Raw genomic sequence first — 56,617 nt, forward strand, 5'->3', positions numbered from 1 at the left:
CCGCGCCCGCCAAGGATCACCCAGCTTTTCCAATCCCCTTCGGGCGGGATCTGGTGATCCATCGCCCAGAAATCGAAAAGGTAGGGCAAGGCCCCCAATGTCTTGGGGGCCTGTTCCATCAGCTCATCCAGAAACTTCGTCCTGACCGATATGCGCTGCGAGCAGAGCCAGGCGGAGTTGTACGTCTTCGCGCGCATGGTCGAGGTCGAGCTGTACGCCATTTTGGTCACCTTTGTCTTTGTTCCGTTCGGCTTCGACCCTTGCAATCTTGTCGAGCACCGAAGTCAGGTTTTTGTCGAAATCCAGAATCTGGCGCGTGATCAGCGGGCAGTCACCGGGATCGGACCGGTGCGCCTGGTCAATTTGCTGATCGAGATACGTCGCAGCGCGCCAAAAGGATTTATGGGCAACGGCCAGGATCGACGAGCGATCGGCCGCCTCGGGGGGGGTGGGTATTTGTGCCATGTATGAAGTGCCTCATGCTTTTTTTGCTCCGCATGAGTGACAAGAAAAAAAAGCGGCCCCGGCGCCCCATTGTTTGGGGTCATCCAACAACCGCTCGTCATGTCTTCTAGCTGGGAAAAGGGTGCCGGAATTCCCCCTGCCAGTCAAGAAATCTAACGTAAATCGGGCGTTAACCCCTGCGCGCCGCGCGGCAGATCCGGCGCGCGTTAACTTTTTGCCGCGCGAAAACAATGGCATTCGCGAAAAGGTTAATGACCCTTGTCGCCATGTTTTTTTGGATGCCCCCCACCGTACGATGGCCCCGCGCCCCGCATTGTGGGTCGCGGGGGGGGGGCGTCAGGGGTTACTGGCAAGGGGGCCCGCCACAGCCGGGCCAGCCGGCCACTACAGGGTGGGCACCACAAGGGCGGGCCGGGCGACGGGGGGAACGCCTATTGCTGGGCGCGTTCGGATTCGATCTGGCGCCAGCGGGCGACGTTCTTGTTGTGCTCGGCCAGCGTTTCGGCAAAGGCGTGTCCGCCGGATCCGTCTGCCACGAAGAAAATATAGGGCGTGTCGGCCGGGTTCATCGTCGCCTCGATCGCGGCCAGTGACGGGTTGGCGATGGGCGTCGGCGGCAGGCCGGGGATGATATAGGTGTTATATGGCGTCTCGCGCGACAGCTCGCTCTGGCGCAGGCCGCGCCCCAGAATGCCCCGCCCGTTGGTGACCCCGTAGATCACCGTCGGATCGGTTTGCAGGCGCATACCCTGACGCAAACGGTTCACGAAAACGCTGGCCACCTGGCGCCGTTCGTCAGGCAGGCCGGTTTCCTTTTCCACAATGGACGCCATGATCAGCGCCTCTTGCGGGCTGTCATAGGGCAGCCCGTCGACCCGGTTCGCCCATGCCTCGGCCAGGCGCTGCGATTGCAGCTCGCTCATGCGGGCGATCAGGTCCGCGCCTGTGTCGCCGCGCCGGATTTCGTAGTCGCGCGGGGCCAGCGATCCTTCGGGTGGCACCGTGTCGGGCACCCCGTCGACAAAGCCCGAGCTGCGCAGCCCGTCAATCACCTGCCAGCTGGTGACGCCCGGCACCACGTCCAGGATCAGACGCGTGTCGGCCTGCGCCCGGCGGGTTTCGTATTCGGCCGGGATCGCATCGCCCTCGTCGCCGTCCGGGCCGGGGACGAATTCGGCAATTATTACCAGATCATTCGTGGCCGGATCCAGTTCACGCACCTGCACAAGGTTGCGCCGCACGCCCACCCGCCAGATGATTTCCGTGCCGCAAGTCGACGCGCCGCCGCGGGTCACGATGTCGACGATTTCTTCCATGCTGGCACCTTCAGGCACCAGAAAAGCCCCGGCCTTGAGCTGGCGGGTCTTGTCGGAATATTCCGCCCCCATGCGGAAAATCGCGCCGCTTGAAATCGCGCCCTGCGCTTCAAGGTCCTCGGACACGCGGGGCATCGTGCTGCCAGGGGGAACGCGCAGGCAGATCGCCTGATCCAGCGGACCGGCGGACTTATATTGACTCTGCCCCCACAGGATGACCCCGCCAAGCACGAACAGCGCTACCACCAACAGCGATAGCGCGTTAGACGCGATGTTGCGCCACATCAGCTTACTTTCTTGAGCACAAGCGACGCATTGGTGCCACCAAACCCGAAGGAATTGGACAGGGCCACGTTGATTTCACGCTCGCGCTTGGCATTCGGGGCCAGGTCCAGTTTGGGCTCAAGCGCCGGGTTGTCCAGGTTGATCGTCGGCGGGGCAACCTGATCGCGGATCGCCAGCGCGCAGAAGATCGCTTCGACCGCGCCGGCCGCGCCCAGCAAGTGACCGATCGACGACTTGGTCGAAGACATGGTGGCCCCTGCCGCCGCATCGCCCATCAGACGCTCGACCGCGCCAAGTTCGATCACGTCCGCCATCGTCGATGTGCCATGGGCGTTGATATAATCGACATCCGCCGGGGTCATGCCCGCCCGGTTCAGCGCCGCCTGCATCGAACGATAGCCGCCATCGCCATCTTCGGACGGAGCGGTGATGTGATAGGCGTCGCCCGACAGGCCATAGCCCGCCACTTCGGCATAGATCTTGGCGCCGCGCGCCTTGGCGTGTTCGTATTCTTCCAGCACCACGATGCCCGCGCCCTCGCCCATGACAAAGCCGTCGCGGTCTTCGTCGTAGGGGCGGCTGGCACCTTGGGGGTCATCTTCGCGCTTGGTCGACAGGGCCTTGCAGGCGTTGAAACCGGCAATGCCGATTTCGCAGATTGCAGCCTCGGCGCCGCCGGCAACCATGACATCCGCATCGCCCAGCTGGATCAGCCGCGAGGCATCGCCGATGGCATGCGCGCCCGTGGAACAGGCCGTCACAACGGCATGGTTGGGGCCCTTGAAACCGTATTTGATGCTGACCTGTCCCGAAATCAGGTTGATCAGCGATCCGGGGATAAAGAACGGCGACACGCGGCGCGGCCCCTTTTCCTTGATCAACACAGCGGTCTCGGCGATTGACTGCAGCCCGCCGATCCCTGATCCGATCATGACCCCCGTGCGCAGGCGATCTTCTTCGTCTTCGGGTTTCCAGTCGGCATCAACCAGCGCCTGCTCGGCGGCCGCAATCCCGAACAGGATGAATTCGTCGATCTTGCGCTGCTCTTTCGGCGCCATCCAGTCGTCGGGGTTGAAAGTGGCGTCGGACCCGTCGCCGTAGGGCACTTCGCAGGCATATTTCGTCGTCACGCCGGACGCATCGAATTTGGTGATCGGCCCCGCCCCGCTTTGCCCGGCCAATAGCCGCGACCACGTCTCTTCGACCCCGCAGGCCAAAGGCGAAACCATTCCCAATCCAGTGACGACCACTCGGCGCATGCTGCTGCCCCCCTTGTTCTTACCTCGCTACTGATTACACGGCATTTGGAACGGGGAAAAGGGGGCAGCGCGCGCGGATGGCGGGTTTGCGCGCCCAGCGTGCGGTTGTGCGCCTTGAGCCGCCGCGACCTGAGAGGATGAGCGCGCCCCAGTGCATTCGGCGCCGGGTGCGGCGCGTCTTTGCCGGGCGCCTGTGGAACGGCGCTTGCGGGGGGCTGGGCCGGGCGGGCTGGCCAACGCACCGACCCATCGCACTGACAACCGATGCGTGCACCGATCGCCATGACCGGGGGACTTGACCCGCGCGCCTGCATAGCGCTCCGGTTGGGCCCTGCACGCTCTGCCGTTCATGGCGTGGGGTCAGGTGCCGGATTGTGGCTGCACCGGCGCAAACACTGCGCCACGGCCCAAAAAAGAAACGGCCCAAAAAGAAACGGCCGCCCTCGATCTCTCGGGGCGGCCATCAATGGTCTGACAAAGGATCAGCGTCGGATCAGGAAGCTTCCTTGATAAACTTCACCGCGTCGCCGAAGGTCTGGATGGTTTCGGCGGCGTCATCGGGAATCTCGATGCCGAATTCTTCTTCGAACGCCATCACCAGTTCGACCGTGTCCAGCGAATCGGCGCCCAGATCGTCGATGAACGACGCACTTTCGGTGACCTTATCCTCTTCAACGCCCAGATGCTCGACGACGATTTTCTTTACGCGATCTGCGATGTCGCTCATGGTTCTTCCTCACGTTACCTCGGGGCCTGACGCCCGATTAGACTTGTGGCCCAGCGGCCGGTGGTTCTGGCCGGGACAAGCGCCCCACGCCTGGACGGCATATTGCGCCCCTTTGATCTGCGCCGCCTATAGCACACTCGCGCGCCGTGGCAAATGGTTTGTCCGGCATGCACGCAGACCGTGCAGCAGGTGGTATTGCCTGTGCCTGAAACCAAGCGCGGACCCCCAGATCGTCGCATATTTGCGCGTTTTTGCGCAAGATGCAGATCAGATCATCGCCATGCCGCCGTTCACATGCAACGTGCTGCCGGTCACGTAGCCCGCTTCGGGACTGGACAGGTACAACACCGCCGCGGCGATTTCTTCGGGGCTGCCCATGCGGGCGGCCGGGATCTGCTTGTTGATGGCGTCTTTCTGCTCGTCGTTCAGCTTGTCGGTCATTGCAGTGGCAATAAAGCCCGGCGCCACGCAGTTCACGGTGATCCCGCGGCTGGCGACCTCATAGGCGATCGACTTGGACATGCCGACCATGCCAGCCTTGGACGCGGCATAGTTCGCCTGCCCCGGATTGCCCGTGGTCCCGACGATGGAGGAGATATTGACGATCCGCCCCCACCGCGCCTTCATCATCCCGCGCATGACCCCGCGGCACAGCCGCATGGTAGAGGTCAGGTTGACCTCAAGCACCTGGGCCCAATCCTCGTCTGACATGCGCATGAAGATCTGGTCCCGCGTGATGCCAGCGTTGTTCACCAGCACATCGACCGATCCCATCGCTTCGGCCGCCTGTTTGGGCAGGGCATCGACCGCGTCGGCGTCACTCAGGTTGCACGGCAACACATGCGCGCGTGCACCCAGCTTGGCCGCCAGATCGTCCAGCGGGCCTTGCCGCGTGCCCGACAGGGCCACCGTGGCCCCAGCCGTATGCAGCGCGACGGCAATCGCCCCGCCGATCCCGCCCGACGCGCCCGTCACAAGTGCATTCTTTCCGGTCAAATCAAACATGTTTCGCAGTCCTGCTTTTCTTGTGTTCCAAAATAGCCCCGGGTGAAGGGGCCTGACGGGCCCGCAGCGGCAGCATCCCGGCCCCTGCCCCGCTTGTCCCTGTCGCGGTCAGCCGGTCACCTTGGCCACGTCTTCGGGTGTGCCCACCGGGCTGCAGGCGATATCGCGCGCAATACGCCGGATCATGCCCGACAGTGCCTTGCCCGCGCCAATCTCCCAGATCTCGTCCACGCCCTGGGCGGCCATCCACGCCACGCTTTCGCGCCAACGGACCGACGCGGTGACCTGCTCGACCAGCAGCGCGCGGATCTCATCGGGATCGCTGACAGCGCTGGCACGCACGTTTGCCACCAGGGGCACGGCGGGCGCCTGGATCTTCACGCCTGCCAAAGCCTCGGCCATCACGTCGGCCGCGGGGGCCATCAATGCACAATGGAACGGGGCGCTGACCGGCAGCAGCATGGCGCGCTTGGCCCCGGCCGCCTTGGCCAGATCGACCGCGCGCTCAACCGCCGCCTTGTCGCCGGACACCACGACCTGGCTGGGGTCATTGTCATTGGCCGCCTGGCAGACCTGGCCCTGCGCGGCCTCTTCGGCCACCTTGGTAGCGGTCGCGAAATCCAGACCCAGAAGCGCCGCCATGGCGCCCTGCCCGACTGGCACGGCCTCTTGCATCGCTTTGCCGCGGGTGCGCAACAGCTGCGCAGTGTCTGCCACGCTCAGCGCGCCGGCCGCACAAAGGGCCGAATATTCGCCCAGCGAATGGCCTGCGACAAACGCGGCATCTGTGATCTTGACCCCTTCGGCCCCAAGCGCGCGCATCGCGGCCAGTGAGGTTGCCATAAGCGCGGGCTGCGCGTTCTGCGTCAGGGTCAGCTTTTCCTGGTCGCCCTCCCAGATCAGGGCCGACAGGCGTTCACCCAAGGCCTCGTCCACCTCGTCGAACACGGCCTTTGCCGCCGGGTAGGCATCGGCCAGGGCCTTACCCATACCGATCGTCTGCGCACCTTGTCCGGGAAATACGAATGCTCGGCTCATGCCGCCCCTCCTGCTTTTGCTTTGCAGAACGGTCTAGCCTGTGGCGCGTTTGGGGTAAAGTATGTGCGTGCGTGCGCGCCAATTCGGCCGGGGTTCGGGCAGGGTTCGGGCAGCCTTCAGGCGGCGTCGGCCCGGCGCACGGCACTTGGCGGCGCCACGAGATCGGCTGCAAGCCGGTCCAGCAGGTCTTCCAGTTCGGCTTCGGGGCCACAGGCCACTTCGATCAGCACTTCGGTATCGCAATAACGCAGGAACAGGCGGCTGGGAACGAACGGGGCGTGGCTGCGATGAATAAACGCGCTGCCCACTTCGTCGAAATCCATGGCAGTTTGCACCCGGGCCTTGCCGCGCCGGTTGCGTGCCACAAGACGCACCTGACCTTCGACCAGATCGATCTGCACTTCGGTCGCCAGCCCACGCTGTGCGTACCACATCAACACACCGCCAAGCAGCACAAAAACCAGGGTCGCCCCGGCCTTGATCCCCAGAACCTCTGGCCCTGTGGTCGCACCGGGCAGGATCCATTGGCCCAGGCCGGCAATGATCAGCATGACCGAAAAGAACAGGCATAGGACCTCAACCACCGACGCGCGGCGGTTCGCAGCCGAATTGGGAACCAGGATATAGCCCCAATATGTCGACCGCAGCGTGACCGATTTCAACTTTCTTGGTTCGGACTGATATCCGCCCGCCGGTTTCGCTGTCGTCTGCGCGATGGTCATGTCCCCTGCTCCTACCTCGTGCCCCCCACGAACACTGGAGTCGAATCCAGGCGAGAATTGGGCCGCCTCGGTGCATTTTCGTGCCGGCCGTTTCTGGGCGCCAGCGCGCCGCGATCATGGGTTGATCGCCGCCCCGATCCCTGTATAACGCGCGGGTCCATCCGCACTGCATTTGAAACAGCGCGACCTCTCGTGGTTCGGCCCCGGATGGCATTGGCCGAACCTTTGAAGTGCGCTTGAAAGAACTGGAGCGATCATGCCGCTGTATGAGCATGTCTTTATCGCGCGTCAGGACCTGTCCAACGCGCAGGCCGAAGGGCTTATCGAACACTTCGGCGCCGTCTTGTCCGACAATGGCGGAAAACTCGTGGATCACGAGTATTGGGGCGTCAAGACGATGGCCTACAAGATCAACAAGAACCGCAAGGGCCACTATTCCTTCCTGCGCACCGACGCCCCGTCGGAAGCCGTTCAGGAAATGGAACGCCTGATGCGCCTGCATGACGACGTGATGCGCGTGCTGACCATCAAGGTCGACGAACACGCCGAAGGCCCGTCGATCCAAATGCAGAAACGTGACGAACGCGACGACCGTCGCGGCCGCCGGAACTGATCTGAAGGAAAGGACCTAAGTCATGGCCGCTAAACCATTTTTTCGCCGTCGCAAAGTGTGCCCCTTCTCGGGCGATAACGCACCCAAGATCGACTACAAGGACACCCGTCTTTTGCAGCGCTACATTTCCGAGCGTGGCAAGATCGTGCCGTCCCGTATCACCGCCGTTTCGGCCAAGAAGCAACGCGAACTGGCCCGTGCCATCAAGCGCGCCCGCTTCCTCGCCCTGCTGCCCTACGCCGTGAAGTAAGGAGAGACCCCATGGATGTCATTCTTCTCGAACGTGTGGCCAAGCTGGGCCAGATGGGCGATGTGGTGAAAGTCAAAGAAGGCTACGCCCGCAATTTCCTGTTGCCCCAGAAAAAGGCCCTGCGCGCCAGCCAGGCCAACATCGACGCCTTTGAAAGTCAAAAGGCCGAACTGGAAGCCCGCAACCTGGATTCCAAGAAAGAAGCCGCAGCGCTGGCCACCCGTCTGGATGGTGAAACGCTGGTGGTGATTCGCCAGGCGTCGGACTCTGGGTCGCTCTATGGCTCGGTCACCCCGCGTGACGTGGAAGCCGTGGCCAAGGAAAACGGCCTGTCGATCGACCGCAAGCAGGTCGTCATCGGTGCGCCGATCAAGGAACTGGGCCTGCGCGACGTGACCATCGTGCTGCACCCGGAAGTGGAAGCCACGATCGCCCTGAACATTGCCCGCTCCAGCGAAGAAGCTGAATTGCAGGCGCAGGGCAAGTCGATCCAGGAACTGGCCGCCGAAGAGGAAGCCGCTGCCGATTTCGAGGTGGCCGAACTTTTCGACGACCTCGGCGCTGCTGCGTCCGAAGACGACGATCTGCTGGACACCGCCGACGAAAGCGGCACCAGCGAAGAGCAGCCCGAAGAAGATTAATCTTCTACGCGCAAGACATGTCAAAGGCCGCCCCCCGCTGGGCGGCCTTTTTCTTTGCCGCCACAGGATAGGCCGGTCAATCAGTCTGACGCGCCACCTTGGCCATCCCCGCGCCAACGCTGACGCCGACCCGGTGGCGGTGCTTTAGAATACGCGCTCAAGTAATCGAAAAACTGATGCCGCCTGGCGCGCGTGCCAAAGGCGTAGCGCGCATCATTATCGGTTTGCAGGGTCGGTCCAGAGGTTCCGGGTTTTCACCAGAATGGCGCACAGACCCGCGCCGATGTCGCCAACGCGGTGGGGGCGCGGTAGCAACCGGCATTCACACCAACCGCGGTTTCCAGCCGTGCGGGGCTTATCCGAAGGTGTCGCCGCCACCCAAAGGCTCTGTCCGCACCAAACGCGAGGTCAAGACCCCCGCTTGCCTGTGTATCATCGCGCGGCGGTATTCCGGATCATAGATCATATCGATAAACGCCTGAACCGACGGGTATTCGGCGATAAAACACAGATCCCAGTGTTCGTCTTTCGGGCCGATCAGCATGATCTCCATCGCGCCGCGCCAGACAATCCGCCCCCCGACACGTTCAAGTATCGACCCGGTTTCGCGGCTATAGGCGGCATAGGCTTCGGCCCCGGTGGCACTGCGCCCATCGTCATATGTTGCCTGATCCTTGAGCTTGATGAGGTTGAGCATATGGATCGGACCCGTTCGGTCGACGCCTTTGAACGCCTCGAATGTAGCTTTGTCAAAGCCAACATAGTGCTCGGTCATGGCATACCCCCCTGCTTTCGCCGTTTGTGGATAATTCAGGCTATTTCACGTAATGTAAAGGCGTGTTGCTTGACCGCCCGGTCACGCCACACGATCAGCAAAGCCATATTGGGTTATCAACGGATTGGAACGTGGCACGCGATGACACAGCGTTGGCCCGAATCCTGCCGAGACGAATGAAAAGCGACCTGCAGGACGCGGCCGGACGGGCCACCGAATAGACGGGTCTCTGGCTGCCCCTGCATCGAACAAAAAACCCCGCAGCGCGATCACGCTGCGGGATTCTTCATTGTACAAAAAGCCTGTAAGGGGCGGCTGCCGTTGTGGCGGCGACCCTCACTGGCTCGGCATTGTACGCGTTATTCGTCGTCCAACGCGTCCACGGCCTTTTGCAGATCCTCTTTGGATACTTCTTTTTCCGAGGTCTCGGCCTGCTCGAACACCCAGTCCACGACCTTGTCTTCAAAGATCGGGGCCTGCAGCTGCTGACGCATCTGCGCGTTCTGCTGAACGAATTCGAAGAACTGGCGTTCCTGGCCGGGGTATTGGCGGGCCTGGTTCATCACGGCCTGGGTCATTTCGGCATCGGTGACTTCGATGTCATTTTTGCGGCCCAGTTCGGCCAGCAAAAGGCCCAGCTTGACGCGGCGTGCGGCCAGCGTCTTATGCTCGTCGGTGGGTTCGACCTTGTCGTGATCGTGGCCTTCGACGTCAGGATTTTCCTCGTGCCAGAGCTGGTGAGCGATCTGGCCGGCTTCGGCGTCCAGCAGCCCCTCGGGCAGCGGGAAGTCAACCTTCTTGTCCAGCTCATCCAGCAGGGCGCGTTTCATGACAGCGCGCGCGGCGCCAGCATATTCGGCCTCTAGACGCTCGGACACCTGGGTCTTCAGGGCGGCCAAATCTTCGGCGCCGAACTTCTTGGCCAGTTCGTCGTCGATTTCAGCAGCCTTGGGTTGCTTGACCGCGTGGATCTTGCATTCGAACACGGCCTGTTTTCCGGCCAGGTTTTCCGCGCCGTAGTCTTCGGGGAAGGTCACGGTCACGTCCAGTTCGTCGCCCGCCTTGACGCCGACCAGCTGCTCTTCAAAGCCCGGAATAAAGCTGCCTGAACCCAGCACCAGCGGGTATTCTTCGGCCTTGCCACCTTCGAACGGTTCATCGTCGACCTTGCCCAGGAAGTCGAACACCACCTGGTCGCCATCCTTGGCCTTGCTGCCCTTCTTGCGGTCTTCGAAATCCTGCGCCGTTTCGGCCAGGTTCTTGAGCGCGTCTTCCACTTCGTCATCGCCAGCTTTGACGACCATCTTTTCCAGCTTGATGTCGGACAGGTCGGTGTCGGGGACGTCAGGCAGCGCTTCGTAGGACAGGTTGACAACGACATCGTCGCCCTCTTTCCAGTCTTCGCCAGCTTCCATCTGCACGTCGGGCTGGGCTGCGGGGCGATCGCCCGTTGCTTCGAAATGCTCGTTCATCGCACCATCGACAGCTTCCTGCATCGCTTCGCCCAGCAGGCGCTGGCCAAACTGCTTTTTCAGCAGCGGCATCGGGACCTTACCCTTGCGAAAGCCCTTCATCTCGACCTCGGGCTGGGCTTCGATCAGCTTTTCAGTGACCTTGGCCTCCAGTTCGTCGGCGGTGACAGTGATCTGATAGCCGCGCTTCAGACCTTCGTTGAGGGTCTCGGTGACCTGCATGTTGGCGTCCTTTTACGTCTTCATCCGGCCACGCGCACGCAGCCCCATCTAAATCAGCGCCCTTCTAGAGACGCCCGCGCCCCCATGCAAGACGAAAGCGCGTCAGCGCAGCCGGAACCGCGTACGCAGCCCAAGCCCAAGGAAAAAGAGAAAGACAAAGCCCAGCACGGTTTGCGCCCCCGACAGCAGTTTCATCCAGCCGGGTGCGGCGCGCAGGAAATCGATGAAATAGAGCCGGTGAAACCCGAAAAAACCGAACGTGTTGGCAAAGGACAGCCCCAGCGGATTGGGCAGATCCGGCGCGCACCAGTCCACCGCGCGAAAACAGCCCCATTCGAACGCTGTCATCAGGATCAAAGCCGGGATCACGAACACCCCCAGCAAGAACATCGCGGGCCGCCAGATCGAATAGCCAAATTCGGACACCACTTCGAACACGCGGTAGGGCAACCACTGCCATAGGGTCCCGATCCGCGCGTTGAACCACATTTCCTTGCGAAAAAAGAAATGCTCTTCGTCCGGCAGGGCCTGCTTGGTCATTGCGTGGCGCAAAATCGCGGCCATGCCGCGCGCCTGGCGCCATTCGCTTGGGTCGATCGCATCGAGCGCGGGCCAGAACCTTCGCCGCTCGGTGACATCACTGGCAACATCACCGGGAACATCCACATCGCCTTCGTCTTCGCCATAAACCTGGATGGTTTCGGGCAACAAAGCCGCGTTCAGCATCGGAAACTCGGTACAGAACGACGTTTTTGTGCACCAAAGATAGCGTTCGATGGTCGCATTTGAAAAGTTGGCCTTGGCCAGAAACTGCGCCCGTTGCAGATTGATGCCCCCCTTGAAGACCGTGCCAAAGCACAGGGCATCAGGTTCAAAAGTGGCTTGCGAAAAATTGACGGTCCCCGAAAAATTCGCTTCCGAGAAGACGGCTGCGCTTTCCCCTTCGAACCGGGTGGACACGAACGACACCTTCGCATCGGCCTGGCAGCCATGAAACGACGCCGAGGTTTCGAAAACCGCCGAACTGACGGTCAGGGTGCCATCAAAATGCGCCCCGCCAAAGAACGCAGGCCCGCCGAACCGCGCGCGCGAAAAATCGGCCACATCGCGGAAGCGGCAGTTCGAAAAATCTGCCGTCCCGATAAACTGCGCGTTCCGGAAATTGACACTGCCCATGAAAACGGCCGATCGCGCATTGAACCGCTCTTTGACGATCAGATTGCTCCACTGGACGCGCCCCATGAACACCGTGCCCACGGCCGAAAACCGCGCCGCGATGTGGAACCGGGGAACCCGCCCGAATCGCACGACCATTTTGTCCAGGCACAGCGTTTTGGCAAAGCTGATGGGGCCCAGGCGAATGTCCTCTGTTGGCGCGGGCAAGACCGCCTTTGGCCCCAGTCGCTTGGCGAAGGCGTCGGCCAACGCTTTTTCCTCTTTGGTCGTCAGGGGGACAAAGTCCCCGGGTGGCAAGCCGGTGATGTCGATCAATTCCTGCTTGTCGGCATCGGGCAAATGCCCGCAATGCCAACGGTTCCAGGTCGTTCGGTTCTTTTGGTGCAGATTGTCGCGGGGAAAGCGCTTTTCCTGCTCGCCCCAGATCGTCATCAGAACATACCACGGGTTTTTATCGGCACGTTTCAACGTGGTGCCGTCATTCAGTCGCACCGTGTCGTCGCGTGTGTCGATAATGTCGTGGGCCGGTATGGTGGGGTCGTGCAAGCGGGCTGGGTCGGCGGGCATGAAATGGCTTTCGGGCAAACGGTCACTGGATCAATGCCCCAGCCTAGCCCGCGCGCCCTGCCCTGCAAAGCGCGGGCTTTGCAAATCGTCCAGCGCCAGGAAAAACGCCCGCACCGGCGGGTACGGGCGTTTCGGTAATGCGGTTTGGCGCGCGGTTGGTGCGGTCAGTCCTGCGCGACAAGATAAACGTTGATCGACGCGCTGTCGCCGACGCTGAGCATATAGGCGCCCAGTTCATCCGCGCCGGGGCCGTAGAACATGCCCGCCGCCTCGTCCGCGGACACGGTGCCCAGAACGCTGGCTGTGATGTCTGCGCCGCTGCTGTCGTGCAGCGTGACGGTGCCGCCGGAAAACGTGTTGCCGTCAATGGTCAGCCCGGTGGCGCGCGCTTCTTCGAAGGCGCTGATTTTGGTCCCTGTCATGGCCGACAGGTCGACCGTGCCACTGGCGAAATCGGCGCTGGCGCTGGCGGCGCCCGCGTCGAATGCGCTGATTCCACCCGTTGTCAGGATCAAGAGCGCGTCACCCGTCGTATAATCGGCCGAACCAGTCGTTGGCACATCATCGGGCATGCTCGACACACCGAAGACCAGGTCAAATTCGGAATTGTCGCCCAACCGCGCCGAGCCGATGCGCACGTAATCATAGCCGCTCTGGTCGATGGCGGTGCGCGTGCCGGTGCCCAGGTACTGGCCGGCCAGACTTGACCCGTAGTACGACGCCCCCCCGACCGTCGTCAGCCCATCGTTGTCGACAAGAACGACTTTGGTGTCTGTGATCGCGATGTTCCCATTGGACAGATCGCGCAGGCCATAAACGTATTCGCCATATTCGGGTGCACCCGACGGCGCGTTGGCAGTGGTATAGGCCCCGACCCCTTCGATGATCACCTGACCGGTGCCGGTGTCCTGGAACAACGTCGCATAGGTTTGCGAACTGGGCAGGTTGACCCGCTCGATGCCAAGCGTCTGGTCCTTTGCAATCGCATTCACCTCTGGCCCGGTCGGCGCGCCCGGCAGGCTGCCCGCCCCGCCGCCGCATGCGGCCAGAAACGCGCAGCCGATCAAAGCTGGATACCTGTTAAACATATCATAACTCCCCGAAATCATCGCCGGCAACGTCCCGCGCTTTGACAAACCTTAGGGCCATTCCACCACAAGATCACGCGCCTTTGTCGTATTGTTCTGCCTGTCACCGGGGAAACACAGCGTTTCCTTGTTCGGCCACGATTGACGCGGATCGGCAGCCGGGGTGAGCGCAGACTTTCCACAAGGGATCGCGGGGGCGCGGCGGCCATGAAAAAGCGGGCGCACCCATGTCAGGCGGTCGGGGATTGGTGCGGGTGGAGGGACTTGAACCCCCACGCCTTGCGGCGCCAGAACCTAAATCTGGTGCGTCTACCAATTTCGCCACACCCGCATTGGCGCGCGTCTTAGCAAAGCCAGCACCGCTTGGCGAGAGGCAAAACACACCTGAGTCCCATTCGTCACGCACCCGGAAAATGACACATTCCGCCACAAAGAAATCAGATTTGGCGACCAATTCTTGCCATAGTCTGGGCAAAAAATCAGGGCAGAAATAAGGTGAGGCCAGAAATGACCATTCAACTTCCGCTCCGCAAAGCCGGTTTCGACAGCGCGCTTGCCGTCACGTCTGACCATCCCGCTTTTCACGAAGGGCTGAGCGCCGGGACCGAGGTTTTGACCGCCGACGGCGCCCTGCCGATTGAATTCCTGTCGCCGGGGGATCGCGTTATCACCCGCTCGGGCATGAAGGTTCTGCGCGGCGTCGACACCCCGGCGCCCAAGCGCTTTGTCCTGGGCTTTGACGGGGACGAGGTGATTTACGCCGACGGCCTGCAGGTGTCGGCCCGGACCGGCCAACCCTACCTGCACTAAGACAAAATCAAAATCCACTCACGCAAAAAATCCACTCACGGACGGCCCCCATGCGGGGCCGTTGCACGTTTACGCCCCGATATCGCGCAGCACCTGCGGCAAAAGTTCGGGCAAGTCTTCGGCGATCAGACCAGGACCGAACGCGCGCGCGCACGCCGTATGCAGCCAGACGGCGGTTTGGGCCGCCTGCATTGGCGCAAACCCGCGCGCCAGCAGCCCGGTGACGAACCCGGCCAACACGTCGCCCGCCCCGGCGGTGGCCAGCCAGGGTGCCGCATGCTGGGTATTGGCCGGGTTGATCGCACAGTGGCCATCGGGGGCCGCAATCACCGTCGCAGGGCCCTTGAACAGCACCACGCAACGGGCGCGCTTGGCCGCGTCGCGCGTCGCGTCGACCTTGGAATAGGCCGGGCCTTTGCTGACCGCACCCTGCAGCCGTTCGGCGATATCCGGGAACAGGCGCGCGAATTCACCCGCATGGGGGGTCAGGACGGTATGTTCATGCAAGCCTGCCATCAACGCGGGCCTCTGACTGAGCGCGCTCAGCGCATCAGCATCGAGCACCGTCGCCCGGCCCGACGAAAGGATCGGCGGCACATACGCACACGCACGTTCGATCCCAAAGCCTGGCCCAAGGCAGAGCGCGTTGATCCGTTCGTCCTTGAGGACCGCGTCCAAAGCCCCCGTGTCACCAATCTGGGCCAACATGATGGCGGTCATATGGGCGGCGCTTTCGGCCAACGCCTCATTTGGGCAGCCCAGCGTCACCAGCCCCGCGCCGATCCGCAACGCGCCCCGGGCCGCCAGCCGCGCCGCGCCGGTCTTGGCAGAGGGGCCGGAAAGGATCAGGGCGTGGCCGTGGCTGTACTTATGGCCTGTCGGGGCCTTGGCCAACGCAGATGTCAGCGGCGCACATATGCGCGCCGCGCCTTTGACTGGTCGCGGATCCAGACCGATGTCATGCACGACAACCCTGCCGCACCACGGCGCCCCGCCCTGCGGCGGACCTTGGGGTGCCAGGACGTGCCCGACTTTCGCGCAGTGGAACGATACCGTCAGATCGGCGGGCCACGCGCCGCCTAGGTTCCGGCCCGAATCGCTGCACAGCCCACTGGGAATATCCACGGCAACGTATTTCGGCCGCTCGGACGGGTGCACATTCAGCACACGCGGCAAAATCGCATGCAAGGTCTGGGTTGTGTCATCGGGCATTGCGCGCGTCAGACCCGTACCGAACAACGCGTCCACGACCAGGTCATGATCGGATGCGTCAAGGCGTTCCTTGATCGCCTTGTCATTCCACGCCTGCGTGGTGCCAAGGTTTTGCCAGTTCGCATAATTCTGCCGGGCGTCCGCAGGCAACCGGTCCGGATCGCCAAACAGAAACACGTCAACCTGCCAGCCTCGCTGTTTCAGCAGCCGCGCCACCACGAACCCGTCGCCGCCATTGTTGCCGGGCCCACATAGAACAACGGCCCGGAAAGACGTTTTCGCAAGGTCGGGCCATTCATCGAAAATCGCGTCGACCACGCCGCGCCCGGCGCGCTCCATCAACGCCAGCCCCGTCACTTGGCCACTGTCGATCGCCGCCTTTTCCACGGCGCGCATTTGGCTGGCGGTCAGGACCTGGGTCATCCCCACCCCAAAGTTTTTACGTTGCACATTTTTTCACCATTTTGCATAAAAACTGCGCGCAAGGGGAATTTCCCTGTGCAGAGTCCTGTCCCGTCTGCCGCCACGAATTGTTGCGGTGATTGAGACATGATTTTCACCCATTGAGCAATTCTTAGGGAGTCGATAGCCGATGAAAAAGATCGAGGCGATCATCAAGCCGTTCAAGCTTGATGAAGTAAAAGAGGCACTTCAAGAGATCGGTGTTCAAGGTCTGTCGGTGGTCGAAGTCAAAGGCTTCGGGCGCCAAAAGGGTCACACAGAACTCTATCGCGGCGCCGAATACGTGGTCGATTTCCTGCCCAAGGTGAAAATCGAAGTTGTCATCCCGGCCGATCAGGTCGATGGCGCGATCGAAGCCATCGTCGCGGCCGCCAAGACCGACAAGATCGGCGACGGCAAGATTTTCGTTTCCTCTGTGGAGCAGGCCATCCGCATCCGGACCGGCGAATCCGGTCAGGACGCGCTCTGATCCACCCCACTCACCGCGCCCAGGGCGCTGATGACCAATTTAAAATCTGAAGGGACAAGGTCAAAATGAGCATCAAAGACGTTCTCAAGACCATCAAGGACGACGAAGTGGCCTATGTGGATATCCGCTTTACCGATCCGCGTGGCAAACTGCAGCACGTGACGGTCATGTCCAGTGAAGTCGACGAGGACTTCCTGGAAGAAGGCTTCATGTTCGACGGCTCGTCGATCGCAGGCTGGAAGGGCATTGAAGAGTCGGACATGAAACTGATGCCCGACACCGAAAGCGCCTACCTGGACCCGTTTTATGCCGAAAAAACGCTGTGCATTCACTGTTCGGTCGTCGAACCGGACACCGGCGAACCCTACAATCGCGACCCACGCGGCACCGCACAGCTGGCCGAAGCCTATCTGAAATCGTCGGGCATCGGCGACACCGCCTACATGGGCCCCGAGGCTGAATTCTTCCTGTTCGACGATGTCCGTTTTTCGGTGTCGATGAACAAGGTCGGTTACGAGGTCGACGCGCTGGACGCATCCTGGAACAGCGACACCGAATACGAAATGGGCAACACCGGCCACCGTCCGGGCGTCAAGGGCGGCTATTTCCCGGTCAACCCGATCGACGACGGTCAGGACATCCGCTCGGAAATGCTGACCACCATGAAGAACATGGGCATGAAAACCGACAAGCACCACCACGAAGTGGCGTCCTGTCAGCACGAGCTTGGCCTGATCTTCGACAGCCTGACCAAGCAGGCCGACGAGCTGCAAAAGTTCAAGTATGTCATCCACAACGTGGCCCAGGCCTATGGCAAGTCGGCGACCTTCATGCCCAAGCCGATTTCGGGCGACAACGGCACCGGCATGCATGTGAACATGTCGATCTGGAAAGACGGCAAGCCGCTTTTTGCTGGCGATAAGTACGCTGATCTGTCGGACGAAGCCCTGTGGTTCATCGGCGGCATTCTGAAGCACGCCAAGGCGCTCAACGCGTTCACCAACCCGTCGACCAACAGCTACAAACGGCTGATCCCGGGCTTCGAAGCGCCTGTGCTGCGCGCCTATTCGGCCCGCAACCGGTCGGGTTGCGTGCGTATCCCTTGGGCCGAATCGCCGAAAGCCAAGCGTGTGGAAGCGCGCTTCCCCGATCCGTCGGCGAACCCCTACCTGTGCTTTGCGGCCCTGTTGATGGCCGGTATCGACGGGATCAAGAACAAGCTCGATCCGGGCGCGCCGTCGGACAAGGATCTGTACGATCTGCCCCCCGAAGAGCTGGCCGAAATCCCCACGGTTTGCGCATCGCTGCGTGAAGCCCTGGAAGAGCTGGAAAAGGATCACGAATTCCTGTTGGCCGGCGATGTGTTCACCAAGGACCAGATCGATGGTTACTGCGAGCTGAAGTGGGAAGAGGTTTACGCCTACGAGCACACGCCTCACCCGATGGAATTCAAGCTGTACTACAGCTGCTGATACTGTCGCATATCTTGAAAAGGGCGCCCATCGCGGCGCCCTTTTTGTTGCGTGGATCGTCGTGCATTGCAGGACAATCACGCCACGGTTAACCTACCATTTCGGCTTTGGAACAAATGCCCTGAAAAACATCCGCTCTTGCCAACAGCATGCGCCAAAGCGGGCACAATTCCGCCGTGCTTGCGGCCCACAATGTTCGCATCCACAGACAGGATCGATCATGACCCAGTGCACATCAGACGTGACCGCGACGCTGCTCTATGGGGGCGGCTTGCCTGTAATCGATGACTGCCTTGGAAATCACCTGACAAGCCAGGGGTTCGAACAAGTCGAAACCGGCTGGACCGATGGGGCGTTTGTGGTGACCTGGGCCGCTGTGCCGTCGCCCTGCCCGGCCGCGGATTTCACCGGAGCGCTGAACTCGGCCTATATGCAGGACAATCATGGTGGGCTGGGCAATGCCGTCGAACGGCACCGAAATCACATTCGCCTGTGCGTGCATGGCAGCGGGTCATTGCTGGACAGGCTGACCCTGCTTCACGCGCTGGCCTGTTGCGCCGCCCGCGCGGCGATGCCGATGGCACTGCATTGGCCAGCTTCGGGCCAATTGCTGACCGGGCCGCAATACATGGACATCGCGGGGGTGACGCACCCTTGGGCGCTGTTCGTGCGCCCCGTCATCAGCCCTGCCGGCATGGACGCCGAAGGGCGCACCCTGCACCGTCTTGCGCTGATCGGGGCCGAAGATTTCATTGGCGTGGGGCTGACGCTGGCACCGTCCCCGCTGGACCGGGCCGAGATGCTACGCATCGCGCTCGGATCACTGCAGCGCCTGGTTGAAACCGGTGCGGCGCCGCAGACTGGCACAATGCTGGCGTCGTCGCGCACCGCCCGCATCGAAGGGCACTGCGTTGACGGGCATATGACGCTGACCGCGCATTGCCGGGCCCGTGCCCTGCCAGCGGCGCGTGCACCTGTCGATACGACCAACCCACGTGCATCCAAGCTGCGCAGGGCGATTGCCGCGACAGGCATCGCGGCGGCGGTGGCATTGTGTATCGGGTTGGCAAGTCAGGTCATGCAGCCGCCCGCAGTGGCCTATTCCATCGCCAAGATCGACGTTTCGGTGCTGCCAGCCGCGAACTGATCCAGATCCCCGTAGGGGGTGCTTGCTGCCGCGTAACGGCAACGAAAAGGGCGCAGCCGGGGTGGCTGCGCCCTTGGGGTTTCCTGCAATTTGATCTGCGGGTTGGAACCCGCCAGGATCAGCGGCGGGCTTTGTCGACCAGCGCCCAAAGGCTGGGCACCAGCAGCGCGGCCAACACCAGTTTCAGCACGTCACCAACCAGGAACGGCGTCAGGCCCCATTCCAGGATCGGCTTGTCCCAGCCATAGAGCTGACCCAGCCAAGCCACGCCAGGAACGTAGATCAGAACGTTGGCGATCAGCAGAGCGGCGGCCATTTTGACAAAGCTGCGATCCCAGCCCATGCGTGCCAGATAACCCAGAGCGACCGTGGCCAGCACATAGCCGACCAGATAGCCGCCGGTGCCGCCCATCATATAGACCAGCCCGTTGCTTTCTGCCGACGATCCGGCGAACACGTCAAACCCGAGCGCACCGATCAAGATATAGCCAAGGATCGTTACCAGACCCAGACGTGCGCCATAAGCTGCGCCCAGCGTCAGCACCGCGAACGTGCCCATGGTAATCGGAACCGGCCACATCGGCACACGGATCTTGGCCGCTACGGCCAACACGATGATCCCGATCGCCACCAGCGCCACCTGCTTGATCCGCAGCTTCGCGCCTTCGCTGGGGCCGAAAGCTTCGGCCAGTACTTTATCTGTCATTGCATATGCCATATTCGCGGACTCCACCTGTTCATTTTCTCTGTTTTGCCGCAGGTTCGGCCTAATCGCAAGCCCTCAAGCCGGATGCGCTCATCTGAACTCGCAAATATGCAAAATCAGTGCAAACCGTCCCGGCAAATTTGCAAAGTCGTTTGACACCGCTGCTAAGGGCGGGAAAACCGGCTGACACTGCGGTAATCCTTGCGCGGTCCGCGCACCCGCCAGATCATTTGCCACACTGGCCAATCAGCAAATTGGTAGGTTACTTCATACCGGTCGGGGGCGCAGTCATGTAGCGCGGACGGGTCGGATTGGCGCGGATCAAAGCTGTGAAACGGGCGCCCATCGGCAAAAAACACATCGATGCGGTTTTCACCGGATCGCCAGACATAGCTGCGTTCGGCGTGCACGCGCCCGCCCTGCAAGGTAGTCAGCCAGCCGCTTTCCGACAACTGCATTCCTTGGGGGCCGGTCGCGTCGAACCGGGCTGTCCCGTCAAACGGCAACGCCTTGCCGGATCGGAAATCTTCGATCTCGCGCACAAGGTGCCATGTCCCTTGAAATCGGCTCAGCAGTCCATCCGTCATGGTGCCGCTATCTCACAGCCGAAAACCAGACACCATGCAAAACAACCCCGCCCGCGTTCATTCCGGATCGAACAACCCGTCAAGTTCTTTCGCGGCAGCAACGACCGTTGCCAGATCTTCGTCAGTCCAAGTGCGGCGCGAACGTTCCAACACACACAACGCGCCCAGCGGTTTGCCGCGTTCGCATCTGTATGGCGCGCCAAGGTAGGACATGATCCCCAAGGTTCGGATCATGGGCTGATTGGTCAGCAGCGGATGCGTCATCACGTCTTCGATCAGCAACGGGAAGTCCATGGCCTTGACATGTTGGCAGATCGACAAGTCCAACGGCATATGCGCCGCAATCTCGGGTGGAATGGCCAGACCCTCGCCGCCAAGAATAACCTGATGGTCGTGCTCGACCTTCGTCACCAGAACCGCCATGGCCCCGATCTTTTCGCGCAGATCCCGCGCAACGCGATCCACTATTTTCTGATCATACGACAAAACAGCAACCCTCTTACCAGCCTCAGTTTACTGCAAACACGCGAAAACCGGTAAGAAAAAATTGTATCCGGAGCAGGCATCGGCCACGGGCGACGGGCCGCGCCCCTTGCTCCCTGCCCCATGCCCGGCTACACCGCGCGCGATCCATATCCAAAGAGGTTGCCCATGATCCCCCGCTACGCCCGTAAAGAGATGACCGATATCTGGGAACCGGCCACAAAGTTCCGCATCTGGTACGAAATCGAAGCCCACGCCTGCGACGCGCAGGCCAAGCTGGGGGTCATCCCGCAGGAAAATGCGGACGCGGTGTGGAAAGCCAAGGATGTGGATTTTGACGTCGCCCGTATCGACGAAATCGAGGCCGTTACCAAGCATGACGTGATCGCGTTTCTGACCCATCTGGCCGAGCACATCGGCAGCGAACAAGCGCGGTTCGTGCATCAGGGCATGACCAGCTCGGACGTGCTGGACACCACGCTGAACGTGCAGCTTGTGCGCGCCGCCGACATTCTGTTGGCGGACATGGATCGGTTGCTGGCGGCCCTGAAAAAGCGCGCCCTGGAACACAAAGACACCGTGCGCATCGGGCGCAGCCATGGCATACACGCCGAACCCACCACCATGGGTCTGACCTTTGCGCGTTTTTACGCGGAAATGGATCGCAACAAGAACCGTCTGGAAAAGGCAAAATGGGAAATCGCGACCGGTGCGATTTCAGGCGCGGTCGGCACCTTTGCCAATATTGATCCCGCCGTCGAAGAACACGTGTGCGAACAAATGGGTCTGCGCCCCGAACCGATCAGCACGCAAGTCATTCCGCGCGACCGCCACGCGATGTTCTTTGCCACGCTTGGGGTGATTGCCTCCAGCATCGAAAACGTCGCGATCGAGATTCGCCACATGCAGCGCACCGAAGTGCTCGAGGCCGAGGAATTCTTCTCAAAGGGGCAAAAGGGCAGCTCGGCGATGCCGCATAAACGCAACCCGGTGCTGACCGAAAATCTGACCGGGCTGGCCCGGCTGGTGCGCATGACCGTGGTTCCGGCGATGGAAAACGTCGCGCTTTGGCATGAACGCGACATCTCGCACAGCTCGGTCGAACGCGGCATTGGCCCCGATGCCACGGTGACGCTGGATTTCGCGCTGAACCGTCTGGCCGGTGTGATCGAAAACCTTGTCGTCTATCCCGACAACATGCTGGCCAACATGAACAAATTCCGCGGCCTGATCATGAGCCAGCGCGTTCTGCTGGCGCTGACCCAAGCCGGCGTCAGCCGCGAAGATGCGTACAAGCTGGTGCAGCGCAACGCCATGAAGGTGTGGGAACAGGGCGCCGACTTCAAGGAAGAGCTGCTGGCTGACGAAGACGTCAGAAAGGCCCTGAGCGCCGAGGATATCGACGAAAAATTCGACCTCGGCTATCACACCAAACACGTGGACACGATTTTCAAGCGCGTGTTCGGCTGATTCCGTGCTAGGCTCTGCTTACGTCAATTCAGGGAGAGCCTGGCATGAAATACTTGTTCGCAATCATTTTGACCGCCCTGCCGTCGATCACCTATGCCGCCTGTTCGGGGCACCCCGAACAGGTGTCGTCCTGCGCCGAAGGCCATATCTGGGACGGCACCGCCGGTGCCTGTGTCGTGCAGGTCGGAACCTGACGAAAATTGCCCGGTTGGTCACCGGGCGTTAATCCTTCTGGCCGACACTACCCGCAAAAGATCGCGGTCAGGAGGCCCAGAATATGGACGGATTGCCAGCGCTCGGGGAACCGATGGGCGGTGGAGATGCAGGTTTTGGCGCGATTCCGATCCCGCCCAGCCCTCCGAAAGTCTCAAAAAAACAAAAAGCCGCGATCGTCGTCCGTCTGCTTCTGTCCGAAGAGTGCGAGATCAAGCTGGATAAACTGCCCGAGGAAATGCAGGTCGAACTGACCCGGCAGATGACCCAGATGCGCTACATTGACCGCGAAACACTGCGCTTCACGGTCGAGGAATTCATCAGCGAACTCGAAGCGATCGGCCTGTCTTTTCCCGGCGGCCTGGAAGGGGCGCTATCGGTGTTGGACGGCACAATTGCCCCTGAAACGATTGCGCGTTTGCGCAAACAGGCCGGGTTTTCACTGACCGGTGATCCGTGGGAACGCATTGCCGACATGGACAGCGACAAGCTGCTTCCGATCCTTGAACACGAAAGCATCGAAGTCGGGGCAGTGCTGCTGTCCAAACTCAAGGTCTCAAAGGCGGCCGACCTGCTGGGCCGCCTGCCCGGCCCCCGCGCGCGCAAGATCAGCTATGCGATTTCGTTGACCGGCGGCATCGCGCCGGATGTGGTCAAACGCATTGGCATATCGCTGTCCGCGCAGCTGGACGCGCAACCGGCCAAAGCGTTTTCTGACGGGCCGGTCGAACGGATCGGCGCGATCCTGAACTCTTCGCCCGCCACGACGCGCGACGATGTGTTGGCCGGGCTTGAAGAAACCGATGCGGCTTTTGCCGACCTGGTGCGCAAATCCATCTTCACCTATGCCAATATCGCCACCCGGGTTGACCCGCGCGACATTCCCAAGGTCGTTCGCGATGTCGATCAGGAAACGTTGATCAAGGCCATGGCCGGCGGCACCGGCGACAACCAGGCGTCGACCGATTACATCCTGTCGAACATGTCGCAACGCATGGCCGACGGGCTGCGCGAGGAAATGGCAGCGGTGGGCAAGGTCAAGGAAAAAGACGCCGAAGATGCTATGGCCGCAGTGGTCGCAGCGGTCCGCGCGCTAGAGGCTGACGGCGATATTTTCCTGATCGCAGACGACGAATGAGCCACGGCTGAGCTATGGACAGCCCCGCGCGCGCGGCCTAAACCCACGGGCGATGACCAACGCACCCAATTCCGGCGGGCTGAGCGACCAGTCCAAAGCGATCCTGTTGATGATCGCCTGCATCTTGTTCCTTTCGCTGATGGATGCCACGGTCAAGGGGCTGGGAGACCGGCTGGACACGGTGCAGATGCTCTGGGCCCGCTACACCGGCCAGACCCTGATCGTGTTTCTGATCATCCTGCCCGCGTTGTCACGCCACTTGCGCACCCGCAATCCGGGCCTGCATTTCGTGCGCTCGATGGTGCAAATGGGGGCTACGGGGTTCTTTTTCTTTTCGCTCGAACATATCGGACTGGCCGAGGCGACCGCGATCATGGACATCGCGCCCATGCTCATCACGCTGGGCGCTGCCGCGTTCCTGGGCGAATCCCTGGGCTTGCGCCGCGGCCTGAGTATTGGCGTGGCTCTTTTGGGTGCGCTGATCGTGATCCGCCCCGGTTCGGCGGTGTTTTCCCCCTGGGCGCTGCTGCCGGTTGCGGGCGCGGTCTGCTTTGCCGCCTACGCGCTGCTGACGCGCTTTGTCGGTCCGGACGAAGGGGCAATGACTTCGCTGTTCTATACCGGTGTCGTCGGGACGGTCGTGCTGTCTGCCTTGGTTCCGTTTCACTGGGTGGCGCCGGGGCGGCTGGATTGGGCCTTGCTTGTGCTGATCGGATGTTTGGGGGCGGCGGGCCAGTTCGCCATGATCCGCGCGCTCACCTTGGCCGAGGCCGGATCGGTGGCACCGTTTACCTATGTCGGGCTGATCTTTGCCACGATCTGGGGCATGGTGTTTTTCGGCGAATACCCCGATGGCTGGACCTATGTGGGGGCCGCGATCATCGGGGGCGCGGGCCTTTATATCTGGCACCGGGAAACACGTGTGGCTGCCCCGGCGGCCACCATCGCCGCCGCTGGCCCTGCTGATCTGGCCGTGCCCGAAAGGCCCAAGACATGAGCCGCCGGCAGGACATCCAATGGCGGCTAGAAGACGGGGCATTCCGCGCGATGTTATGGGCTTTGTCACGCTTGCCCTATGCGCGCCGGGTCCCGATGATGGGCTGGGTCATGTCCCGGATCGTCGCGCCGGTCGCCGGGTATTCAAAGCGGGTGCGCGAGAATCTGGCCTATGCCTGCCCCGACCTTCCCGCGGCTCAGGTCAAACAGCTGGCGCGCGATGTTCCGGACAATGTTGGCCGCACCCTGATCGAAATGTATTCGGGGCCCGACTTTGCCGCCCGCATGGCCGCCGCGCCGCTGCAGGGCCCAGGGGTCGATGCGCTTCTGGACGCGCGCGATACCGGGCGCCCGATCGTTGTGGTCACGGGGCATTTCGGCAATTACCTGGCCCCGCGCGCGGCACTGGCGGCGCGCGGCATCGCGGTGGGCGGGCTCTACAACCCCATGAAAAACCCGTATTTCAACGGCCATTACGTCGCCGCCATGCAAGCAACGGGCGAAACGATGTTTCCACGGGGTCGGCAGGGCTACGCACGGCTGTTGCGCCATCTGAAATCCGGCGGCGCAGCGGGGATCCTGATTGACCAGTACATGCACCGCGGCGCGCCATTGCAGTTTTTTGGCCGCCCTGCCCGCACCGCTCTGTCCGCGGCGGACCTGGCGTTGAAATACGACGCGCTTCTGATCCCGATCTATGGCATCCGCCAGCCTGACGGGTTGAGCTTTGTGATGCGCGTTGAAGCGCCAATCCCGCCCGGCACACCCGAAGAGATGACCCAGGCAGCCAACGACAGCCTTGAAGCGCTGACGCGCGAACACATGGCGCAATGGTTCTGGATCCACCGCCGCTGGAAACCCGAGCGCGAGGCGGCTTAACGGGCGCTCCCTGCCCCCAGCACCGGCCCCGTCCCGGCGCGCTGAACGATGATGGCGACCGCGTCCGGCCCCTTGGTTTCAACCGTGGCGACAAACGGCTCTTGCCCGGACCATGCGCCCAGATTGCCCCACTGTGTGACGATATTGGCGTAGTGAATGGTACGCCCCGCGTTTTCGCCGCGTTCGATCGCGACCTCGCGCTGGGGGGCGTAGCGGACGAACTGGATGACGGCACCACCCTCGGGCAGAGCGGTCTGGGCCACAGCTTCGATCCGTGTGATCGCGCCCTTGCGTTCAAGCCGGACCGTGACCGGATCAGGGTTGGCAGCGTGGCGCATGATCTGATCGACGACCTGCATCGGCTGAAAGCCCACCACTTGGTCCTGGCCGTCAATGACCATTTGCGGGGTATAGATAGACCGGCTGCCGGCGCTACGGGCATAGGATTTTTGGCGGGTGGTAAAGGCGGGATGGGCGAAGTCATCCTTCCAGCCAATGTAGTCCCAATAATCAACGTGCAGCGACAGGGCCAACACGTCGTCCCTTTGCGCAAGATGTTCAGCCAGGAACCGGTCTGCCGGCGGGCAAGACGAACACCCCTGCGATGTAAACAGCTCAACCACGACAGGTCCGGCCGTGGCAGGACCGGCAAGTCCGCTCGCGACAACAAACGCCGCGGCGGCACGTCGTATGGAGTCTTTTGATCGTGGCAGCATGGATGCCCCTATGTGTCGCGCTTGTCTTCGACAGTCCTAGCCAGCCAGCCCGCAAGGAGCCAATCAAGGTTTAGCGAGTTTCCGGTAACATGTGTTCCAAAACCCACGCCCGTTCGTTCTACCGGCGTCGACATTGCGCGCGCAGCGGCTTTTCGGTATGCCGTGGTATACATTTTCCAGTTCGCACTTGAACCCAACGGCAAATGGGTCACATTGGAACTAGCGAAACCCCTCAAGATGACGGGAGGCCAAAGCCCCATGACAGTCCAGGTCGGTAAAGACAGCGCCAAAACACGTAAAACGTTGAAAGTTGGCGAAAAATCCTATGATTACTATTCCATCCCCGCTGCGTCAGACGCTGGTCTGGGGGATTTTTCCAAGCTTCCGGCGTCATTGAAAGTGGTCCTTGAAAACCTGCTTCGGTTCGAAGACGACGGGTTTTCCGTGTCAACCGATGACATCAGGGCCTTTGCAGAATGGGCCGAAAAAGGCGGAAAGAACCCGCGCGAGATTGCGTACCGCCCTGCCCGCGTGCTGATGCAGGATTTCACCGGCGTGCCGGCCGTGGTCGATTTGGCCGCAATGCGCGACGGGATCAAGGCGCTTGGAGGCGACGCGCAGAAGATCAACCCGCTGAATCCGGTCGATCTGGTGATCGACCATTCGGTCATGATCGACGAATTTGGCAATCCGCGTGCTTTCCAAATGAACGTGGACCGCGAATATGAGCGCAACATGGAGCGCTACGAGTTCCTCAAGTGGGGCCAGACCGCGTTCAGGAATTTCCGGGTCGTGCCACCGGGCACGGGCATCTGCCACCAGGTCAACCTGGAATATCTGTCCCAGACCGTCTGGACCGACGCCGATCAGAACGGCACCGAAATCGCCTATCCTGATACGCTCGTCGGAACTGACAGCCACACCACCATGGTCAACGGCGCTGCTGTTCTTGGCTGGGGTGTTGGCGGTATTGAGGCAGAGGCGGCCATGTTGGGCCAGCCCATTTCCATGCTGATCCCCGAGGTGGTCGGCTTCAAGCTGACCGGCGAGATGATGGAAGGCACCACCGGCACCGACCTGGTGCTGAAGGTTGTCGAAATGCTGCGTGAACACGGCGTGGTCGGCAAGTTCGTCGAATTTTATGGCGAAGGGCTGGACAACCTGCCCTTGTCGCAGCGCGCCACCATCGCGAACATGGCCCCCGAGTATGGCGCCACCTGCGGGTTTTTCCCGATCGACGGCGAAACCCTGCGCTACATGGAACAGACCGGCCGCGACAAGGACCGTATCGCGCTGGTCGAAGCCTATGCCAAGGAAAACGGGTTCTGGCGCGGGGCCGATTACGCCCCGGTCTATTCCAGCACCTTGCAACTGGACATGAGCACCATTGTCCCGGCCATTTCCGGCCCCAAGCGTCCACAGGACTATATCGCGCTGACCAGCGCCGCGACAGCATTCGCGCAATACGTCAAAGGCGTGCGCGAAGGGGACGACGCATCGACCAAAGAAGAAATCCGTTGGGAAGGCGAAGGCGGCGCGCCCGAGCCGCGTGATATCCCCGGCGACGAAGGTCACCACAAGCGCGGCTATGTCGAAACCGACGATGGAAACTACCAGCTGCACGATGGCTCGATCGTGATCGCTTCGATCACCTCGTGCACCAACACGTCGAACCCTTATGTGATGATCGGGGCCGGTCTGGTCGCCCGCAAGGCGCGCGAACTGGGCCTCAACCGCAAGCCATGGGTCAAGACATCGCTTGCGCCGGGTAGCCAGGTTGTGTCCCAGTACCTTGAAGCCGCTGGGTTGCAAGAGGATCTGGACGCGATCGGGTTCAACCTGGTCGGGTATGGCTGCACCACGTGCATCGGTAATTCGGGCCCGCTGGATGCGCCGATCAGCAAAGCCATCAACAAATATGACCTGATCGCAACGTCCGTCCTGTCGGGCAACCGCAACTTCGAAGGCCGCATCAGCCCGGACGTACGGGCCAACTATCTGGCCAGCCCGCCGCTGGTGGTGGCCTATGCCCTGGTCGGCGACATGAACGTCGACCTTGCCAGCGACCCAATCGGTCAGGACAAGGATGGCAACGATGTCTACCTGAAGGACATCTGGCCTTCGAACGCGGAAATCGCCGAACTGGTCGAAAAGACCGTAACGCGCGAGGCCTTTCTGTCGAAATACGCCGATGTCTTCAAAGGCGACGAAAAATGGCAAGGCGTCGAGGTCAACGGCGGCGAAACCTATGACTGGCCGCCGGAATCGACCTACATCCAGAACCCGCCCTATTTCCAGGGCATGGGCCCGGAAAAAGGCACCATCGAAAACATCGAAGGCGCCCGCGTTCTGGCCATTCTGGGTGACATGGTCACGACCGATCACATCAGCCCTGCCGGTTCGTTCAAAGACACCACCCCGGCCGGCAAGTATCTTGTCGAACATCAGGTCCCGGTGCGTGAATTCAATTCGTACGGGTCGCGCCGTGGCAACCACGAAGTGATGATGCGCGGCACCTTCGCCAACATCCGCATCAAGAACGAAATGCTGGACGGCGTGGAAGGCGGTTACACCAAGGGCCCGGATGGCGAACAGATGGCGATCTATGACGCCGCCATGGCCTATGGCGAAAAGAACACGCCGCTGGTCATCTTCGCCGGTGAGCAGTACGGCGCAGGATCGTCACGCGACTGGGCGGCCAAGGGGACGGCCCTGCTGGGCGTCAAGGCGGTGATCGCCGAGAATTTCGAACGCATTCACCGCTCAAACCTGGTGGGTATGGGCGTGATCCCGTTCGAATTCACCGGCGGCGACACCCGAAAAACACTGGGCTTGAAAGGCGATGAAACCGTCAGCATCGAAGGGCTGTCGGGCCATCTGAAACCCCAGGCGACCGTGCCGTGCCACATCACCTATGGGGATGGCAGCAAGACAACCATTCAGATCAAGTGTCGGATCGATACCGCGCCCGAGATCGAATACGTCGAAAACGGCGGCGTACTGCACTACGTGTTGCGGAATCTGGCCAAGGCCTGAACCCGTCGCCCACGCCATAATGATGCTCCGCGGCAGTGCGGGGCATCATATGCTGTTCGGGCCTGTCACATGGGGCATGGTTACGCAGGTGGTTCGCGCATTGGTTGCAACGCCCTGAGCGTTCGCCGGCGCGTCTTTCCAGACGTTCCACTGCACGCGGCCTGTTTTTATCCGAAATGGGTCGACCAGCGGCACCTTGATTCCAAAATGTTTTTTTGGGTCAGTCAAGCAGCAGGGGAATTATTGTTTACGTTATGTCAACAATGGGCTTGCACGTCCGCCCATTCGAGTAAATTCTGGGCGGCGCTCATGGATTTTTTACCTTTTTACTATTTTGAGTTATTTTATGAAACGTGTTTTAAAGACGCTTGCGGTACCATTCAGTGCCCTTCCCCTTCCAGAACTGATCGCCCTGTTGGGATTCTTTGGCCTGATGATCTGGGCGTCTTAGCGGGCGTCGTCGATCTTGGGCAGAATCGTGCTTTGCAGAATTGACGCAGTGATCGGTCCGGCAAACCGAAAGGTCACTGTGCCCTCTGCGTCAACGACATAGGTTTCAGGAACCCCGTAAAGGCCCCACTCCAAGGCATTGCGCGCTTCAGGATCCGCCCCGAGCGCGGCATAAGGGTTGCCCAGTTCGTCCAGAAAGGCCAGCGCCTTGTCGGGGTCATCCTTGTAGTTGATCCCGATGATGTCGATCCCTTGCGCAGCCAGCGCTTCAAGCTGGGCGTGTTCCGCCCGGCACGGGGCGCACCAGCTGGCCCAGAAGTTGACCAGCTTGACCTCGCCCGTGCGCAGCATCGCGTCGATGGCCTGCGGGCCATCCCCCAGCGGGGTTAGCGCCAGGACCGGCGCCGATTTGCCTGCCCGCGCGGCCGGCAATTCATCCGGATTGTCGCGGGCCATGCCAAAGACGAACAATCCGGCAAGCGCGGCGAACACAAGCGGCGGGGCCAGCATCAAGGGGGACAACTTAGCCATTGCGCCGTTCCTCGGCCGCGTCCAGCCTGCGTTTGACGGCGCGCGCGCGCAGCACCGAAAGAACCAGAACACCCAGCAAAAGCACAATCGTGGCGCCATAGGCCGACAGCACTGCGCCTGCGTATTTTCCCAGATCAGGCATCATGACGACATCCTTTCCCGCAATTCCAGGGCCTGCAACCTGCGCGCCCGAATTTCTGTGCGCGTGCGCAACAAAAGCAGCGCCACGAACAGGGCGATGAACCCGCCAATGGAGAGCAAAACCGGGAAATAAAAGACATCGGCAACGTTTTCTTCCTTGTCCAGCGACAGCGACGCGCCTTGGTGCAACCCCTGGTTCCAAAAGTTCACCGCGTAACGCGACAGGACCGCAAAAACCGATCCCACAAGGCACAGAACCGCCGTCAGATCAGCCGCCGTATCGGGGTTGTCGACCGCCGCCCAGAGCGAAATATACCCGACATAGAACAGGAACAGGATCAAAAACGACGTCAGCCGCGGCTCCCAGGCCCAGGCCGTGCCCCACATCGGCTGGCCCCAGATTGCGCCGGTGATCAGGGCAATCAGCGTCATGGTGACCCCGATGGGCGCGGCGGCCTTGGCGGCCAGCGCGCTGACGTGGTGGCGCCGCACGACCCAGATCAGGGACGCAACCAGCATCATCACCCAGATGTTGATCGCCATCATGGCGCTGGGCACGTGAATATAGAGGATCTTGACGGTCGACCCCTGCCGGTAGTCATCGGGGGTAAAGAAAAACCCCCAGACCAGCCCGCCGACGATGGCGATCGCCGCGATGACCCAAGCCACGGGCATGACCTTGCCCGACCAGCCCATGAACTTGCGCGGATTTGCGAATTCCCAGAACGACATGCATTTCCTCTAGCTTTTCGCCGGCAACCCGGCAAGTCACAAGGCCGCCAGCCCCTAGCGCAGATTGACGCGGAGCGCGGCCGCCGCAGCAAATGGCAACAGCGCGACCGCCCCTGCGGTGATACCCGCCAGCATCGCCAGCGGAGTCGCCGTGGCCAACGTGGCGGCGCCGCGCTTGACCACTTCGGCCCCGAAAATCAGCGTCGGGATATAGAGCGGCAGGACCAGGAGCGACAGCAGCAGCCCGCCCCGTTTCAGCCCCACCGTCAGCGCCGCCCCAAAGGCCCCGATCATCGACAGTGCGGGCGTGCCGAGCGCCAGCGACAGCACCAGCCAGCCGTATGCCGGCCCCGGCAGGTTCAGCAGAATGGCAAGCACGGGCGCAGCCAGCACCAGCGGCAGGCCGGTCGTCACCCAATGCGCCGCCGCCTTGGCCACGACCGCCGCCTCTAGCGGCACCGGCGCGGTCGCCAGAAGGTCGAGCGAGCCGTCCTCGTAATCCAGGGCAAACAGCCGGTCGAGCGACAACAGGCACGACAAGAGCGCCCCAACCCACAAGATACCCGGCGCGATACGCGACAAGAGATCGGATTGGTGACCGACACCGAAGGGGACCAGCGTGACCACGATCAAAAAGAACGCCAACCCCAGCCCAAAGCCGCCCCCCGCGCGCACAGCTATGCGCAAATCGCGCGTAAACAATCGGATCACAAGAAAGCCTCGTCATCGAAAGCGCCTTCGTGGCGCGTGGCGCGAAACGGTGACAGTTCGAGCACCCGCGCGTCCAGCCCCAGATCGATATGCGTCGCTAAAAGCGCGGCGCCACCGTTCGACAGGTGGTCGGTCACCGCTTGGGCGAACAACCCGACACTGGCCACATCAAGCGACACGGTTGGCTCGTCCAGCGCCCAGACCGGACGATTGGTGACAAGCAGCCGCGCCAGCCCCAGGCGCCGTTTCTGACCGGCCGACAGGCTTTGGGCCGGACGATCGCACAAGCCCATCAGATCAAATCCGCGCAGTGCAGCGTCGATCCCCGCGCCGCCGTAAACCCCTGCCCAAAACTCAAGATTTTCCGTGACGGTGAGCGTCGGTTTGATCCCGTCGGAATGGCCCGCATAGGCAACCTGGTCGTCGGCCCCGATCAGCTGACCCGCCAATGGCGGTTGGAGCCCGGCCACGCACCGCAACAGCGTCGTTTTGCCCGCTCCGTTCGGCCCGCGCAGCACCAGCGCTTCACCCGCCGCCAAATCGAAGTTGACGCCTTGCAACACCGCCATCCCCCCGCGCGCGCACGAAAGGCCCCTGGCTTGCAGCAGCGGCTCGCTCATTCACCCGGCCCGACTGGCAGCAAGGCGGCCCCGACGCGCCGGCCTTCGCTGAGCAGCACGTTGAAGGTCCGGCAGGCTGATGGGCTGGACATCGGCTCCAGGCCCAACCCTGCCTCTTCGACCGCTTCGCGCAGCGCCTTTGGTGGATGGGCCAGCGTGTCGCCCATGCCGATGAACAGCACGTCCAACTTGCCGGCCAAGGCGGTCAGGGTCTGTGCATCGTTCAGCCCGCCCCAGGGACGCACCCCCGCCGCTTCGACCACCAACGCGCCGTTGTAGACCTGCCCACCGATGCGGAAAAATCCCGGCCCGTACCCGTCGATCGGCACTGCGTCGTCGAATGTCACCTCGGTGAATTGCATCCTGTCCTCATCTTGTGATCCCAACTATCCCCGCCCGAGGCGAAATGTCCATGCTCAGCCGAATATCGGCAATCCTGTCACGATGGCCAGCGCGATCACCCCAAAGGCCACGCGGCGGTAGAGCACCTCGCGCGTGGGCGTGAACAGGCGCTGGCCCACACTGATCGCGATGGCGTAGGGCACCATCAGGACCAGCCCCAATGCCAGCGCCTCGCCCCCTGCCAGACCCGCCAGCCAGAGGTTGACGATCACCCCCACGTCCAGAAACGCCAGAAACAAAATGACGTTCGCTCGCACCGCCGAAGCGGCGGACCGGCCCGCAAGGTAAAACAGGATGACCACCGGGCCCGTCAGGCCGGTCATGCCGCCAAGCAGCCCTGCAATGGCGCCAATGATCACCAGGCCGGGCCGCGTGACACGGCCCGTGAACCGCCACCCACTGACCAGCGCGGCCAAGGTCGCAGCCGCGGCAATGACAACGATCCAGCGGGTTGTTTCATTGTCTGCGACCGCCAGAACCCGCACGCCGATGGGCAAGGTTACCAGGGCGGCCAGCGCCAATACCGCCACCTGGCCCACGTCGCCCTCGCGCAGGGCGCGGGGCAACAGCACCGGCAGCGACACAAAACCGGACACCGTGATGACGACGACGGCCACCGGGACCGGCAAAAAGATCGTGGCCACGGGCATGAAGATCAACGCGGTGCCGAACCCGGAAAACCCGCGCACAACGCCCGCGACCAAATAGGTCAGGACCAGCCAGACAAGGCCCGGGGTGGCCAGCACCCCGGTCAGTGCCTCAGGCATCAGTGCCGAACTGGTTGCCCGCGTTTTCTGGCGCCGTCTTGGACCAGTCGCGTTTCACGCCCAGCCATAGCAGCAGGTTCGATGCCACGAAGACCGACGAATAGGTCCCGACCACGACGCCCAGCGTCATGGCAAAAACGAACCCGCGGATCACATCGCCCCCCAGAACCAGCAGCGCGATCAACGCAAGAAGTGTGGTGCCCGAGGTCATGATTGTCCGGCCGAGCGTTTCATTGATCGACAGATTCAGAACGCCTTGCAGTTCCAGCTTCTTGTACTTGCGCAGGTTTTCACGCACCCGGTCAAAGACCACCACGGTGTCGTTCAGCGAATAGCCCACGATGGTCAGCAGCGCCGCGATGATGGTCAGATCGAATGGTATACCGAAGAGCGCGAAAATCCCGATGGTAATCAACACATCATGGATCAACGCCGCCACCGCGCCCAAGGCGAACTGCCATTCAAAGCGCAGCCAGATATAGAACAGAACCGCCGCCATGGCGGCCAGAACCGCCTCGATCGCGGTCCAGATCAGTTCACCTGACACTTTGGGTCCGACGCTTTCCACCGAAGGGAAGGTGATCGTGGGATCGACCGCCTGCAACGCCTCTTCGACAATGCGGATGGTTTCGGCGCTGACCGCATCGGTTTCGTCCTGCGCTTCGATCCGGACCATCGCGACATGCTGGTCCTCGTCGAAGTTCGGATCGAACACCTGCGTGACACTGATATCACCCAGCTCCAACGGGGCCAGTGCGGCGCGATAATCCCCCACATCGACGGCCGTTTCGGATTGGGTACGGATCGTGGTTCCACCCCGGAAATCAATTCCAAAATTCAGCCCCATCACAGCAACCAAGGCAATACTGGCAACAACTGCGACCACCGCGCCGCCAAAGGTAATCCTGGCGCCGCGGAAAAAGTCGATTTTCGTGTTTGACGGCACCAGTTTCAGGCCCTTCAACCGGAAGCCCTTTGCGCGTTTCGGATTCATGTACCACACGATCAGGGCGCGGGTGACGTAGATCGCGGTAAACACCGATGTCACAATGCCGAACACCAGCGTGACGGCAAAACCCTTGACCGGCCCCGACCCCATGACGAACAGGATCACGGCGGTGATGAAGGTGGTGATATTGGCGTCGATGATCGCCGACAGTGCCTTTTCATAGCCCAATTCTATGGCGCGGGCCGCGCCCTTGGCCGTCTTGAGCTCTTCTCGGATACGCTCAAAAACCAGCACGTTGGCGTCCACCGCCATACCCACGGTCAGCACGATCCCCGCAATGCCCGGCAAGGTCAGCGTCGCGCCCACCGCCGACAACAATCCAAACACCATCGCAACGTTGATCACCAACGCGATATTGGCAAACAGACCGAACAGACCGTAGCTGACGACCATGAACACAAGCACCGCGACACCAGCCACCATGGTGGCCATCTTGCCCGCTTCGATACTGTCGGCGCCCAGTTCGGGGCCGATGGTGCGTTCTTCAAGGAAATTCATTTCCGCCGGCAAGGCCCCGGCGCGCAGCAGCACGGCCAGCTGCGTGCTTTCGTCTACCGAGAACGACCCGGTGATCTGGCCAGAGCCGCCCCGGATCGCTTCCTGGATCGTGGGCGCGCTGATCACCTCGTCGTCCAGAACGATGGCAAAGGGCGAGCCGACGTTTTCGGCCGTATAGTCGCCGAACTTGCGCGCGCCGGTCGCATTAAAGCGGAACGTCACGCTGGGCCGGCCATTCTGATCAAACGCCGGCTGGCTGTCGGTCAGCTCGTCGCCGGTGACAACGGCGGTCTTTTCAAGGATATAGTACGTGCCCTCTTCGTCCATGGACGGCAACAGCATGTTGCGCGCGCCGGCGGGCTGGCTCGGATTCGATGTGCGGCTGACCACGGGGTGAAAGGTCAATTTCGCCGTGGTTCCGATCAATTCCTTCAGTTCGCTGGCCGACCCGATACCGGGCACCTGGATCAGGATGCGATCGTCGCCCTGACGCTGGATAGTTGGCTCTCGGGTGCCGACCTCGTCCACGCGGCGGCGGATGATTTCCAGCGACTGTTGCATGGTCCGGTCGTCGGTCGCCCGCTTTTCGGCATCCGACAATTGCACGGTGATCACGTCGCCCGTCGCACTGACGGCCAGATCGCGTTCCCCGACCGAAGTGACCGACACCACGTTCGTGGCCAGGGCACGAACCGCTTCCAGCGCGGTGGCCATGCCGTCCTGTTCGCCGATACGAACACGCAGTTCGCCTTCGGGCGCGTCAATCCGCCGGATCGTCCCCACCGCGTCACGTTCATCGCGCAGGGCATCGCGTACCTCGGGCCAGAGCGCATCCATGCGGTCGGCATAGACGTCTTCGACTTGCACTTCGGCCAACAGATGCGCGCCGCCGCGCAGGTCCAACCCCAGGTTCACCAGGGCGTTGGGCATCCACCCCGGCCACGCATCGCGCGCCGCCACCCGTTCGGGCGTTTCACCGGCGGTTTCGATGGCCGCGACGGCATCGTTGTGCCCTTCGACGCGGGAGTAGAACGCATTCGGCAGGGCCATCAACAGCCCGATGGCCACGAGGCCCCAAATGACAATACGCTTCCAAAGCGGAATCTGCAGCATGTGCCCTGCCCTGTTTCGGTGTGTTTGGCCTGCTTATTGCTCGGCAGGCTCGGTTTTGGAAACCACGTTGGCCAATGTGCCCTTGATCACGCGCACTTTGACGCCATCGGCGATTTCGACTTCGATTTCGTTGTCGTCGCGCACTTTGGCGACCTTGCCGACGATCCCGCCCTGAGTCACGACCTGATCCCCGCGCCGCACTGCCTGCACCATGGCCTGGTGATCCTTGGCCTTTTTCTGCTGCGGACGGATCAGCAGGAAATACATGATCGCAAAGATCAAAATCAGCGGCAGCATCTGGGCGATGACACCTCCCGAGGCGCCTCCGGCGGCCTGGGCGTAAGCGGGCGTAACAAGCATCAGCGAATCCTTCCTGAAGTCAGGGCGCACCGAACGGTGGCCCGAATTGGCGCGCACCCTATATCTGGCCCCCATTGTTGGCAAGCAAGGGGCTGCGCACATTTTTCGCCCCCGTTCAGCTGCGCACATTTTTCGCCCCCGTTCACGGGAATTTCGGTTGGCCGGGCCCGGGCTTCGGGGCAAAGTCGCCGCAATGACCAAGCGATCCACACTATTCGCCCATTTCGCCCATTTCGCTCTGTGCCTTGCGCTGTTCGTTGTGGCCCCGGCCCCGGCCCGCGCCAACGATCCGAGCCCCCTGACCGACCGCCAGCATCAGGACTGGCGCGCCATAGGGCGGCTGAACTGGGCCGGCGGGCGAAACCGCGGCATGTGCACCGGCACGCTGATCGCGCCGGACGTGGTTCTGACGGCGGCCCACTGCCTGTACAAGAGCACCCCGAACGGCGCCCGGCTGGCCGAACCGGGGGATCTGATTTTCGCCGCCGGCTGGCTGCGCGGCAAACCTGTGGCCCATTCCGCCGCGGCCAGGACCTGGGTGCACCCGGGTTATCAGCAAAGCCAGAACCACATGATGCAGATCGGCTATGACCTTGGCCTGATCCGCTTGCAAACACCACTGGACCCGGCACTTGTCACGCCGTTGCCGGTGGCCACCGCGCCCGCGCCTGACCGCCCGCTGGCGCTGATCGGGTACCGCGGGGATCGCCCGCACATGCTGTCGGCCAGTTTCCGCTGCAACCTTCTGGGCGAAGACCTGCGTCTGATGGCTCTGGATTGCCCGGTGGTCGGTGGCAATTCGGGGGGGCCGATTCTCAGCCAGATTGACGGGGTTTGGCACGTGGTAGGCGTGGTGTCGTCGCGATCAAACCGGACCGGGCGCAAGCAACAACTCAGGTCGCTGGCCGCCCGCCCGGACGAACCATTCCTGAACAGTGTCCTCAACAACTGAAACCGGGGCTTCAAAAGCGCTGCGTTTTGCGGCATATGGCGCGGGCAAGTTCACCGCACGGGGCCCGACATGCACGACATCAAAGTGATCCGCGACAATCCAGACGCCTTCGACGCTGCCATGGCACGGCGGGGCCTGTCGGGCATTTCGGCTGAAGTGCTGGCGATCGACGCTGCGCGGCGTGCCAAGATCCAGGCAGCCGAAGACGCCCAGGCCGAACAGAACCGCGCGTCCAAGGAAGTCGGCGCGGCCAAGGCCCGCGGGGACGAAGACGAATTCCAGCGCCTGCGCGCCCTGGTCGGCGAAAAGAAGGCCGAGGTCGCGCGCCTGAACGACGAAGCCAAGGCCGAGGATGAACGCCTGCGCCTGCGCATGTTGGAACTGCCCAATACCCTTTATGATGATGTGCCGGACGGCGACGACGAAAACGACAACCTCGAGATCCACCGTTGGGGCACGCCGCCCAGCTTTGATTTCACCCCAAAAGAGCACTTTGAACTGCCCGCGGTCCAGGACGGGCTGGATTTCGAAACCGCAGCCAAACTTTCGGGCAGCCGCTTTGTCTTGATGTCTGGCGGTGTGGCGCGTCTGCACCGCGCGCTGGCGCAGTTCATGCTGGACACCCATGTGGATCAACACGGCCTGACCGAAGCGATCACCCCGGTTCTGGTGCGCGACGAAATGATGTACGGCACGGGCCAATTGCCCAAATTCGGCGAAGACAGCTATCAGACCCGCGAAGGAATGTGGCTGATCCCCACGTCCGAAGTTACGCTGACCAACATCGTCAACGGCGCGACGCTCGCCGAAAGCGACCTGCCGCGCCGCTATTGTGCGCACACCCTTTGTTTCCGCTCGGAAGCGGGCAGTGCCGGGCGCGACACGGCCGGGATGCTGCGTCAGCACCAGTTCGAAAAGGTGGAAATGGTTTCGGTCGTTCACCCCGACGACAGCGATAGCGAACACCAGGCGATGACCACGCGCGCGCAGGCGATCCTTGAGGCGCTTGGTCTGCCCTATCGCACGGTCAAACTGTGTGCCGGCGACATGGGCGCCACAATGAAACGCACGCATGATATCGAAGTGTGGCTGCCCGGTCAGAACACTTACCGCGAAATCTCGTCGATTTCGACCGCTGGCGATTGGCAGGCGCGACGGATGAACGCACGCTTCAAGCCCGCCGCTGGCGGCAAGCCGGAATTCGTGCACACGCTGAACGGGTCGGGCGTGGCCGTGGGCCGCTGTCTGATCGCAGTGCTGGAAAACGGCCAGAACCAGGACGGATCGGTCACCCTGCCAGAGGTGCTGGCACCGTATCTGGGCGCCAAAAAGACCCTGTCCGCCGACGGCACCCTGCGTTAGGTCAAAAAACCTGTTGAATTTGCCTGAATGGCTCGGAACCAAATCGGCCAGCAGGTATTGATCAGGTATGCAACGCATGAAAGCCATACTGCTGTTTGTTGCCGCGCTCAGTTTCGCGGCGGCGCCATTCATGACGACGGGGTTCGACGGATTCGACCCCACGCGTTATCCGATCCCGCAATATGACCCCCCGGTTCAGCCCGCCGGGTATGCATTTTCGATCTGGGGGATCATCTACGTCTGGCTTGTGATCCACGCTGGGTTCAGCCTGTTCAAACGGGATGTCGATCGCGATTGGGACGCACCGCGCTGGTGGCTGTTCGCGTCGCTGACTGTGGGAACCAGTTGGTTGTCGGTGGCCACGTTTTCACCGTTTTGGGCCACGGTTTTGATTTGGTTCATGTTGATCACAGCGCTTGTGGCCCTGTTTCGCGCGCCCGTGCGCGATCCGTGGCTTGGGGCCGCGCCCCTGGCGCTTTATGCCGGGTGGCTCAGCGCGGCCAGTTTGGTTTCTGTCGGCATGTTGGGTGCCGGGTACGGCGTGCTATTTGGACAGATCGGTTGGGCATATGCGTCGATCGTCGCTGCCAGCACCATCGCGATCTGCGTGCAACTGGCGCTTGGTCGCGCACCGCTCTACGGGGCTGGTGTGGTCTGGGGGCTGATCGCAATCGCTGTGCAGAACGGCGCCGAGCAGATCAGCGTGACGGTCATTGCCCTGTTGGGCGCAGCGTTGGTTGCAGCCGCCGCCCTAGGTACTGCGCGGCGCCCTAAGGGCGCGTCAACGCCCAACTCCAGCACCACCCAGCCCAAGTAGTCGACCAACCTGGTCGGCCAACACAAAAACAGGCTTTGACCGCTTCCCAAGCGCTGCACGACCGGCCCGGGGCAAGCGTATCGCGCCTGCCGCTGATGCTGGCCCGCAAGTTCTGGGCTGAACCCACGGGGCCGGAACGCTGCATCGATCCGCATCACCTCGGGCCCACGTCCGCTGACTGCGCGACAAATTTGCGGCCAACGTTTCGTCTAATGACGTTTGCGGCGTCGTCACCAGACAGCATTGACTTGGCTCATGTGAACAATTTCAAAACCATGCAATGATTGTTTCAGAAACGCGTTCAGTTTCGAGGAGAAAACAATGTCACTGAAACTCATTTCGATAGCTCTTTTAACAACCAGCCTTGCCGCACCTGCATCGGCTTCGCTGATAGAAACCTACCACTATTCCATTGGCGGATGGGACGGCACTGCCTCGCGGGTTGTGGGCTTTTTCTCGGGAACCGATCTCAATGGCGACGGGTTCCTGACGATTGACGCCCCGGACCCGGCCTCAACCGCGTCCGAGGTGGACTACCTGTCGATCGGATTCCCGGGCAGCGCAGACTTCCCTGCCCTGTCGCTGTCTTCAGATCTGCAATTCGGTGTCGGATACCAGTTTTTCCCGGATTTCGGGGATTACGCACTTTCTTTCAGTTACGAATTGGGAACCTCTGATGGGTTTTCGATGGATTTCACGACCTTTGGCATGACCGAGATTTCCGTCGGGATTTTCTCGACGGGTGGCGTGATGAGCTGGATCGATTATTCCGGATTGCCCGATGTGCCGGACACGATCTACAGGCTTTCGGCCGCGGGGGTGCCAAGCGTCAGCAAGGTTCCGCTGCCAGCCAGCTTGGCCCTGGGTGGGCTGGGGCTTGGGGCATTGGGGGCGCTGCGCTTGCGCAAGTCTTGACGCAAAGGGCCGCGCTTGCCGGGTTATTCCGCCGCGATCCGGCCCTTGGCCGCTAAAATCTGTCGCAAGTAGCGTCCGGTGTGCGACCCTTCGACCATCGCCACGTCTTCCGGCGTGCCGGTGGCGACCACTCGGCCGCCACCATCGCCCCCTTCGGGGCCAATATCGATGATGTGATCGGCCGTCTTGATCACATCCAGATTGTGTTCGATCACGATGACCGAATTGCCCTGATCGACCAACTCGTGCAGCACTTCGAGCAGTTTGCGCACGTCTTCGAAATGCAGGCCCGTGGTCGGTTCATCGAGGATATAGAGCGTGCGTCCTGTCGAACGTTTCGAAAGCTCTTTGGACAGTTTTACGCGCTGCGCCTCGCCGCCGGACAGGGTGGTCGCCTGTTGGCCGACCTTGATATACCCCAGCCCAACCCGCATCAGCGCATCCATCTTTTCGCGAATGCTGGGGACGGCTTCGAAAAAGCTCTGCGCATCTTCAACCGTCATATCAAGAACGTCGGCTATGCTTTTGCCTTTAAACTTAATTTCCAGCGTTTCGCGGTTGTAGCGCTGGCCTTTGCAAGTTTCGCATTCGACGTAGACATCGGGCAGAAAGTGCATTTCGATCTTGATGACGCCGTCGCCCTGGCACGCCTCGCAGCGCCCGCCCTTGACGTTGAAGCTGAAGCGCCCCGGCTTGTAGCCACGGGCCTTTGCCTCGGGCAGGCCGGCAAACCAGTCACGGATTGGGGTGAAGGCACCGGTATAGGTGGCCGGATTGCTGCGCGGGGTGCGCCCGATGGCGCGCTGATCGATGTCGATCACCTTGTCCAGATGTTCCAGCCCCTTGATCGTCTCGCAAGGCGCAGGTGTCTGGCGCGCGCCATTGAGGCGCATGCTGGCGGTCTTGAACAGGGTTTCGATCGTCAGGGTCGACTTGCCGCCACCTGACACCCCGGACACAACGACAAATTCACCCAAGGGGAATTCCACCGTCACATCCTTGAGGTTGTTGCCAGAAGCCTTTACAACCGTTACCTTTTTTTCGTTTCCGGTGCGATGGGTTTCGGGCACCGGAATCTCGCGCGTGCCGGTCAGGTATTGCCCGGTGATCGAAGCGCTGTCGGCCGCGATATCGGCCGGGGTGCCCTGGGCCACCACCTGCCCGCCATGCACGCCAGCGCCCGGCCCGATGTCGAACACATAGTCCGCTTCGCGGATAGCTTCTTCGTCATGTTCCACCACGATCACCGTATTGCCCTGATCGCGCAGGTTCTTCAGCGTGCCGATCAGCCGGTCATTGTCACGCTGGTGCAGCCCGATGGATGGCTCGTCGAGCACATAGAGCACGCCGGTCAGACCGCTGCCAATCTGACTGGCCAGCCGGATGCGTTGGCTTTCGCCGCCCGAAAGCGTGCCGGCCGCACGGCTGAGCGTCAGATAGTCCAGCCCGACATTGACAAGGAAACCAAGACGTTCGCGGATTTCCTTGAGGATGGCACGGGCGATTTCTTTCTTTTGCTTGGACAGATATTCAGGCGCTTGTTCGACCCAGTCCAAGGCCTCTTTGATCGACATTTCGACCAGTTGGCCAATGTGCAACCGATCTTCGGGCGCGCCATCTTCGGGGCCGATCTTGACCGCCAACGCCTCGTCGCGCAGCCGGTAGCCACCGCAATGACCGCAGGGCCGGTTGTTCTGATAGCGCTCAAATTCCTCTCGCACCCAGTTGCTGTCGGTCTCGCGGTAGCGCCGCTCCATGTTGGGAATGACCCCTTCAAAGGCCCGTGTCACTTCATAGACCCGCCCGCCATCATCGTAGCGGAATTTGATTTCTTCGTTGCCCGAGCCATAGAGAAACATCTGCTGGACTTTTTCCGGCAGGTCTTTCCATGGCTTGTTCGACTTGAAACCATAGTGCTTGGCCAGTGCTTCGATGGTTTGCAGGAAATAGGGCGACTTGCCCTTGCGCCACGGTGCGATGGCCCCGTCTGACACTTTCAGCGCCGCGTCAGGCACGACCAGCCGCTCGTCAAAGAACAGCTCGACCCCCAGACCGTCGCAATGCGAACAAGCCCCGTTGGGCGCGTTAAAGGAAAACAGGCGCGGCTCAATTTCCGGGATGGTGAAACCAGACACGGGACAGGCGAAATTTTCGCTGAACGTGATGCGTTCGGGGTCGCCGTCTTTCGGGGCGGTTTCCAAAATGGCGATGCCGTCGGCCAGATCCAGCGCGGTGCGCATGCTGTCGGCCAACCGGGTTTCCAACCCCTCGCGAACCACGATCCGGTCGACAACCACATCGATGTTGTGACGGTATTTCTTGTCCAGAACCGGCGGCTCTTCCAATTCGTAGAACTCGCCATTGACCTTGACGCGCTGGAAGCCCTGTTTGCGGAGTTCCAGAAATTCCTTGCGGTATTCGCCCTTGCGGTCACGCACGATGGGGGCCAGCAGATAGCCGCGTGTGCCTTCTTCCAGCGCCATGACGATATCCACCATGTCCTGCACCTGCTGGGCCTCGATCGGCGCGCCGGTGGCAGGGCTATAGGGGGTGCCGGCGCGGGCAAAGAGCAGGCGCAGGTAGTCATAGATTTCCGTGACGGTGCCAACGGTCGAGCGCGGGTTTTTCGATGTTGTCTTTTGTTCGATCGAAATCGCAGGGCTGAGACCGCTGATATGATCGACGTCCGGCTTGCCCATCATGTCCAGGAACTGGCGCGCATAGGCGCTGAGCGATTCCACGTAGCGCCGCTGTCCTTCGGCATATATGGTGTCGAACGCCAGCGATGATTTGCCCGAGCCAGACAGACCGGTGATCACCACAAGCTGATCGCGGGGAATATCGACATCGATCCCCTTCAGATTGTGTTCGCGTGCGCCGCGCACTTCGATGTTCTTCAACTCGGCCATATGATACTGCCCCTGTTAACGGTCTAGAAATAGGCGAAGCGGGACGAGTCTCCAATAGAAAAATGAGAACTTAACATGAACATTTGACATTGAGACAAATTTTCTGCACCTGCGAAAGGGTTTACCGGATTACCCCTTGTCACATTCATTTCCCCGCATACATTGTGCGCAAACGCAGGTCGTCCCACGCATGTCATCCCACAGAGTCCTACGGAGCCATCGATGCTGAACTTTCTGAACCCGCGCGCCGGTCACGGCGTGATGCACATGGCGGCCCAAGAGGCTATTGACGCCGCCGGCCGGGATGAAATCGTCCTGATCGACGTGCGCGATGGCAATGAACTGGCGGCGACCGGCAAAGCCAAGGGCGCGATCCACCTGCCCCTGATGTCGCTGCGTATGAAAGCAGATCCGCGCAGCCCCGAATGCGCCCCCGAACTGAAATCGAGCAAACCGCTGGTGCTTTATTGTGCAACTGGCGCGCGCAGCCATTCGGCGGGCGTCATGCTGCGCCAGTTCGGATACGAAGACGTGCGCAATATGGGCGGTATCCGCGATTGGGCCATGGCTGGCGGTGAATTGGAGCGCTGAGACGCCCACCCGCTTGGCCTTTAGCGCAGGCCGCATGCCAAGGGCGCCAATTCGGCGCCCTTTTCGGTTGCCCGCCCGGGTGCAAAATCAGATGTGCAGCGCCCTGCCGTAAGCGGCCAGCACGCTTTCGTGCATCATCTCGCTCAGCGTGGGGTGCGGGAAGACGGTGTTCATTAGCTCTTCTTCGGTGGTTTCCAATTGGCGGCCCACAACATACCCTTGGATCAGCTCGGTCACTTCCGCGCCGACCATATGTGCGCCCAAGAGTTCGCCCGTCTTGGCGTCGAACACGGTTTTGACCAGTCCTTCGGGTTCGCCCAGAGCGACGGCCTTGCCATTTCCGATGAACGGGAACTTGCCGACCTTGACGTCGAACCCGGCCTCTTTTGCCTTGGCTTCGGTCATGCCGACGCTGGCAACCTGCGGCTGGCAATAGGTGCAGCCCGCGATTGACCCCGGTTTGATCGGGTGCGGATGGCCGCCCGCGATCAGCTCGGCCACCATCACGCCTTCGTGGCTGGCCTTGTGCGCCAGCCAGGGGGCACCGGCGATGTCACCGATGGCGAACAGCCCTTCGATCCCGGTGCGGCAGAATTCATCCGTGACAACGTGGGTCCGGTCCAATTTGACGCCCAGATCTTCCAGCCCCAGACCTTCGACATTACCAACGATGCCGACAGCCGAAATCACCGTGTCGAATTCTTGCGTGGTGGTTTTGCCGCCCGCCTCGAGATGCGCCGTGACCTTGCCTTTGGCGCGATCCAGCTTGGTCACGGTGGTTTTTTCGAGGATTTTCATCCCCTGTTTTTCAAACTGTTTCTTCGCAAAGGCGCTGATTTCGGCGTCTTCTACGGGCAGCACGCGGTCCATCACCTCGACCACGGTCGTGTCGGCGCCCAGCGTGTTGTAGAAACTGGCGAATTCGATGCCGATGGCGCCCGAGCCGATCACCAACAGCTTTTTCGGCATCCGCTTGGGCGTCAGCGCATGGCGATAGGTCCAGACCAAGTCGCCGTCCGCCTCGAGCCCCGGCAATTCGCGCGCCCGCGCGCCGGTGGCCAGAATGATGTGCTTGGCTGTCAGCTCTTGGGTGCCCTTGTCGGTTTTCACCGACACCTTGCCCTTGGCCGGGATCGTGGCTTCGCCCATGATCACCTCGGCCTTGTTCTTTTTCAGAAGGTGCTTCACGCCGCCTTCCATCTGTTTGGCCACCCCGCGTGAGCGTTTGACGACCGCACCCAGATCATAGTCCGGCTTGGCCGCTTTCAACCCGAAGTCAGCGGCGCGTTCGATCAGATGGAACACTTCCGAGGATCGCAACAACGCCTTTGTCGGGATACAGCCCCAGTTCAAACAGATGCCGCCCAGGTTTTCGCGTTCAACCACGCAGACCTTCAGGCCCAACTGTCCGGCCCGGATCGCAGCCACATAGCCGCCGGGACCTGCCCCGATGACAACGACGTCAAATTGCTTGGCAGCCATGCCTGCTCCTCCCGTGTTCAAGGTAGTTTGACGTTAAACTATCTTTGAAACGCAAGCAATCGGGCAAGCGATGCCCAGGCGCAAACCCCGCGATGTCCGCGATGCATGACTGTAGCGCGCGTCAGGCGCTCACCTGCTGCAGGACGTTCTCGTAACCGCCTTCGTCCAGAAACCGGCGTTCTTCGGCCGTCGTCGGGCGGCCAAGCGCGTCGTTGCGAAAAGGGAACCGGCCGAACTGGCGGATCACTTCGCGGTGGGCGCGGGCGTGGCGCAAGTTTTCCTCGCCCATGTCAGCCAGGCGTTCGTACACCAAACGCACGCAACGGTCCTGATCGGTCAGATTTTCCGAATGCATCAGGGGCAGGTAAAAGAACTGGCGCGCCGGGGCGTCAATTTTCAGATCCCAGCCTTTGGCAATGGCGGCCTTGGCAGCGGTGCGCGCGATCCCGTCAGCGGCAAAGGCCTTGCTTTGCCCGCGGAACATGTTGCGCGGAAACTGATCGAGCAAAATGACATAGGCCAGCGCCCCGGACGCATAGGTCAGCCACAGCGAATAGGCCCCGTCGCTGGCCTGCTCATAGGCCGCGCCGAAACGGTCGCGAATTTCGGCGTCCAGACTGTCGGGCGGGTTGTACCAGCCTTCCGGCCCGACCTCGTCCAGCCAAAAGGACAGAATTTCTGCCGAATCTGCCATCGCCGCGCTCCCTTTTTCCGCCTTTTCTGTGCCCGCTGAAAAATCGTTGCAAAAGCGACAGATAAAAACAAGCGCGCTGAGGGAATTTGACTGTTTTGACCTTGCGCCCTGCGGTCACTGTTGCGCGGGGGACGCGCCTTGGTCGTCTGTGTCTGTTTCGGCCTGGTCGATGGCCCATTCCTGCGCCACTTCCATCGCCACGGGCGTGGCCGACGGCAAGATCGGCGCATAGCTGGCAGTATCTTCGACGGCCACCGATGGGCGCTGCGCCATTCGCCATGCCGCATAACCGGCCACGGCAAACATGAACCCTGCAATCACCACCCAGAACCCGCTCGGCCCGACCACCCCCATGAGCCAGCCGCTGATCAACGGGCCCAGGATGGCCCCCACGCCGTTCAGGAACAGCATCCCCGCCGAGGCCGAGGCCATATCGTCCGTCTCAAGGTGATCGTTGGCATGGGCCACGATCAGCGAATAGAGCGGGTTGGCCGCCCCCCCGGTCAGTGCCGCCGCCCCAAGGATGATGACATAAGTGTTGGCCATGATCGCCCCGAACAGCGCCGCCGCCCCGCCCAACACGGCCACCACCATGATCAAGACGCGCCGGTCCATCCGGTCGGAAATCCAACCGATCGGGAATTGCAGCGCCAGCGCACCTGCGTAGATCGCCGCCACCAGCGCCGAAATCTGCCCCACGCTCAGACCTGCCATCGCGCCGTAGACCGCCGCCATTCCGAACTGGGTCGAAAAAACGCCCCCCATCAGAAAGATGCTGACGCAGCCCAATGGCGAAATCGCATACAGCTCGCGCAGGGTCATCCGTTTGGTGGTCTCGAACGGCGGGGTCGGACTGACCGACAAAAGGATCGGCGCGAATGAAATCGACACCAGCACCGACGGGACAATGAACAAGATGAACCCTGACGGCTCGCCTATGGCCACGATGCCTTGGGCCGCAATAATCCCAAGCGTCTGCACGATCATATAAAGAGACAGCGCCTTGCCGCGGGTTTCATTTGTCGCCGAATTGTTCAGCCAGCTTTCCGCCGTCACGTAGATCCCCGAAAAGCAAAAGCCGACGATCACGCGGAAGAGAACCCACGCCCAGGGCTGCACCACAGTGGGAAACAGGATCAAGGCGGCCGACACGAAAGACGCCAGCGCGGCGAAGACACGGACATGGCCCACGCGGCGGATCATTTCCGGCGTCAGGCGTGATCCGCCGAGAAACCCGACAAAATACGCCGACATGATCACTGACATCTGGCCGGTCGAGAACCCTTCAAGCGCACCGCGCACACCAAGCACAGTGCCTTGCAGGCCATTGCCGACCATCAGCAGCAGCAGTCCGAGCAAAAGTGCCCATGATGTGGCGAGGACCTGAATCATGCGCCGACCCTGTGGCCAACAACGTCGCGCGTCAAACCGGTTTTTCCGATCCCGGGATCAAAAGAGACGCATCGCCATAGGAAAAGAAACGATACTGCTGCGCGATGGCATGGGCATAGATCTGTTTGATCCGGTCATGGCCCATCAGGGCCGACACCAACATCATCAGCGTCGATTTGGGCAGGTGAAAATTCGTCATCAACGCATCGGCCACACGGAATTCGAACCCCGGGCGAATGAAAATGTCGGTTTCGCCGACCCACGGCGCCACCCCGCCCGCGCCCGCGGCGCTTTCTATCAGGCGCAGCGCGGTGGTGCCCACCGGGATAATGCGCCCACCGGCCGCCTTGGTGGCATTGATCTGGGCGGCGGCGTCTTCGCTGACCTCGCCCCATTCCGCGTGCATTTTGTGTTCGTCCGGATTGTCGGTCTTGACCGGCAAAAAAGTGCCAGCCCCGACATGCAAGGTCACATGGGTTGTCGCTACGCCCATTGCCGCCAAGTCGCCTAGCAGCGCGCTGTCAAAGTGCAGCGACGCAGTCGGGGCGGCCACCGCGCCCGGGCGCCGGGCCCAAACGGTCTGATAATCGTCGCGATCCTGCGCATCCGCCGGGCGCTTGGCCGCGATATAGGGCGGCAGCGGCATCTGCCCGGCCGCATCCAGCGCCGCATCGAACGCCGCGCCCGTCATGTTGAATCGCAAGATCGCTTCACCCTCTTCGCGGCGTACCATCGTGGCGGCCAGCCCGCCTTCGAACGTGACGATTTCGCCGTCAGCCAGCTTGCGCAGGGGCTTGACCAACGCGCGCCATTCCGCACCCCCGGGCATTGGATCAATCAGCGTCACTTCGATCCGGGCACTGACCTGACCCTGGGCGCTGTCGCGGGTCCGGGTGCCGAACAGGCGCGCAGGCAATACCCGCGTGTCGTTCAGCACCAATCGATCGCCAGGGGACAGGAATTGCCCCAGGTCGTGAACCTGCGCATCGGTCATCTTGTCCGGTGTGGCAACCAGAAGGCGCGCCGCGCTGCGCGGGCGCGCGGGCCGGGTCGCGATCAGGTCCTCGGGCAGATCGAAATCGAAATCGGAAAGCTTCATCTCACTCGCTCGGCAATTTTGGCGGTGCGCGCCGGAAGATGTCGCGGATACCGCCCGGAGTGAGAATGGACAAGGGGTTGACCGTGGTGCGCGGGGTCTCTGCCGGCCCCTGCATGCGAAAACTGAAGCCAAACAGCCCCTCGCGGTTGCGCGAAATGACCTGTCCGATGGCGTTCAGGAAATAGACGGGCGATAGCACCCCGCGCATGTCCACTTCATGGGCTTTCAGGTCATAGTATCCGTCCAGCGACACCCCCAGCGACGGGCCGATCGCCGAAGATTTCGTCAACGTCACCTTGTCCGGGTCAAGGCGGAAGCGGGCCTCGACGTCCGTGAAGCGAATGCCCGGACCCGACAGTTGCTCGAGCAGGCCAACGATAGACAGGGCAGACAGCACTTCGGCCACGGGCGAAGCGCCAACGATCTTGGTATCCTTGATCGACAGACGGCCATCGTAGACCCGCGGCGCAATCGGGGTCAGTGTCAGGTCCAGCGCCCCGCCGCGCGCACTGCGAAACACCCCCGCGTCCCGCATCACGTCGCCCCCTTGCTTGCTGCGGATCCGCACAACAGGGCCCGCGCGGGATGGCGCCAGGGCGCCGGAAATAGCCGCCCCGCCGTTCACGCGCGCCGTAAAATCGCCGTTGAAACCGCCTTTCTGCGAAAACTTCCCCTGGAAATTGCGCAGCGTGATCCCGTCGGAAACGATCACGCGGTCGAGCACGGCCGTGATCGGACCGCTCATGGTGGCGCCGCTTTCGCTGCCCGGTCCGCTTCCCAGTCCGCTGCTCAGTCCGCTACCAGGCACACGGCGCAGGTCCAGCCGCCCCCCGGTCAGTTCGATCTGGGGCGGCGCGCCGCGCCCCTGCCCGATCAGCCCGACCGGCGCCTCTAACCACGTGCCCAGTTTGACACGGTCGAACCGGGCTTCGGCCAGACCGCCATCGGCACCGATCAACACCCGCCCGCCGGTGGCCGAAAGCCCCGCCGCCGTCAGCTCCAGCGTCGAAATGTCGGGCCGTTCACCCAGCTGCCCCGCCACCGTCAGCGAACCGGTGGCAGCGCGCGGTTTGTTCCAACCCAGGGCCGACAGGCGCAACCCGAGCGCATTCAGATCAGATTTGAGTTCAAAGTCCGGCGCTGCGTCGGGGCGCAGCGTCAATGTGAACTGGCCGCGACCTTCGCCATCGACCGACCCCTTGGGCAGGTCAATTCCGAACTCATCCAGTAACGCCTGGTTCAAACGCGCAACGCCCGTCACGGTTGACCCTTGCGCGCCGGGGCCAAGCTGGCGGAGCCAGCTGCCTTCGCCCGCCGCCTGGCCAATCCGCGCCGCGCCGGCAATTTCAACCGCCTCGGGCGATGCGGTCAGGTGCAAAAGATCCGAAGAAAACTGGCGCGGCGCAACCAGCTGATCAGAGGTGGCATCTTCGATGGTTCCCGCAACCTCGTACGCGACCTCGCTCAGCGGCAGACCCTTGCGCACCGGCAGGGAAATCTGCGCCCGCATGCGCGCGGTCCCTTGCACGGCCCCAGGGGTCAGATCTCCGGATTGCAGAATATTGAATGGCGGCAAATCCAGGATCGCCAGCGAGGCTTGCGCGCTGGCATTGGTGAGCAGGTCGATCTGCATCCGGGCCGGTCGCTGGGTGATATCGGCGATACGCAAAACGCTTCCCGCGACATCGATATCGCCCCCTTCCGGGGCCGACACCACGCCTTGTTCAACCACAAGGGTAAAGGCGTTGTTTTCGATGCTGCCATAGCCAGCGCCCCCAGTGACCGGTGGCAAGGTCTTGAGAAAGCGCACCTGCGCATCGGCCATGTTCCAGCCCAGATCCACACGCGGCGCGGCGCCGGGCGCGACGCGGATCGCGGCCGTCGCGGTACTCATCGTTCCGGCCTGCACGTTGTCGGCCACCCACGCGCGGGTCTTGGCCAGTGTTTGCTTGGGCCACATGTTCAGAACCGTCTTCAGATCGGCGCGCTGCGATGTCAGATCGGCGGCCAATGTCCACCCGTCCGGCCCGGCTGCGACATGACCCCGGCCATGGACCGTCGCTTCGTCGCGACGCAGCATCAACTGTCCCACCTCGATCGAAAACGGATCGAGCCGCAAGCGCAGATCAACCGCACCGCTGTCTGCCGTCACAGCGTCGGCCGCGACCAGGCCCGGTTCGGCCCGGATGTCGGCCAGAACAAACTGCCCAACGAAAGCGCGCGGCCATCCATCGGAAAATTCGCGCAGAAACGCGTGCCCATGCGCGCGAATACGCGCGGCTTCGGTCCGTGCGGACAATTCGGAAAATTCGAGCCGTTCATTAACCGGGTCATAGGTGAAATAGGCGCGCCCGGCCTCGAACCCGACCCCGGCCAGATCTGGCGTCGGTTGCAACGCCCCCTTGCCGATTTCCAGCGTCCCGGTAAAGGCGCCGAGGTTGCCGTCGCTGTCGGTCCTGCCACGCAGTGCGCCGGAAATCGGGGCATCCAGCACCGACAGGAACGCCAGGGCAGGCGTTTGCAGGGCAATATCGGCGGCCGCGGCATTCTGGAACCGCGCACCGAATGTCACTTCCGGCCCACCCTTGGTCTTGGTGAAGTTGATCTGTGTGGTCGCCAGTTCCTCGGTGCCGTTAAAGACCTCGAAACTGGTCGACAATTCGATCTTGTCGGCATCGTGGGTCAAGGTCATCCGCCCGCCCGTCACCTGCCACAGGCGCCGGGTCCGTGCATCTTCCAGCGTGATGGTCAGATCGCTGACGGTGACGCCGCGAACCGACGCCAGCGGCGGGCGCGAAAAGCCCGTGTCGATTTCGTTCAGCGCAGTGACGATTGTGCCGGTCGTGGGGCCTCGCCCGCCGCCGAATGACAGGTCAAATTGCCCGTCCGCACGGCGCCGGATGGTCACTTGTGCGCCCGACAAGCGCAGCGTCTCAGGGGCCAGGCGCCGGTCCCACAATGCGGCCACGGACAGCTCTGCCCCTGCATCATTCAGGGCCGCAACCATCGCCCCCCCGGCATCGAAGACCAGCACATCGCGCAAATGGATGCGCGGCACACCGCTGTCGTCGACCATGACATCGATCTGCCCCAGCCGAACGGATCCGGCCTCTTGTATTGATGTATTGATCCGCGTCTGAACCCGGTCCGTCACCCAATCGGGGGCCACGATGGCCCGGCCCTGCAAGAACAGTGACAGCCCCACCAAAAGCAGCACAAGAGCGGCCAACACGCCGAAAATTCCGATGATCACCTTGCGCCAAATTCGGCGGGGCGGCTGGGGGGCGGTGTCCGGTGGTTTGGGCGGCAAGGGCGGCAACCCCGCATGCGGGGTCCCAAGGCCGTTGGCCCCGGTGTCTTGCTGGCCACTTTCTGACGACATGCCCGACCGTTCGTTTGATCTTTATTTCGGATGGTTTTGCCCTAAAACAGGGGCTGACACCAGAGCCAGAAGGATCCCTTGCCATGACAAACGCGCTCTTGCCCGAAGGCAGCGACGCCCCAGCTTTCGAACTGCCCCGTGACGGCGGCGGCGCGGTCAGCCTGTCGTCCCTGTCGGGGCAATACGTCGTGCTCTATTTCTATCCGCGCGACGACACGCCCGGCTGCACCACGCAAGCGCTGGATTTCACGTCACGCGCCGATGCGTTTGCTGCGCTCAATGCCGTGGTTCTTGGCGTGTCGAAGGACAGCGTGCAAAAGCACGAAAAATTCGCCGCAAAACACGGGCTGACCGTCGCCCTATTGTCGGATCACGACAGTGATACGTGCGAAACCTATGGCGTCTTCGGGGAAAAGAAGATGTACGGAAAGACCTTTATGGGGATCACGCGCACGACCTATCTGATTGGCCCTGATGGAAAAATCCTGCGTGTCTGGCCCAAGGTCAAGGTCGAGGGTCACGCCGAGGACGTCCTGTCAGCCATCCGCGAGCATTGCGCATGAGCCGGACCCTGACCCAAATGGCCTGCGAAGTTCTGACCACTGCAGGCGGGCGCGAAAAGGCGGCGCTCAGCCGGCGTCACGCTGCCGACTGGTTCGCCGCGCGCGCCAGCGATACGCCGATCGCAATCGGAACGGCGAACCCGCCGCTGCGCCCCGCCCGGCCCGACAAGCCCGAACTGTTGGACCCGCGTGATGTACCGCGCCGCAAACCAGGCAGCCCCGAGGGCAGGCAAGCGATTTTGCACGCAGTTGCCCATATCGAACTGAATGCGGTCGACCTGCATTGGGATATCATCGCCCGGTTTGGTCATGTCCCGATGCCACTGGGATTTTACGACGACTGGGTCAAGGCCGCCGATGAAGAGTCAAAACATTTCAATCTTGTATCGGACGCTCTTGAAGCGAACGGATCGTATTACGGTGCGTTGGCAGCGCACGCCGGCATGTGGCGCGCGGCCGAAGACACGATCGACGATCTGATGGGCCGGCTGGCCGTGGTGCCGATGGTGCTGGAAGCGCGCGGGTTGGATGTCACCCCCGGGATGATCAAGATCTTCCAGAACGCCAAAGACGCCCAAACCGTTGACGCGCTGAAAGTCATCTACGGCGAAGAGGTCGGGCATGTGGCCTATGGCAGCAAGTGGTTCCACTTTTTGTGCGGGCGCGACAATCTGGATCCCAAGGATGTCTTTCACGCCTTGGTGCGAAAGTATTTCCACGGCGCGCTCAAGCCGCCTTTCAACGATGAAAAACGGGCCGAAGCGGGGCTGCCGCCGGATTTCTACTGGCCGCTGGCGGACGCGGCGCACTAGGCCTGCGACACCCAAAAACGATCCAAAAATCGCGCGGCGCAGGCCCTATTGCCGCCACAGTGTTGCTGATGGCGCCGATGCGGGCCTTTTCAGTCGGCAAGAATTCGCCAGTTTTCGGGTCGATCCATCCCACACATGCGTTTCAGGGGCAAAATCGTTGCCACCTGGGGCCCGGGCAGTTATCCACATCAGGAACATGCTCGGGTGTGGGGGTCCTCAGTCAAAAATGACGAGTTGACCGAGCGAAGGCAGAATTGGGACGACAGGATGAATCAGGTAGCTCACAAGCTCAACCGACTTCTCGAACGCAGGTTTCCAGAACGCCGGGTTTTCCTCCGATCTGACACCGACACCCGCTTTATCCACTTGACGCCTTCGGCGCAGTTCGTCGGCTTTTCTGGATCGGCATTGCTGGTCGGCTGGGCCATCGTCGCAACTGCGATCATTGCCATGGATGCCGTCGGCAGTGGCAGCATCCGCGAACAGGCCGCCCGCGAACAGGCCCTTTATGAAACACGGATCAACGCGTTGGCGGGCGAACGCGACACCCGCGCCAACGAAGCTTTTCAGGCCCAGGAACGGTTCGCCGCCGCGCTCAAACAGGTTTCACAGATGCAGACTGCGCTGCTGAAATCCGAAGAACGGCGCCGCGAACTTGAGCGTGGCATCGAAGTGGTTCACGCCACGCTGTCGGAAAGCATGTCGCACCGCGCCGCGTTGGAAACCCAGGTGGCCACGCTTGAAGGGGAAATCGCAGGCGCCGCCGATACCACCAACCGGATGGCGTCTCTCGACACTTACACCACGCTGGACGTGTTGACCGAAGCGTTGACCACCACCGCCGCCGAGCGCGACATGTTGGCCCTGGCCGCGCAAGAGGCAGAAAAGATCGCCGAAAATCTTGATCTGGAACGTCGCCTGCTGGAAGAAAAGAACGACCGCATTTTCAGCCAGCTTGAAGACGCCGTCGCAGTGTCGATGGAGCCGCTGGACAAGATGTTCAGAAACGCCGGCCTGCAGCCCGATCATATTCTGGACACGGTCCGCCGTGGGTATTCAGGTCAGGGTGGCCCGCTGACGCCGATCACATTTTCCACCAAGGGTCGCGAACCCGACTCCGACAGCCTGCGCGCCAATGGCATCCTGAACCAGATGGATCGCCTGAATGTCTACCGCATCGCCGCGCAGAAAGTTCCGTTCGGCATGCCGCTGAAATCCAGTTTCCGTTACACCTCGGGGTTTGGTCCACGCTGGGGGCGGATGCATGAAGGCACCGATTTCGCCGCCGCCTACGGCACCCCCATCTACGCAACCGCTGACGGCGTGGTCATCAAGGCCGGTTGGAGTTCGGGATACGGACGTCTGGTGAAGATCCAGCATGAGTTCGGGATCGAAACCCGCTATGCGCATCAGGCAAAAATCCTGGTGAAAGAGGGACAAAGGGTCTCGCGCGGGCAGCAAATCGGTGCTATGGGGAATTCCGGCCGTTCGACAGGCACGCACTTGCACTATGAAGTGCGCGTCGGTGGCAAGGCCGTGAATCCGATGACCTATATCAAGGCAGCCAAAGATGTTTTCTAAGAGTAGGATCAACGAGCCCGGTCCGAAGGCCGATGAAACCGCCAAGGACAGCGGCGCACACTCCGCTGGCAAGACACCGAAAAGCGAGAGCAGCGTTCCGATGAGCACCGCCCCCAAGACCAAGGCGCCCGCGTCGGTGCTATCGACGGACCTGACGGTGGTCGGGAACCTCAAATCCACCGGCGATATTCAGATCGAAGGCACCGTCGAAGGCGACATTCGTGCCCATCTGCTGACGGTCGGCGAAACCGCAACCGTGCGCGGTGAAGTCGTGGCCGACGATGTCGTGGTGAACGGGCGCGTAATCGGCCGGGTGCGTGGCCTCAAGGTGCGCCTGACGTCGACCGCCCGCGTCGAAGGCGATATCATTCACAAGACCATCGCGATTGAAAGCGGTGCGCATTTCGAAGGTTCGGTTCAGCGGCAAGAAGACCCGCTGGCCCAAGGGGCAAAAGGCGGGGCGCAGCCCCCGAAGCCGTCCGAGCCACCAAAGGCCTGAGCTGAATGAAGTAAACGACGAGGCGGGTGTTTCAGCCCGCCTTTTTCTTTGCCTGAACGGGATTGATGTGCTGCTGATCATTCTTCGTATCGCCGCGGTCAGTTTGGTCATCATGGCGCTTATCGCGATCGGACTGATCCTGTCGCAACCTGCCCGGCCTGTGAACCCCGCATCACCATCGCTGGATTTTGGCGCCATGCACAAAGCGCGCGGTGACGCGTCGCCCACTGTGCAAGCACCGGACCACAGCTATACCGCGCGCGACGGCAGTACCCTGCCCTATCGCTGGTTTCCGACCGACAACCCCGCCGCGCCCACGCTGATCCTGTTGCACGGATCGGCTTGGCATTCAGCGCAGTTCATCGCGTTGGCGACGAGACTGGCGCAGGACGGCTCTGCCAATGTCGCCGCGCCGGATTTGCGCGGAGATGGGTTTGATCCCAAGCGGCGCGGCGACGTGGATCACCTGGGTCAATTGGAAGAAGATATCGCCGATCTGATCGCACATCTGGCCCCAAAGGGCCCGGTGATCCTGGGCGGGCATAGTTCGGGCGGCGGTCTGGCCGTGCGGTTTGCTGGCGGTCCGTTTGGCCATCTGGCGAACGGGTTTGTTTTGATTGCCCCTTTTCTCAAGTACAACGCCCCGACACAGCGCCCCAATTCCGGCGGGTGGGCCCAGCCACTGACGCGGCGTCTGATCGGGGCTGGCCATGCTGAACGCGGCCCACATCCGCGCGCTGAACGGCCTGACCGTGATCCAGTTTGCCATCCCTCAAGCCGAACGCACCAAACCGCTTGGGGCGACGTTTACCGACG

54 protein-coding genes and 1 tRNA gene (1 of these 55 cut by a window edge) are annotated in these 56,617 nt (G+C 61.8%); 23 read left to right on the forward strand and 32 right to left on the reverse strand.

Annotated features, from left to right (window positions below):
• Positions 1-123: 123 nt before the first annotated feature.
• The 7 genes from ACP2AV_RS12040 to ACP2AV_RS12070 all read right to left on the reverse strand — a co-directional run bounded on the left by ACP2AV_RS12040 (position 124) and on the right by ACP2AV_RS12070 (position 6,817).
• Complete coding sequence (locus tag ACP2AV_RS12040) at positions 124-465, reverse strand: hypothetical protein (protein ID WP_426372985.1); 342 nt, start codon at positions 463-465, stop codon at positions 124-126.
• A 431-nt stretch (positions 466-896) separates the two neighbouring features.
• Positions 897-2,066 (reverse strand): endolytic transglycosylase MltG, encoded by a 1,170-nt coding sequence (gene mltG, locus ACP2AV_RS12045; RefSeq protein ID WP_426372986.1) that lies wholly within the window; start codon positions 2,064-2,066, stop codon positions 897-899.
• Positions 2,066-3,325 carry a beta-ketoacyl-ACP synthase II gene (fabF, locus tag ACP2AV_RS12050; RefSeq protein WP_426372987.1) on the reverse strand — a complete coding sequence of 420 codons (1,260 nt, stop codon included), beginning with the start codon at positions 3,323-3,325 and terminating at the stop codon, positions 2,066-2,068. The genes mltG and fabF overlap by 1 nt, the downstream gene beginning before the upstream one ends.
• 493 nt (positions 3,326-3,818) lie before the next feature.
• Complete coding sequence (locus tag ACP2AV_RS12055) at positions 3,819-4,052, reverse strand: acyl carrier protein (RefSeq protein ID WP_426372988.1); 234 nt, start codon at positions 4,050-4,052, stop codon at positions 3,819-3,821.
• 267 nt (positions 4,053-4,319) lie between these two features.
• On the reverse strand, positions 4,320-5,057 hold the full coding sequence (fabG, locus tag ACP2AV_RS12060) for a 3-oxoacyl-[acyl-carrier-protein] reductase (RefSeq protein ID WP_426372989.1): 738 nt from the start codon (positions 5,055-5,057) through the stop codon (positions 4,320-4,322).
• Positions 5,058-5,165: 108 nt separating this feature from the next.
• Positions 5,166-6,095: an ACP S-malonyltransferase gene (gene fabD / locus ACP2AV_RS12065; RefSeq protein WP_426372990.1), complete on the reverse strand. Its 930-nt coding sequence runs from the start codon at positions 6,093-6,095 to the stop codon at positions 5,166-5,168.
• 116 nt (positions 6,096-6,211) lie between these two features.
• Entirely contained in the window at positions 6,212-6,817 is a 606-nt protein-coding gene (locus tag ACP2AV_RS12070; protein WP_426372991.1) for a hypothetical protein, read from the reverse strand.
• Positions 6,818-7,073: 256 nt separating this feature from the next.
• Here ACP2AV_RS12070 and rpsF point away from each other — a divergent pair, with 256 nt between their 5' ends.
• The 3 genes from rpsF to rplI are packed head-to-tail and all read left to right on the forward strand — an operon-like array spanning position 7,074 to position 8,321.
• Positions 7,074-7,430, forward strand: coding sequence for a 30S ribosomal protein S6 (rpsF, locus tag ACP2AV_RS12075; protein ID WP_426372992.1), 357 nt, complete (start codon positions 7,074-7,076; stop codon positions 7,428-7,430).
• A gap of 22 nt (positions 7,431-7,452) precedes the next feature.
• On the forward strand, positions 7,453-7,680 hold the full coding sequence (rpsR, locus tag ACP2AV_RS12080; RefSeq protein WP_005982441.1) for a 30S ribosomal protein S18: 228 nt from the start codon (positions 7,453-7,455) through the stop codon (positions 7,678-7,680).
• Between the two features lie 11 nt (positions 7,681-7,691).
• Positions 7,692-8,321, forward strand: coding sequence for a 50S ribosomal protein L9 (gene rplI, locus ACP2AV_RS12085; RefSeq protein ID WP_426372993.1), 630 nt, complete (start codon positions 7,692-7,694; stop codon positions 8,319-8,321).
• Between the two features lie 355 nt (positions 8,322-8,676).
• Here rplI and ACP2AV_RS12090 read toward each other — a convergent pair whose 3' ends face one another.
• From ACP2AV_RS12090 to ACP2AV_RS12110, 5 genes are all read right to left on the reverse strand, one after another.
• Positions 8,677-9,096 carry a DUF1330 domain-containing protein gene (locus ACP2AV_RS12090; RefSeq protein WP_426372994.1) on the reverse strand — a complete coding sequence of 140 codons (420 nt, stop codon included), beginning with the start codon at positions 9,094-9,096 and terminating at the stop codon, positions 8,677-8,679.
• A 359-nt stretch (positions 9,097-9,455) separates the two neighbouring features.
• Complete coding sequence (gene tig, locus ACP2AV_RS12095; protein WP_426372995.1) at positions 9,456-10,790, reverse strand: trigger factor; 1,335 nt, start codon at positions 10,788-10,790, stop codon at positions 9,456-9,458.
• Positions 10,791-10,892: 102 nt separating this feature from the next.
• Positions 10,893-12,533, reverse strand: coding sequence for a pentapeptide repeat-containing protein (locus tag ACP2AV_RS12100; protein WP_426372996.1), 1,641 nt, complete (start codon positions 12,531-12,533; stop codon positions 10,893-10,895).
• Positions 12,534-12,697: 164 nt separating this feature from the next.
• Positions 12,698-13,621, reverse strand: a complete 924-nt coding sequence (locus ACP2AV_RS12105) for a transferrin-binding protein-like solute binding protein (protein WP_426372997.1) — start codon at positions 13,619-13,621, stop codon at positions 12,698-12,700.
• Between the two features lie 246 nt (positions 13,622-13,867).
• Positions 13,868-13,952: transfer RNA gene (locus ACP2AV_RS12110), tRNA-Leu, on the reverse strand.
• Positions 13,953-14,128: 176 nt separating this feature from the next.
• Here ACP2AV_RS12110 and ACP2AV_RS12115 point away from each other — a divergent pair.
• A complete protein-coding gene (locus ACP2AV_RS12115; RefSeq protein ID WP_426372998.1) occupies positions 14,129-14,431 on the forward strand; it encodes a hypothetical protein in 303 nt (100 codons plus the stop codon).
• Positions 14,432-14,500: 69 nt separating this feature from the next.
• Here the strand turns inward: ACP2AV_RS12115 and ACP2AV_RS12120 are convergent, their stop codons facing one another.
• Positions 14,501-16,066: an NAD(P)H-hydrate dehydratase gene (locus tag ACP2AV_RS12120; protein WP_426373091.1), complete on the reverse strand. Its 1,566-nt coding sequence runs from the start codon at positions 16,064-16,066 to the stop codon at positions 14,501-14,503.
• Positions 16,067-16,235: 169 nt separating this feature from the next.
• On the opposite strand from ACP2AV_RS12120, the gene ACP2AV_RS12125 reads away from it, so the two are divergent.
• From ACP2AV_RS12125 to ACP2AV_RS12135, 3 genes are all read left to right on the forward strand, one after another.
• Positions 16,236-16,574 (forward strand): P-II family nitrogen regulator, encoded by a 339-nt coding sequence (locus ACP2AV_RS12125; protein WP_426372999.1) that lies wholly within the window; start codon positions 16,236-16,238, stop codon positions 16,572-16,574.
• 65 nt (positions 16,575-16,639) lie between these two features.
• Positions 16,640-18,046 (forward strand): type I glutamate--ammonia ligase, encoded by a 1,407-nt coding sequence (gene glnA, locus ACP2AV_RS12130; protein ID WP_426373000.1) that lies wholly within the window; start codon positions 16,640-16,642, stop codon positions 18,044-18,046.
• Positions 18,047-18,266: 220 nt separating this feature from the next.
• On the forward strand, positions 18,267-19,193 hold the full coding sequence (locus ACP2AV_RS12135; protein ID WP_426373001.1) for a hypothetical protein: 927 nt from the start codon (positions 18,267-18,269) through the stop codon (positions 19,191-19,193).
• 118 nt (positions 19,194-19,311) lie between these two features.
• On the opposite strand, the gene ACP2AV_RS12140 is transcribed toward ACP2AV_RS12135, so the two are convergent.
• The 3 genes from ACP2AV_RS12140 to ACP2AV_RS12150 form a co-directional block, all read right to left on the reverse strand.
• Positions 19,312-19,899, reverse strand: coding sequence for a biotin transporter BioY (locus ACP2AV_RS12140; protein ID WP_426373002.1), 588 nt, complete (start codon positions 19,897-19,899; stop codon positions 19,312-19,314).
• A 164-nt stretch (positions 19,900-20,063) separates the two neighbouring features.
• Complete coding sequence (locus tag ACP2AV_RS12145; protein ID WP_426373003.1) at positions 20,064-20,486, reverse strand: DUF6314 family protein; 423 nt, start codon at positions 20,484-20,486, stop codon at positions 20,064-20,066.
• 57 nt (positions 20,487-20,543) lie between these two features.
• The gene (locus ACP2AV_RS12150) at positions 20,544-20,972 is read right to left on the reverse strand and encodes a GAF domain-containing protein (protein WP_426373004.1); all 429 of its coding nucleotides are present in this window, start codon (positions 20,970-20,972) and stop codon (positions 20,544-20,546) included.
• Between the two features lie 165 nt (positions 20,973-21,137).
• Between ACP2AV_RS12150 and purB the strand changes: the two genes are divergently transcribed.
• The 5 genes from purB to ACP2AV_RS12175 all read left to right on the forward strand — a co-directional run bounded on the left by purB (position 21,138) and on the right by ACP2AV_RS12175 (position 25,665).
• Complete coding sequence (purB, locus tag ACP2AV_RS12155; protein WP_426373005.1) at positions 21,138-22,439, forward strand: adenylosuccinate lyase; 1,302 nt, start codon at positions 21,138-21,140, stop codon at positions 22,437-22,439.
• A gap of 44 nt (positions 22,440-22,483) precedes the next feature.
• Positions 22,484-22,633 carry an adenylosuccinate lyase gene (locus ACP2AV_RS12160; RefSeq protein WP_426373006.1) on the forward strand — a complete coding sequence of 50 codons (150 nt, stop codon included), beginning with the start codon at positions 22,484-22,486 and terminating at the stop codon, positions 22,631-22,633.
• Positions 22,634-22,716: 83 nt separating this feature from the next.
• The gene (locus tag ACP2AV_RS12165) at positions 22,717-23,790 is read left to right on the forward strand and encodes a flagellar motor switch protein FliG (protein WP_426373008.1); all 1,074 of its coding nucleotides are present in this window, start codon (positions 22,717-22,719) and stop codon (positions 23,788-23,790) included.
• A 52-nt stretch (positions 23,791-23,842) separates the two neighbouring features.
• Entirely contained in the window at positions 23,843-24,787 is a 945-nt protein-coding gene (locus ACP2AV_RS12170) for a DMT family transporter (protein WP_426373009.1), read from the forward strand.
• Positions 24,784-25,665: a lysophospholipid acyltransferase family protein gene (locus ACP2AV_RS12175; RefSeq protein ID WP_426373010.1), complete on the forward strand. Its 882-nt coding sequence runs from the start codon at positions 24,784-24,786 to the stop codon at positions 25,663-25,665. Before ACP2AV_RS12170 ends, ACP2AV_RS12175 begins: the two co-directional genes overlap by 4 nt.
• Here ACP2AV_RS12175 and ACP2AV_RS12180 read toward each other — a convergent pair.
• Positions 25,662-26,288, reverse strand: coding sequence for a DUF1223 domain-containing protein (locus tag ACP2AV_RS12180; RefSeq protein WP_426373012.1), 627 nt, complete (start codon positions 26,286-26,288; stop codon positions 25,662-25,664). The two genes, ACP2AV_RS12175 and ACP2AV_RS12180, sit on opposite strands and share 4 nt — an antisense overlap.
• A gap of 351 nt (positions 26,289-26,639) precedes the next feature.
• Between ACP2AV_RS12180 and acnA the strand changes: the two genes are divergently transcribed.
• A complete protein-coding gene (acnA, locus tag ACP2AV_RS12185; RefSeq protein WP_426373013.1) occupies positions 26,640-29,417 on the forward strand; it encodes an aconitate hydratase AcnA in 2,778 nt (925 codons plus the stop codon).
• 447 nt (positions 29,418-29,864) lie between these two features.
• Here acnA and ACP2AV_RS12190 read toward each other — a convergent pair whose 3' ends face one another.
• From ACP2AV_RS12190 to yajC, 9 genes are read right to left on the reverse strand one after another with little or no spacing between them, the layout of a single operon-like run.
• A complete protein-coding gene (locus ACP2AV_RS12190) occupies positions 29,865-30,398 on the reverse strand; it encodes a DsbE family thiol:disulfide interchange protein (protein ID WP_426373014.1) in 534 nt (177 codons plus the stop codon).
• Positions 30,391-30,543: a heme exporter protein CcmD gene (ccmD, locus tag ACP2AV_RS12195; RefSeq protein ID WP_426373015.1), complete on the reverse strand. Its 153-nt coding sequence runs from the start codon at positions 30,541-30,543 to the stop codon at positions 30,391-30,393. Before ccmD ends, ACP2AV_RS12190 begins: the two co-directional genes overlap by 8 nt.
• Positions 30,540-31,271 carry a heme ABC transporter permease gene (locus tag ACP2AV_RS12200; RefSeq protein WP_426373016.1) on the reverse strand — a complete coding sequence of 244 codons (732 nt, stop codon included), beginning with the start codon at positions 31,269-31,271 and terminating at the stop codon, positions 30,540-30,542. The genes ccmD and ACP2AV_RS12200 overlap by 4 nt, the downstream gene beginning before the upstream one ends.
• Before the next feature lie 54 nt (positions 31,272-31,325).
• Entirely contained in the window at positions 31,326-31,982 is a 657-nt protein-coding gene (gene ccmB / locus ACP2AV_RS12205) for a heme exporter protein CcmB (RefSeq protein WP_426373017.1), read from the reverse strand.
• Complete coding sequence (gene ccmA / locus ACP2AV_RS12210) at positions 31,979-32,602, reverse strand: heme ABC exporter ATP-binding protein CcmA (RefSeq protein ID WP_426373018.1); 624 nt, start codon at positions 32,600-32,602, stop codon at positions 31,979-31,981. The genes ccmB and ccmA overlap by 4 nt, the downstream gene beginning before the upstream one ends.
• Positions 32,599-32,964, reverse strand: coding sequence for an Mth938-like domain-containing protein (locus ACP2AV_RS12215; RefSeq protein ID WP_426373020.1), 366 nt, complete (start codon positions 32,962-32,964; stop codon positions 32,599-32,601). The genes ccmA and ACP2AV_RS12215 overlap by 4 nt, the downstream gene beginning before the upstream one ends.
• A gap of 54 nt (positions 32,965-33,018) precedes the next feature.
• Positions 33,019-33,771, reverse strand: a complete 753-nt coding sequence (locus ACP2AV_RS12220) for a TSUP family transporter (protein ID WP_426373021.1) — start codon at positions 33,769-33,771, stop codon at positions 33,019-33,021.
• On the reverse strand, positions 33,764-36,391 hold the full coding sequence (gene secD, locus ACP2AV_RS12225) for a protein translocase subunit SecD (RefSeq protein WP_426373023.1): 2,628 nt from the start codon (positions 36,389-36,391) through the stop codon (positions 33,764-33,766). The genes ACP2AV_RS12220 and secD overlap by 8 nt, the downstream gene beginning before the upstream one ends.
• Before the next feature lie 33 nt (positions 36,392-36,424).
• Entirely contained in the window at positions 36,425-36,751 is a 327-nt protein-coding gene (gene yajC, locus ACP2AV_RS12230) for a preprotein translocase subunit YajC (protein ID WP_426373024.1), read from the reverse strand.
• A 193-nt stretch (positions 36,752-36,944) separates the two neighbouring features.
• Between yajC and ACP2AV_RS12235 the strand changes: the two genes are divergently transcribed.
• The 4 genes from ACP2AV_RS12235 to ACP2AV_RS12250 all read left to right on the forward strand — a co-directional run bounded on the left by ACP2AV_RS12235 (position 36,945) and on the right by ACP2AV_RS12250 (position 40,797).
• Positions 36,945-37,703: a trypsin-like serine peptidase gene (locus ACP2AV_RS12235; RefSeq protein ID WP_426373025.1), complete on the forward strand. Its 759-nt coding sequence runs from the start codon at positions 36,945-36,947 to the stop codon at positions 37,701-37,703.
• A 69-nt stretch (positions 37,704-37,772) separates the two neighbouring features.
• Entirely contained in the window at positions 37,773-39,065 is a 1,293-nt protein-coding gene (gene serS / locus ACP2AV_RS12240) for a serine--tRNA ligase (protein ID WP_426373026.1), read from the forward strand.
• A 76-nt stretch (positions 39,066-39,141) separates the two neighbouring features.
• The gene (locus ACP2AV_RS12245; RefSeq protein ID WP_426373027.1) at positions 39,142-39,882 is read left to right on the forward strand and encodes a hypothetical protein; all 741 of its coding nucleotides are present in this window, start codon (positions 39,142-39,144) and stop codon (positions 39,880-39,882) included.
• Positions 39,883-40,203: 321 nt separating this feature from the next.
• Entirely contained in the window at positions 40,204-40,797 is a 594-nt protein-coding gene (locus ACP2AV_RS12250) for a hypothetical protein (protein WP_426373028.1), read from the forward strand.
• Positions 40,798-40,820: 23 nt separating this feature from the next.
• On the opposite strand, the gene uvrA is transcribed toward ACP2AV_RS12250, so the two are convergent.
• A complete protein-coding gene (gene uvrA / locus ACP2AV_RS12255; protein WP_426373029.1) occupies positions 40,821-43,706 on the reverse strand; it encodes an excinuclease ABC subunit UvrA in 2,886 nt (961 codons plus the stop codon).
• Positions 43,707-43,928: 222 nt separating this feature from the next.
• Here uvrA and ACP2AV_RS12260 point away from each other — a divergent pair, with 222 nt between their 5' ends.
• Complete coding sequence (locus ACP2AV_RS12260; protein WP_426373030.1) at positions 43,929-44,297, forward strand: rhodanese-like domain-containing protein; 369 nt, start codon at positions 43,929-43,931, stop codon at positions 44,295-44,297.
• An 87-nt stretch (positions 44,298-44,384) separates the two neighbouring features.
• Here the strand turns inward: ACP2AV_RS12260 and lpdA are convergent, their stop codons facing one another.
• The 5 genes from lpdA to ACP2AV_RS12285 form a co-directional block, all read right to left on the reverse strand.
• A complete protein-coding gene (gene lpdA, locus ACP2AV_RS12265; RefSeq protein ID WP_426373032.1) occupies positions 44,385-45,779 on the reverse strand; it encodes a dihydrolipoyl dehydrogenase in 1,395 nt (464 codons plus the stop codon).
• Between the two features lie 121 nt (positions 45,780-45,900).
• Entirely contained in the window at positions 45,901-46,473 is a 573-nt protein-coding gene (locus tag ACP2AV_RS12270) for a DUF924 family protein (protein WP_426373033.1), read from the reverse strand.
• A 114-nt stretch (positions 46,474-46,587) separates the two neighbouring features.
• Positions 46,588-47,865, reverse strand: a complete 1,278-nt coding sequence (locus ACP2AV_RS12275) for an MFS transporter (RefSeq protein ID WP_426373035.1) — start codon at positions 47,863-47,865, stop codon at positions 46,588-46,590.
• 31 nt (positions 47,866-47,896) lie between these two features.
• Entirely contained in the window at positions 47,897-48,964 is a 1,068-nt protein-coding gene (gene queA, locus ACP2AV_RS12280) for a tRNA preQ1(34) S-adenosylmethionine ribosyltransferase-isomerase QueA (RefSeq protein ID WP_426373036.1), read from the reverse strand.
• Position 48,965: 1 nt separating this feature from the next.
• Positions 48,966-52,346, reverse strand: a complete 3,381-nt coding sequence (locus ACP2AV_RS12285) for an AsmA-like C-terminal region-containing protein (RefSeq protein ID WP_426373037.1) — start codon at positions 52,344-52,346, stop codon at positions 48,966-48,968.
• An 83-nt stretch (positions 52,347-52,429) separates the two neighbouring features.
• Between ACP2AV_RS12285 and bcp the strand changes: the two genes are divergently transcribed.
• From bcp to ACP2AV_RS12310, 5 genes are all read left to right on the forward strand, one after another.
• The gene (bcp, locus tag ACP2AV_RS12290; RefSeq protein WP_426373038.1) at positions 52,430-52,909 is read left to right on the forward strand and encodes a thioredoxin-dependent thiol peroxidase; all 480 of its coding nucleotides are present in this window, start codon (positions 52,430-52,432) and stop codon (positions 52,907-52,909) included.
• Positions 52,906-53,721: a ferritin-like domain-containing protein gene (locus ACP2AV_RS12295; protein WP_426373040.1), complete on the forward strand. Its 816-nt coding sequence runs from the start codon at positions 52,906-52,908 to the stop codon at positions 53,719-53,721. Before bcp ends, ACP2AV_RS12295 begins: the two co-directional genes overlap by 4 nt.
• Before the next feature lie 267 nt (positions 53,722-53,988).
• A complete protein-coding gene (locus ACP2AV_RS12300) occupies positions 53,989-55,302 on the forward strand; it encodes a DUF5930 domain-containing protein (protein ID WP_426373041.1) in 1,314 nt (437 codons plus the stop codon).
• Positions 55,292-55,801 carry a bactofilin family protein gene (locus tag ACP2AV_RS12305; RefSeq protein WP_426373042.1) on the forward strand — a complete coding sequence of 170 codons (510 nt, stop codon included), beginning with the start codon at positions 55,292-55,294 and terminating at the stop codon, positions 55,799-55,801. Before ACP2AV_RS12300 ends, ACP2AV_RS12305 begins: the two co-directional genes overlap by 11 nt.
• Before the next feature lie 196 nt (positions 55,802-55,997).
• Positions 55,998-56,617 carry the 5' portion of an alpha/beta hydrolase gene (locus ACP2AV_RS12310; RefSeq protein WP_426373092.1) on the forward strand. It continues 352 nt past the right edge of the window, so the window shows 620 of its 972 coding nt (coding positions 1-620); its start codon is at positions 55,998-56,000; its stop codon lies beyond the right edge, outside the window.

This window comes from Aliiroseovarius sp. PTFE2010 (assembly GCF_049943335.1).
In the GTDB taxonomy this organism is placed as follows: Bacteria; Pseudomonadota; Alphaproteobacteria; order Rhodobacterales; family Rhodobacteraceae; genus JBNFVY01.

Bases quoted from the DNA above. Each gene is read 5' to 3' on its own strand.
- ACP2AV_RS12040 (WP_426372985.1), bottom strand. From the start codon at position 465: ATGGCACAAATACCCACCCCCCCCGAGGCGGCCGATCGCTCGTCGATC.
- mltG (WP_426372986.1), bottom strand. From the start codon at position 2,066: ATGTGGCGCAACATCGCGTCTAACGCGCTATCGCTGTTGGTGGTAGCG.
- fabF (WP_426372987.1), bottom strand. From the start codon at position 3,325: ATGCGCCGAGTGGTCGTCACTGGATTGGGAATGGTTTCGCCTTTGGCC.
- ACP2AV_RS12055 (WP_426372988.1), bottom strand. From the start codon at position 4,052: ATGAGCGACATCGCAGATCGCGTAAAGAAAATCGTCGTCGAGCATCTG.
- fabG (WP_426372989.1), bottom strand. From the start codon at position 5,057: ATGTTTGATTTGACCGGAAAGAATGCACTTGTGACGGGCGCGTCGGGC.
- fabD (WP_426372990.1), bottom strand. From the start codon at position 6,095: ATGAGCCGAGCATTCGTATTTCCCGGACAAGGTGCGCAGACGATCGGT.
- ACP2AV_RS12070 (WP_426372991.1), bottom strand. From the start codon at position 6,817: ATGACCATCGCGCAGACGACAGCGAAACCGGCGGGCGGATATCAGTCC.
- rpsF (WP_426372992.1), top strand. From the start codon at position 7,074: ATGCCGCTGTATGAGCATGTCTTTATCGCGCGTCAGGACCTGTCCAAC.
- rpsR (WP_005982441.1), top strand. From the start codon at position 7,453: ATGGCCGCTAAACCATTTTTTCGCCGTCGCAAAGTGTGCCCCTTCTCG.
- rplI (WP_426372993.1), top strand. From the start codon at position 7,692: ATGGATGTCATTCTTCTCGAACGTGTGGCCAAGCTGGGCCAGATGGGC.
- ACP2AV_RS12090 (WP_426372994.1), bottom strand. From the start codon at position 9,096: ATGACCGAGCACTATGTTGGCTTTGACAAAGCTACATTCGAGGCGTTC.
- tig (WP_426372995.1), bottom strand. From the start codon at position 10,790: ATGCAGGTCACCGAGACCCTCAACGAAGGTCTGAAGCGCGGCTATCAG.
- ACP2AV_RS12100 (WP_426372996.1), bottom strand. From the start codon at position 12,533: ATGCCCGCCGACCCAGCCCGCTTGCACGACCCCACCATACCGGCCCAC.
- ACP2AV_RS12105 (WP_426372997.1), bottom strand. From the start codon at position 13,621: ATGTTTAACAGGTATCCAGCTTTGATCGGCTGCGCGTTTCTGGCCGCA.
- ACP2AV_RS12115 (WP_426372998.1), top strand. From the start codon at position 14,129: ATGACCATTCAACTTCCGCTCCGCAAAGCCGGTTTCGACAGCGCGCTT.
- ACP2AV_RS12120 (WP_426373091.1), bottom strand. From the start codon at position 16,066: ATGACCCAGGTCCTGACCGCCAGCCAAATGCGCGCCGTGGAAAAGGCG.
- ACP2AV_RS12125 (WP_426372999.1), top strand. From the start codon at position 16,236: ATGAAAAAGATCGAGGCGATCATCAAGCCGTTCAAGCTTGATGAAGTA.
- glnA (WP_426373000.1), top strand. From the start codon at position 16,640: ATGAGCATCAAAGACGTTCTCAAGACCATCAAGGACGACGAAGTGGCC.
- ACP2AV_RS12135 (WP_426373001.1), top strand. From the start codon at position 18,267: ATGACCCAGTGCACATCAGACGTGACCGCGACGCTGCTCTATGGGGGC.
- ACP2AV_RS12140 (WP_426373002.1), bottom strand. From the start codon at position 19,899: ATGACAGATAAAGTACTGGCCGAAGCTTTCGGCCCCAGCGAAGGCGCG.
- ACP2AV_RS12145 (WP_426373003.1), bottom strand. From the start codon at position 20,486: ATGACGGATGGACTGCTGAGCCGATTTCAAGGGACATGGCACCTTGTG.
- purB (WP_426373005.1), top strand. From the start codon at position 21,138: ATGATCCCCCGCTACGCCCGTAAAGAGATGACCGATATCTGGGAACCG.
- ACP2AV_RS12160 (WP_426373006.1), top strand. From the start codon at position 22,484: ATGAAATACTTGTTCGCAATCATTTTGACCGCCCTGCCGTCGATCACC.
- ACP2AV_RS12165 (WP_426373008.1), top strand. From the start codon at position 22,717: ATGGACGGATTGCCAGCGCTCGGGGAACCGATGGGCGGTGGAGATGCA.
- ACP2AV_RS12170 (WP_426373009.1), top strand. From the start codon at position 23,843: ATGACCAACGCACCCAATTCCGGCGGGCTGAGCGACCAGTCCAAAGCG.
- ACP2AV_RS12175 (WP_426373010.1), top strand. From the start codon at position 24,784: ATGAGCCGCCGGCAGGACATCCAATGGCGGCTAGAAGACGGGGCATTC.
- acnA (WP_426373013.1), top strand. From the start codon at position 26,640: ATGACAGTCCAGGTCGGTAAAGACAGCGCCAAAACACGTAAAACGTTG.
- ACP2AV_RS12190 (WP_426373014.1), bottom strand. From the start codon at position 30,398: ATGGCTAAGTTGTCCCCCTTGATGCTGGCCCCGCCGCTTGTGTTCGCC.
- ccmD (WP_426373015.1), bottom strand. From the start codon at position 30,543: ATGATGCCTGATCTGGGAAAATACGCAGGCGCAGTGCTGTCGGCCTAT.
- ACP2AV_RS12200 (WP_426373016.1), bottom strand. From the start codon at position 31,271: ATGTCGTTCTGGGAATTCGCAAATCCGCGCAAGTTCATGGGCTGGTCG.
- ccmA (WP_426373018.1), bottom strand. From the start codon at position 32,602: ATGAGCGAGCCGCTGCTGCAAGCCAGGGGCCTTTCGTGCGCGCGCGGG.
- ACP2AV_RS12215 (WP_426373020.1), bottom strand. From the start codon at position 32,964: ATGCAATTCACCGAGGTGACATTCGACGACGCAGTGCCGATCGACGGG.
- ACP2AV_RS12220 (WP_426373021.1), bottom strand. From the start codon at position 33,771: ATGCCTGAGGCACTGACCGGGGTGCTGGCCACCCCGGGCCTTGTCTGG.
- secD (WP_426373023.1), bottom strand. From the start codon at position 36,391: ATGCTGCAGATTCCGCTTTGGAAGCGTATTGTCATTTGGGGCCTCGTG.
- yajC (WP_426373024.1), bottom strand. From the start codon at position 36,751: ATGCTTGTTACGCCCGCTTACGCCCAGGCCGCCGGAGGCGCCTCGGGA.
- ACP2AV_RS12235 (WP_426373025.1), top strand. From the start codon at position 36,945: ATGACCAAGCGATCCACACTATTCGCCCATTTCGCCCATTTCGCTCTG.
- serS (WP_426373026.1), top strand. From the start codon at position 37,773: ATGCACGACATCAAAGTGATCCGCGACAATCCAGACGCCTTCGACGCT.
- ACP2AV_RS12245 (WP_426373027.1), top strand. From the start codon at position 39,142: ATGAAAGCCATACTGCTGTTTGTTGCCGCGCTCAGTTTCGCGGCGGCG.
- ACP2AV_RS12250 (WP_426373028.1), top strand. From the start codon at position 40,204: ATGTCACTGAAACTCATTTCGATAGCTCTTTTAACAACCAGCCTTGCC.
- uvrA (WP_426373029.1), bottom strand. From the start codon at position 43,706: ATGGCCGAGTTGAAGAACATCGAAGTGCGCGGCGCACGCGAACACAAT.
- ACP2AV_RS12260 (WP_426373030.1), top strand. From the start codon at position 43,929: ATGCTGAACTTTCTGAACCCGCGCGCCGGTCACGGCGTGATGCACATG.
- lpdA (WP_426373032.1), bottom strand. From the start codon at position 45,779: ATGGCTGCCAAGCAATTTGACGTCGTTGTCATCGGGGCAGGTCCCGGC.
- ACP2AV_RS12270 (WP_426373033.1), bottom strand. From the start codon at position 46,473: ATGGCAGATTCGGCAGAAATTCTGTCCTTTTGGCTGGACGAGGTCGGG.
- ACP2AV_RS12275 (WP_426373035.1), bottom strand. From the start codon at position 47,865: ATGATTCAGGTCCTCGCCACATCATGGGCACTTTTGCTCGGACTGCTG.
- queA (WP_426373036.1), bottom strand. From the start codon at position 48,964: ATGAAGCTTTCCGATTTCGATTTCGATCTGCCCGAGGACCTGATCGCG.
- ACP2AV_RS12285 (WP_426373037.1), bottom strand. From the start codon at position 52,346: ATGTCGTCAGAAAGTGGCCAGCAAGACACCGGGGCCAACGGCCTTGGG.
- bcp (WP_426373038.1), top strand. From the start codon at position 52,430: ATGACAAACGCGCTCTTGCCCGAAGGCAGCGACGCCCCAGCTTTCGAA.
- ACP2AV_RS12295 (WP_426373040.1), top strand. From the start codon at position 52,906: ATGAGCCGGACCCTGACCCAAATGGCCTGCGAAGTTCTGACCACTGCA.
- ACP2AV_RS12300 (WP_426373041.1), top strand. From the start codon at position 53,989: ATGAATCAGGTAGCTCACAAGCTCAACCGACTTCTCGAACGCAGGTTT.
- ACP2AV_RS12305 (WP_426373042.1), top strand. From the start codon at position 55,292: ATGTTTTCTAAGAGTAGGATCAACGAGCCCGGTCCGAAGGCCGATGAA.